The organism is Alkalimonas amylolytica (assembly GCF_900107845.1).
GTDB classification, from domain to species: domain Bacteria; phylum Pseudomonadota; class Gammaproteobacteria; order Enterobacterales; family Alteromonadaceae; genus Alkalimonas; species Alkalimonas amylolytica.
Genome location: NZ_FNRM01000006.1, coordinates 173,015 through 228,476, shown reverse-complemented (window position 1 = coordinate 228,476; position 55,462 = coordinate 173,015). Strand labels below are relative to the sequence as shown.

Here is a 55,462-nt window from a genome sequence, read left to right as displayed (position 1 = left end):
CAGGTAAAGGGACATTTGGGGCGGTGCTGCCGTTGTTGAGTCGAGCCCTGCTATTCTGATTGCCTGGCTGGCGGCGCTAGGAAGATGCTGGTTGCAGTAGCGTCGGTCACTGAAACAAACATAGCGATAGCGCAAAGTCAGGGGTTTTTTCATCAATACTCGCTTTCATCATCCAGCACCCGACAAACCCGAAAGTAGCCATCGTGCTCGCACTCCATCTCGGGTTGCTTGGGTTTACCGCGAATTTTCTGCCGCAAGGTTTGAAACAACGCCACATCGGCTTCCATGCCCATCTCTGAGAAGGGGCCTGAATCATGCATGTTCTCTCGGGGTGTGGATGTTTTTCGATCCAGCTCGTTATCGAGCACAGCCCCTACCACGGTACAACCTTGCATCATTAGAGTCACGGTTAAGATGATAATTTTTATCATTGATAAAGCCTGATGTTTACAGATTGGCTAATGCTAAGCATGTTAGCTTAACGACCGCTGAATTCTATTGGGTTAAACTGCTACCCGATAGAGCACCGCATCCAGTTCGCCGAAGGAATCCTGGTGGCGATACTTTTTCACAAACTGCATACCGAGTTTGCGCATCACGCCAATGGAGCCCAGGTTGTCTTCGACCGCAATGGCCGATAAATAGCGAACTTGCGGTTTATCGGCCAGCACGGCTGTGGCGACGGCCTGGGCCGCTTCGCTGGCATAGCCCTGGCCCCAAAAGGCACGCTTAAAGCGCCAGCCAATTTCTACATCGTCTTCGGCAGGTGCATCGGTATCAAAGCCCATAGGCCGGATCAGCACCCAGCCAAGATACGCCTGGTCACTTAACCGGCGCACCTGCCAAATACCAAAGCCATGCTCGGGATCCAGGTACTTCGCCATGCGAGGTAGCATGGTATGTTCAATATCGGCCATGCTGCTGCGCTTACCGCCATTCAAGTAGCGCATCACTGCTTCATCCTGGTCCACTTCGTACAAGAGTGCGGCATCCTGCATGCTAAGCAAGGTAAAGCTTAGTCGATTGGTGTCTGGGATACTCAGCATGATAGCGCTCCTTTTGTGTGAATTTTGTGGTGTATCAAAGCTGTGCTATGGTTCATCCTGCACTCGAAAATAGATGTTTATTCAGGCAGCTGATGATATGTCGCTGCAATCGCAAGGATAGCTTTTATGCTCTCGAAACATCAATACCGCATGGCCGGATGGGCGTTCGTTCTTTATGGTGGTTCTGGCGTGATCTGGTTTTTTAACCTGCAGCTGTTAGATATCAGCTACCAGCCTTTCTTACATCAGTTGCCGATCCCGTTCTTGCTGCACGTGAACCTGATACTTATGATTGATTTTTTAACCTTGCTTTGTGGTATCTATTTGCTCAAGCAACATGCGCCTGTGCATCGGGTGGCACTGCCCGTTGCTATGGTAAATTTGCTGGCGCTGCCCATTGGCACTCTGGTGGGTGGTTTGTATCTGTGGTTGTACTACAAAGCAGAGTAAGGGCTTTGCTGCCGGTTGAAGGCTCTCCTATCAATTCTGTCGCGACTTCAGTTGCAACAAGGTGTTGAAATCTGGTGCTTAAGGTTGTTTGGGTTGATAACTGAGCTACACTCAAATCAATCACATCGCCTTGGAAACTTGTATGATTATCGACTGCGATCAGCACGATTGGGTAGAGATTTTTTGTTTGCGCCGGCAGCTGCTGTTGTTGAATTTACTGGATGGCACGGCCCTGACAGTAAGAGCGACAGATACCCGCAATACGGTCGAGCAAGAGTACCTGCTATGCGAAACTGCCAGCGGTGAGCGGGCGATTCCTATGCTGGCTATCGCCAGTATTCAACCGCTGCATGACTGCGGCCAGACGGATGGTGAAGCAATACAGCTGAAGCTGCAGGAAGCTCCCAAATGATGGAACTGTCTGAGCTATTGGATTTAAGCCCACTGGCCTGGCAGGAAATTGCCACTGCTTTGTTTTGTGGTTTTGTAATTGGCCTGGAGCGGCAATTGCGTGGTAAGCCAGCTGGTATTCGTACCTCGATTTTAATTGTACTGGGTACCTATGTGTTTATTGCTGCCTCGGTGTCGACCAATACCGAAATGACCGATCCTTCCCGGATTATTGGCCAGGTGATTACCGGGGTGGGTTTCTTAGGCGCGGGTGTAATGCTGACCCGCGATGGTATGGTACTGGGTGTAACCTCCGCTGCAACTATTTGGATGCTGGCAGCCGTTGGCGTTTGCATAGGAATTGGTCAGGATGCGGCGGCTATCAAGTTATCCCTATTGGTGGTGGCTGTGCTGGTAGGTATCGATGTGCTGGAAAATTCGTCTTCGGCGATGCGCCGGGGGGTGCACCGCACATACAGCGAATGGACAGAGCGCAATGGCCATTTGTTCCGCCGCAGGAAAACAGACTCAGTTGCTAAAACTACCGACCCAGATGATCCGTTACGATGACGGGTCTGCATTGAGCAAACCTGTCATTGAACCTAGTCTTCATCACGGTAGTTGCCAAAGGCACAGGTTGCTTGGGATGGATAGGTATAGTTCAGATCCGTTGGTTCAAAGCAAATCACTTTTATCAGGGTCAGTGGCTCATCACTGTGTTCGGGGACCATGATCTCCAGACGCACCGACATTTCTTCATGCTCGAGTAAGTCTGCCAGCAAGATGCAATCGGAGTCTGCCAGACACACCAGCTCCCTACTAAACAAGCGATAGCCATCCTCTTCCGTGGAAAAACTGTATTCAAGTGAAAGCAGTGATATTTCGAAGGGCGCGGACAAATCAGCCGCTGTTTTCTGATAAGGCTCAAGCAACCGAATGGTCGTTAAAGGTTTGCTGATCCTAGGGTCAACCACGGTGGTTGTTTCGATTCTTAAGCGATAATTATAACCCCATTCATAACGAAAGTCTTCGGTGGAGAAATAGCCAATCAGGTTGAGGTTGCCTTCGGCATCGGTGCCTTCAAAGCAGGCCATATAGCCAAAAGGCAAGCCGCTACACTGCTGCAAAACGGGGCCAAACTCCAGGGTACGCTGGGAGACAAAGGTTTCAACCTTGCCAAATTCATCGTCATCGCTAGAGCAAGCGATGAGTAGCAAGCTACAGCTAAGCAGTAAAAGTCTGGTAAAATGATCCTTCATAGAGAACTCCTTAATTTTTTACTATTTTTACACTAAAAGTACTCTATTGAATAACGTTTATTTGTTACTGTTTGTAATGCACGTGCGGGAGAGCATCATTGTATGACTGAGCGATTTGAACTGGAATTTAAAGTACGTGATTACGAGTGCGACATGCAAGGTATTGTGAATAACGGCGTTTATTTCAACTACCTGGAGCATGCCCGCCATGAATTTTTGCACAGCAAAGGCATTGATTTCGCTGAGCTGGCTCGTCAGCAGGTGAATCTGGTGGTGGTGCGCTCAGAAATGGATTACAAAGCACCCTTGCAAAGCGGCGATCACTTCGTGGTCACGGTCGCTTATGAACCCATCTCAAAACTGCGCTTTGGTTTTCGCCAGCAGGTGATCCGCAGTGACGATCAGAAAGTGATGTTGGAAGCTTTGGTGATTGGCACGGCGGTTAATGCAAAGGGACGGCCTTTTGTTCCGGAGGCTTTAAATTTACTGCAATAGAATGGGGGCAGGAAAGCACCATATAGAAGATAAACCTCTAAAAAAATGATTATTAGTCATTTCTAATCTGTCGGCTTGTTAACAAGTGGCTATGCTTAGTACATGGAAGTTTCAGAAGGATGCTTGTTATGGCTGCCGGACTGAATGGGTATTCCTGGCCCCGGCGTATGGTATCCTGGTACCGTACCTACCTGCTTTGTGGGTTGCTCTTGTTCTCCTCACACCTCTTTGCAACTCAGCCAGCTCCTGCGACGAACACCTTCCAAATGTCAGACACGCTTCGCGTTGCGATTGCTGCTGAAGATTATCCGCCTTTTTATTATCAGAATACTCAAGGGGAGATGGATGGTTTTTCAGTAAGGGTATTGCTCGCGGTGAGTCAGCAGTTAGCGCTTTCAGTCCGTTGGCAGCGCTTGCCCTGGAAACGCTTAATGCATCATGTGCAGGAAGGCAGAGCGGATCTGGTTCTGGTGATGTACCATACCGACAGCCGGGCTGAGCAATTTCTCTTTAGCGATGTCAGTTATTTGCAGGATGCGATCGTGTTGTTGTGCCATCGACCCTGTGATACTGAGTTTGATGGCGATGAGCATGCACTGGCTATGAAAGAAGTGGCGCTGGTACGGGGGTTTTCCTATGGCGAAGTATTGGATGCTTTGCCATTGAATGCGTTGACCATGGTGGAGTCCGATACTATGTTATTGCATCTGCTGGCTCATGGTCGACTGAAGCTTGGTATTGCTTCCTATCTGACGGTAAGTCGTTCTGCTCTGATGCAGCAGCAAAATCCACCCTTTGAGATCCTGCAACCTTTTCTCGCTGCGGTGGACATTTACTTTGCTTTTAGTCGACGTAGCTTGCTGAGCTCTGCCCAAATACAGGCCTTTAATCAGGCCTTAGTCGATTTTGTGCAAAGCCCTGAGTACAGGGCTCTTCGTACTGAGTATCAGCTGGATTTACCGGATTAACGGCTCTGCTTTAATCAATCTGGTAATCCTCGCCATCCGGTGCTGTGAACTGCTTGCTGGTGGCGGCGAACTGGCGGCCATGCACCAGGCTGAACCAGGCTTGCTGTTCAGGCAGCTCAATCTGAATATCATTGATGCCGGCCGCATCGCTGTGTTCGCAGTGACCCAGGCTGATTTCAACATGGCGGCCATCCTGCATCAATACAATGGCATCCGGTGCGCTTTTACGGCCACATAAAGCGACAAACTGACCGGGTTGTTGCAGGCCTGCTTTGCGTCCATCGGCAAAGTAAGCCAGCAGATGCTGGTAGTACACTTCGTACTGGCAGACATCGCGGTGCGAGCCTTCCGTTAGCGGAAATAGCTTATCCAGCAAGCCTTTGGAATACGCCATGACTTGCTGCACATGATGTTCGTTCAATTGATGGATCTGGCTGATTTCTTGCTGGATCAGCGGTTGAACATCGCGCTTTGTGGTGGCGGCTTGTGTCATCGTATTCATTGTCAATTCCTCACTCTCTATCCGTATGGTTTGCCCGTGGTTCATGCCACTGGTGCTGTCGGGTACCGGCAGGGAGTTATTGCCCTTGCTCGATTTTTAGTCTAGGCTAATTTTTAGAGTAATTTGACAATAAAAATTTTACAGTGTGAATTTTACAAAATGAAAGCCAATAAATCCTTACTGCGAAAGTCCCACTTTCTGGGCACAAAAATACGAAACTTGCGTAAACGCAATCACTTAACCATGGATGATTTGTCGACGCGTTGTGTGCGGGTCAGTCCTGAGTACGCACCCTCGGTCTCGTACTTGTCGATGATCGAGCGGGGTAAGCGGGTGCCCAGTGTCGAGATGTTGGAAGTGATTGCCGAGGTTTTTCAAAAGCCACTGGATTGGTTTTTGGATGGTGAGGAGCAGCAGGAAGATATTATTCCTAATAAAGGCAGCCGTGGCGGCATTCATGGCATGCCACTGGAGCCGGGTTTCTTGTTCTCGCCAGATATTCTGCAAATTGCTTTGCCAGAAATGCTGTCGCAAACCGGCACCAGTTCGCGTCAGTTTGCCCAGTTACTGATCCGGGCTCATCAGGAGCATCATCAGAATCATTTTCCCGAGCTGGAGCGAGCGGCTGAAGAAATTGGTTTAAAGCGGATGCCGCTGAGTGTCGAGGACTTGCTGCAACTAGCAAAGGCGCAAGGCTTGCACATCAGCTGGTTCGATGAAGCGCCGGCCGAAGTGCTGGATGAGCTGGGCGTACGCAGCAACAATGTCCCTACGTCCTGGTTCGAGCCGCCCAAAGCGCTAAAACTGAACCGATTGTTGCAGCAGTTTCCAACCCGACTGAAATACGAACTGGCGGTGCATATTGGTCATGCTGTGTTGCACAACAAAGATGGCGTGAAAAGCGCTATGTCGGTTGGGGGAGCGCACAACGCCGGTGCTATGGTGACCGACCGGGTGTCACCGGAAGATATTCTGCATGCCTGGCGTGACTTTGAGTCCAGTTTTTTTGCCGGGGCGTTGCTGTGTCCAAAAGTGCCGTTTCGCCAGTTATTGGACCGCCACGGTTATGAAATCAGTAGCCATAAACTGGCTGAAGTGTCGGCTTCGGTAGCGATGCGGCGGATGACGGCGGTATCCAGCTACCCGCATTGGCATTACTTTGACGCCTATACGCCAGGTAAACTGAAAGCTGTGTATCGGGGCAATGGCATCCCACTGCCGTGGGGCAATATGCGAGCGGTCGATGACCCTTGCCAGCACTGGGCGGTCTTTCGCATGTTTGATGTGCCTGGTGAGGGCAGCTCAGCTCAACTATCGCTGCTGGATGTGCATGGCCGGCCGCGCATTTACTGCTGCGAATCGGTGCGGGTAAAGGATCTGGCCGGTAATGCGCATGTGCTCTGCGCCGGTATTGACCTGAACCCAGCTTTGGAAGCGCAAGGGGTGGATGCCGATAGCCTGGCGGCCGATATGAAAGCACGCTGCATTGCCGAAGGGGGCGGTGCGAAGATCCCTGGTTCGGTCCGAAGCCCCTTGATCAGTGTGGCCAATATTCTGAATATCAACTGGATAAGCCGCAGCCTGGATAAGCCAGCTGAGCTGATTTGCTCGCGCGGCACCAGTTGCCCGCGCCAGCCATCCTGTTATCAGTGCCCTGAGCGGAAATAGCCGTCGATGCACAGCATGGTGGTTGGCTTTGCGCTATAATCCAGAGCAGGAGGTAAGCACTGTGGATTACGAATTTTATTACAGCCGGGACAGTGGCAATTTTAGTTTGCAGCTACCATCCGAGCAGGATGCGATAGCTCGTTTCCTGCTGGATGAATTTGTGCTGGATCAGGCAGGTTATCATGGGCTGCTGCGGGAGCTGCATGCGTTAGGTCAGCACAGCAGCTGGCAGTATCAGGGCAAGAACTGGTCACTCTTTGTCGAAGATGGGGATGTGCTGGTGTGCCATCACTCTTTGCTGGAACTGGAGCATGAACCCTTGCCGGATAAACTGGCTGGCAGTGAGCTCACGCTGGATGAGGACAATTTACAGGCAGAATGTGGCCTGGTCGATTTGATTAAGCTGGTAGAGCAATGGCAGGTGTTCGTCGCTGGACAACAGGCCAAACTGAACGGCGCTTACCGCTAAGCCTGCACTTTTGCTGGGAACAAACGCACCTTCTTGGTGCGTTTTTTTATGGCTAAACGCAAAATAAATAATTTATTCATTGTGATTCAGTCGCTTACAAAACTGGCACACGACTTCCTTATGCTGATGGCAACCATAACGATAACCCCAGAAGGAAACATCTATGAAGCTTGTATGTGCCATCATCAAGCCCTTTAAGCTGGACGATGTTCGCGAAGCCATCGCGGAGATTGGTGTTGAAGGCTTAACGGTCACCGAAGTCAAAGGCTTTGGTCGGCAAAAAGGGCATACCGAACTCTACCGTGGGGCAGAGTACCAGGTGGACTTTCTGCCGAAGGTCAAACTGGAAATTGCTACCCTGGATGAGCATGTTGATCGCTTGATCGCAGCCATTGAAAAAGCTGCCTGCACCGGACGCATTGGTGACGGCAAAATCTTTGTGTTTGAGCTGTCGCAGGTGGTACGGATCCGTACCGGTGAAACCGACGCCGACGCCATCTAGGGAGAAACAGCATGCAAGAACAAATTTATCACTTACAGTTTGCCATGGACACCTTCTACTTTCTGATGTGTGGTGTCTTGGTGATGTGGATGGCCGCTGGCTTCTCCATGTTGGAAGCTGGTATGGTGCGCTCCAAAAACACCACCGAAATTTTGACGAAAAACGTCGCACTTTACTCCATTGCCTGCATCATGTACCTGATCTGTGGCTACCAGTTGATGTATCAGGGAGGCTTCTTTTTAAGTGGCATTACTGAGCTGGATGTCGATGCTACCCTGGCTGAATTTGCCGGGCGGGAAGATGGCTTTACCGGTGACTCTATTTACGCCGGCGCCTCGGATTTCTTCTTCCAGGTGGTCTTTGTGGCAACTGCGATGTCGATAGTATCTGGTGCTGTGGCAGAGCGGATGAAACTGTGGGCCTTTTTGGTGTTCGCTGTGGTGCTGACTGGGGTAATTTACCCGGTACAAGGCGGCTGGACCTGGGGTGAGCTGCCAGTGTTTGGCTTGTATGATTTGGGCGAGCTAGGTTTTTCTGACTTTGCTGGTTCTGGCATAGTGCATATGGCGGGCGCCTCTGCTGCATTGGCTGGTGTGCTGCTATTGGGTGCCCGAAAAGGCAAGTACACGGCGGACGGTAAAACGCATGCAATTCCGGGCGCCAATATGCCGTTGGCAACCCTGGGTACTTTGATCCTGTGGATGGGCTGGTTTGGCTTTAACGGTGGTTCGGTATTAAAGCTGGGCGATATGGCCAATGCCAACGAAGTAGCTATAGTGTTTGTTAATACCAATGCGGCAGCTGCCGCCGGTGCCATTGGCGCTCTGATCCTGTCAGTAGTGCTGTTTCGTAAAGCTGATTTAACCATGGTGCTGAATGGTGCCCTGGCGGGTCTGGTGGCTATTACGGCGGAGCCTTCTACCCCAACGCCATTGCAAGCCACGGTCTTCGGTGCCATTGCGGGCTGTATCGTGGTCGGGGCTATTATCGGCATGGATAAGTTGAAAATTGACGATCCGGTCGGTGCCATCTCAGTGCATGGTGTGGTTGGTTTGTTTGGCCTGTTACTGGTGCCATTAACCAATAGCGACAGTAGCTTCAGCGGCCAGCTAATTGGTGCCGCCACTATTTTTGTCTGGGTCTTTGCAACCAGCCTGGTGGTGTGGGCGATTCTGAAGCAAGTGATGGGCATTCGTGTCAGCGAGCAGGCGGAATACGAAGGGGTCGATCGGAGTGAGTGTGGTGTGGAAGCCTACCCGGAATTTGTATCTTCAGTAAAGTAATGGAACCGGGAGATGTCGGTGGCGTCTCCCGGCGCCTCGCGGATTCGGCCTTACCCAGAGGTAAAGCCGGATTCGCCGGAACCTGAGGGTTGGAGCCACCAAAATTCTATGGAAGTAGTGAGATCATCTCGCTGCAGCTTGGTAAGGGCAGCGGGATTTATTTATCGGGGAAAAAAGAAACCGCCACAAAAGAAAACGGCCGCACTACAAATAGCGGCCGTCTTGCGTCTTGTGCTCAGCATCCTGCTGTTGCTGTCCTTGCCTGGCTTCCTGTGCCCTCGTCCCGAAGGTTCCCTGCCTGGCTTCCTGCCGTGTCCTGCTGTCCTTAGAGGTGGCTTCTTGCTGCCTCACACTCATCCTGAGTGGTCCTGCTTCATCCTTGGGTTCCATCTGCGCTAGTCAATCGAAATCCTGTCGATCGTGGCGTCCTGCCTGGTCCCTTTAATGACTTTATCCTAAAGTCACTTGCTGTCCGTTGCGTGTCCTATTATCCTTAGAAGCTGCTTCCTGCCGCCTCACACTCATCCTGAGTGGTCCTGCTTCATCCTTGGGTTCCATCTGCGCTAGTCAATCGAAATCCTGTCGATCGTGGCGTCCTGCCTGGTCCCTTTAATGACTTTATCCTAAAGTCACATGCTATCCATTGCGTGTCCTGTGCATCCTGCCCCAGCTGCCTTGCCATGGTCACTCATCCTGAGCGAGTCCTGAGGTCGTCCTGACCAGCATCCATTGCTTGCATGTCGTCCTATCATGCGGGTTCGTCCTGAACCTGTCCTGAATCGTCCTTCACACACCCTGTGCATCGCTATTCACTTAAAATGACATATAATAAGTGACATCCTGCTGCGTCTTGTTCATCCTGAACCTGTCATCCGCTGACATGGTTATTATCTGCTGAACCAGCGGCGACAACCAGCGAGTGTAAGAAAAAATCTTTGCTGTCATATTATTGTAAAAGTGAATTTTATTTTTAATTTATATATAAAACAGTAGGATATGTGCGGAAGGTGAGGTGCGTAAGGCAGCTTTTGCCGCTTTGGCGCACTTGTTTGTGAGATATGTCTCACAAGGAAATAGGATAATTGTCTTTTTAGCTCGCTGGACAAGGCGAAGCTTTACCACTGTTCAAGGATTAAAGGAGTACAAAACGCATGGCAAGAGAGCAACTGGGCATCTGTGCGGAAGCCAATTTGCATGGGGATTATCTGCTTTTAAATGCGTTGGATGGACAAGAAAGCTTTATCAGACAGCAACTGGCGCAGATCCCTGCACTGCTCAGCCAACTGGCTGATCACTTCTCCGAAGCCATGCTGACCGGCGTGGTCGCCATTGGCGCCAGTTACTGGGATAGTTTGTATCCTCAGGCGCGGCCAGCAGGTTTGTTGCCTTTTCCTGTGTTGGAGTCATCCGAGCTATTGATGCCGGCCGACTCGTTTGATCTGCTGTTGCAAATTCGCTCTGATCGGCAGGATGTCAATTATCTGGTAGCGCAGCAGGTCTACCAGATGTTGGCACCTGCGGTTGAGCTGGTGGAGCAAATGCGCGGCTTTCGGTATCTGGATGGCCGTGATTTGACGGGCTTTATTGATGCACCAGAAGCGGTTCGTGGTCGCAAACGGCGGGAACTGGCACTATTGACTGTGGAGCAGGAGCCGCAGTTCGCGGCTGGCAGTTATCTGCATCTGCAGCGCTTTCGGCACGATATTAAGCGTTGGCAGTTGCTACCTGTCTCCGCTCAGCAAGCCATTATTGGTCGTAATAAAGCCGATGGTGACTGGCTGCCCTTGGCGCAGTTGGAAGCGGACTGCCACAGCTTGTGTTTTTATCAGGATAAAGATCGCCAGCAGCCACTGCCGCTTTTGACTCAAAACATGCCTTTTGCCGATTTAAAGCAACAAGGACTGCTCTGGTTGTCGTACAGCGCAGACAGCACCGCTTTTGAAACCCTGATGCGGCAGCGGCTGGGTTTAAATGAGTTGGCGGTTGATGCTTACGATCGCCTGCTGGATTACAGCCAAGCCGATCTCGGGGCGGCATTTTTTGCCCCTTCGGTTAGCTTTTTAGAGCAGTTTGAGCGTGGTTGAACCTGGCCCCTTTAGGGACTAGACCTTTTCAAACAGCTCGGTAACTTTTTCCAGCGTAAAATTGATATTTTTTACGCTGATTGGAGCTATAAAGATAGTATCGTCACCGGCGATGGTACCCAGCACGCCTTCTGCTTTGCCAACGGAGTCCAGCAGGCGGGCGATCAACTGAGCGGCGCCAGGGCTGGTACGAATGATGATCATCACATCGTTGTGCTCGATATCCAGTACCAACTGACGCAGAGGGCTTTTGGTGGTCGGCACCCCGAGCTCTGGTGGTAAACTGTATACCATTTCCTGCTTGGCATTGCGGGTGCGCACAGCGCCGTATTTGCTGAGCATGCGCGACACTTTGGACTGACTGACGTTGTCAAAGCCCAGGGCTTTGAGTGCATCGACGATATCGCCCTGTGAGCCAAAGCGTTCTTCTTTCAGCAAGTTTTTAAATGCCTGGATCAGGGCTTCTTGTTTGGATTGCTTGGTCATAATGGTCACTTTTCTATACGGCTGCGCTATTCTGGCAAGGTCAGTGCAGGATGTTATATTACTAAAGTCTGTGCAGTAAATTAACTCAAAATGGGGTAAAATACCCGCGATTTTATTCAATGCATGCATATTTATGCCTGCTTACCAGTTGAACAAGGGGATTTCCAATGAAAGTAGCTGTGTTAGGTGCGGCCGGTGGGATTGGCCAGGCGTTATCGTTGTTATTGAAGCTGGACTTGCCAGCCGGGACTGAACTGGCTCTGTATGACCTGGCGCCAGTTACTCCAGGCGTAGCCGTGGATTTAAGCCATATCCCAACCGCTGTACAGGTAAAAGGCTATGGTAAAGATGATTTGGCACCGGCCCTGAAGGGTGCTGATGTGGTGATGATTCCGGCCGGTATGCCACGCAAGCCAGGCATGGACCGCTCCGATCTGTTCAATGTGAACGCTAATGTGGTGAAAACCCTGGCGGAAGCCATCGTCGAGCAGTGCCCGAAAGCCTTGGTTGGCGTCATCACCAACCCGGTCAATACCACGGTTGCCATTGCGGCTGAAGTATTCAAAAAAGCGGGTACCTATGATCCGCGTCGTTTATTTGGTGTGACTACGCTGGACGTGATCCGTGCAGAGACCTTTGTCGCTGAATTAAAAGGTAAGAACCCAGCGGATATCACAGTACCGGTGATCGGTGGGCACAGCGGTACCACTATTCTGCCTTTGTTGTCTCAGGTCGCGGGTGTTAGCTTTACTGACGAAGAAGTAGCGGCGTTAACGCACCGCATTCAGAATGCCGGTACCGAAGTAGTGGAAGCCAAAGCCGGTGGCGGTTCAGCGACTTTATCGATGGGTCAGGCAGCGGCGCGTTTCTGCGTGTCTCTGGTGAAAGGCTTACAAGGCGTGGAAGTGACCGAGTACGCTTATGTGGAAGGGGAAGGTGAGCATGCCCGTTTCTTTGCACAGCCACTGGTGCTGGGTAAGCAGGGTGTTGAGCGTCTGTTGCCAATCGGCAGCCTGAGTGCCTTTGAGCAAAAAGCCATGAACGAGATGTTGCCAACCCTGCAAGCGGACATCAAGTTGGGTGAAGATTTCGTGCATAACGCTTAATTGTTTGATTTTTAATAAAAAAACCGTGCGTAGGCACGGTTTTTTTATGGGGGTAGATGATGATTAACTGGCAGAACTGTCTTTTTTGCTAGCTTTCTCGTTGCTTAACTCAGCCTTGGCTTCATGCTGCTGCAGCTTGACGACCTGATCTTCCGTAGTCGGCTGGCTCTCGCCAATAAAATGGCCCCCTCGTTCAATGCTTAGCTCATCGCTGTGGATGGTACCCTGGGCTTTACCGTGCGGCAGAATTTCCACATGGTTGGCATAACACTCACCTTCAAACAGGCCATTGATGATCACTTTATCCGCAATGATCTCACCTTTCACCCGGCCGGAGCGGCTGATGATCAGGGTTTTTTCAGTGTTAATCTTACCTTCCATGTAACCATCGACATGGATATCGCAGGTTAATCGGAAACTTCCGTGGAAGGAGCTGCCTTGTGCGATGACAGTAGCAGCTGATTGCTTACCTTTGTTTCCAGCATGCTGACTAAAGAATCCCATTGAATACTCCTTTCCTGTGCAAATACATGGTCGAAGTTGGTCGCATCCCAATCCATAAAGGCTTGTGGATTAATGGGCCGATCAAGAAAGTGGACTTCGTAATGCAAATGAGGTGCGGTCGAGGCACCGGTATTTCCAACAGTGGCAATCAACTGGCCTTTTTCAACAAAGCTGCCAGCGCTGACTTTGAATTCATGCAAATGGGCATAGAGGGTGGCAAAACCAAAGGCATGGCGAATTTTTAGCATATTGCCATAGCCGCTGTTGCTTGGGCGAACGCTTTCTACCACACCGTCGGCAGGTGCATAGATGGGAGTACCACGGTTGGCCGCTAAGTCGACACCGCGATGATGGCGCTGATTGCCGTGAATTGGGTGAGTACGATTACCAAAGCGGGATGAACGATATCGAAAATCCAATGGCGAACCGCTTGGGATCATGTGCAGCATGGTACTACGAACGGCGGAGTTGATGGTGGCGATATCCAGCCGTTGATCAAGGTTTTGATTGCTGTAGACCTGATCCAGGCCAAGGGCTTGCTCAATTTCGCCAAGGCGACTGGTCGCCATGTAAATTTCGTCACTGCGTTCTGCCAGCTCATCTTCCAGAAAGCTACGATGGCTCTCCAGCCGGGCAATATCAGCCAGCAGTTGCTCGGTATGTTGTTCCAGTGTCAGCTGATGTTGATGATGTTGATCCACCTGATTGAGCAAGTAATTGACAAAAATAACGGTGCCAAAGGTGATCAGGCCCAGCATCATAGCAACGATAGCAAAATAGCGGCGCAGCAGCTTACCAATGGTGTAATGGCGTGAGCCATGGATACTGGATATGGATATAAGCAGTCTGTCTTTCATGCTACCTGCTGGCTGAGTTTATTCGCGGCGAAAAGAACTGAAAATAAGGTGAATTAACGATGCTGTCAAGCTTTGTGCAAATAAGCTTCACCCAGAAGCGGCTCTTCCGGGTGAAGCTAAACTGGCATTAATGGCCTGCAGTGCCATCCAAGCCATGGGCATGGCCATGGGCGATTTCATCTTCGGTAGCGTCACGGACCTGCACCACTTCGACATCGAAGGTTAAATCAATACCGGATAACGGATGGTTACCATCGACGACGACTTCTTCATCACCGACTTCGATAATGATCACGGAGTGCTCGCGTCCATCCGGACCTGCTGCCCGAAAACGCATGCCAACATCCACGTCCATGCCTTCAAACATTGAGCGTGGTACCGATTGAATCAGTTGGTCATGGCGCTCACCATAGGCTTCAGCCGCCTCGATGGTGGCATTAAAAGTATCGCCCGGGGCTTTCCCTGCCAACGCCTTTTCCAGGCCTGGGATCAGGGAGCCGTGACCATAAAGAAAAATCAGCGGGTCGCCGCCAAAGGATGAATCCAGTTCAGTGCCCTGTGGATCGGTCACTTTGTAATGCATGGCGACAACTTTGTTTTGCGAAATAGACATGAAGACCTCAGTTATTGAAGGGTGTATGGCAAGGGGTGCAACTCAAGCAGCGTCTCAGGCTCAGTTGCCAACCTCAGCTGTGTGTTCGCTGTTGTATCATTCGGCAGTACCGCCAACAACCAAAGCTGCTGATTCACATTGACGGCATTGATGACCTGGCCAGCCCGACGCCAGTTTGTATCCAGCTGCATTTCAATATCACTTCCCGCAACAGGAGTGCTGTTGGCCGTGGCCGACAAAATATAAGCAGCGCGTTTGTTTTTACCCAGATATTTCATCCGGGCGACCATTTCCTGGCCGAGATAACAGCCTTTATCAAAGCTGATCGCATCCTGTGCTTGTAAGTTTAGCATTTGTGGCACGTACTGGCCGATGCTTTCTTGCTCCAGATAACAAAAACCATGCTGAATATGTGCCTGCAACCAACGGGTGGGCGCCGCAAATGGGAGCGAGCCATCGTTCAGCCATTGGTGAGCTTGTTGATGACTGCATAGCAGCAGGTAGTGGTCGTCGGTTAAGGCCAATAAGTGCATGGCTTGTTGCTGCTGTCGTTGTCCGCTGCTAAGCGCGGTAAAACCGAGCTGTTGCAGCAACTGCTTGACTTCGGCCTCAGCACCAGTGATGCCAAAGACGGCCCATTGTTGCTGGCCTGGTTCAAAACTGACTTTGGAGAAAACACCAAATTTTTGCCATTGCGCAAAAGAGGCGGCCAATTCATCGCGATAGGCCACTACCAGTAAATCGTTGCTACGTTGCTGCAGCAGGTGAAACACCGACCACATCTTGCCTTTGGCATCGCAATGAGCGCCGCGCAAAAAGTTATCCGGCGTCAAGCGCCGCAAGTCGCAAGTCGTTTGGCTTTGCAGATACTTTTCAGCATCCGGGCCATGCACTCGCAGTACATCAAAGCCAGGCAATGGGACGATGCAGGCAGCGCTTTGTTGATTGGAAAGATGGGCCAGTTGTTCGGCATGGATCCAGCTGGATTGCATAGGTTTACGCTTCGTATAAAGAGCACATTGTGAAGATCATTGGGGATTTCGACCAAAAGCTCAACCCCGGGGGCGTATTTTTCTTAGCAACTTCTGCGACCAGGCCATATCGGCCTGGGCTTTTTTAGGTATAATTCAGACAAACTGGTCAGACTCACCTCACTGAGGAGCATTGTGTTGATGTCGGAATTAATGAGTAAACCACGCTTACGCTGGGCCTGCCGACGCGGCATGCTGGAGCTCGATGTGCTGTTGGCACCTTTTGTCGAGGAGGGCTACGATGCTCTTAGCCTGGATGATAAACAGGTATTTGAGCGCCTGCTGGCCTGCGATGATCCGGATCTGTTTGCCTGGTTTATGGGGCATGCCAAGAGTGATGATGTCGAGTTGCAACGTTTGATAGGCGTGATTCTGGATCGTGTTCGCGTCTAGCATCAGCGTTAGTCGCTCCCGATGGCGACGTGGGCTGCTGTTGGTTCTGTTGGCTGCGGCTCTGGTGCCAAGTCTGTTATTGCCATTGCAAGGGCTTTGGCTGGGACTTTTTTTGTTGCTCTGGTTTGCCTTTGCCTGGATTTGGTGGCAGAGCTGGCAGCAGGCTGAGCCGCCACAAACCTTGCTGCTTGGCGACATGGGGGAGGTTCGCTGGTTACCCGCTGAGCGTCCGTCTGGTGTGCTGCTTGCTAAAAGCCTGGTATTGCCCTGGGCCATTTGGCTTTGCTGGCGCTCGGCTCCGGACAAAGCGGCGCCGGCAGGTCGATTGCAGCAGTACTGGCTTTTGGCCGATCAATGCAGCGATGCAGATTTTCGGGCGCTGGCCAGAGCCATCCGGCAATGCCGCTGGCAACAAGCTCCTGTCAATTAAGCCTGGAATGCGACAGGCCTAAGGTTTATTCGGGTTTAGTACTGTAGGCTTTGCTTTGTCATCGCTTAGCGTATGCGGGTAATCCAGGTTGTAATGCAGGCCCCGGCTTTCCTTACGCTGCAAGGCACTGCGAATGATCAGCTCTGCCACCACCACCAGATTACGCAGCTCCAACAGGTTGTTACTGACTTTAAAGTGGCTGTAATAGTCCTGAATCTCTTGCTTTAATAGCTCGACCCGGTGCAGAGCGCGCTCTAAACGTTTATCGGTTCGAACAATCCCAACATAGTCCCACATAAATAATCGTAGCTCATGCCAATTGTGGGTGATTACAACTTCTTCGTCTGAATCACTGACCCGGCTTTCATCCCATTGTGGCAGGGGTTCTGGCAAAGTCGTGTTCGCTAGCTGCGAAAGAATATGGCGGGCCGCTGCCTGGGCGAAGACCACGCATTCGAGTAGCGAGTTACTGGCCATGCGGTTGGCGCCATGCAAGCCGGTATAGGCTACCTCGCCAATGGCATAGAGATTGGCAATATCGGTCTGGCTGTTTAAGTTCACCATTACACCGCCGCAGGTGTAGTGGGCCGCCGGAACGACAGGGATTGGCTCCTTAGTAATATCCAGTCCCACACTCAAACATTTGGCGTAAATGGTCGGGAAATGCTCCAAAATAAAGTCAGCCGGTTGATGGCTGATATCCAGATAGACACAGTTGGCCCCCAGGCGCTTCATTTCATAGTCGATGGCGCGAGCCACCACATCGCGTGGCGCCAGCTCTGCCCGTGTATCAAAATCCGGCATAAAGCGGCTGCCATCCGGGCGTTTCAGGTAAGCACCTTCGCCACGCATAGCCTCGGTAATCAGAAAGTTGGGCGCATCCGGGTGGTACAGGCTGGTTGGATGGAATTGATTAAACTCCATATTGGCAACCCGACAGCCCGCCCTCCAGGCCATGGCAATGCCATCACCGCTGGCAACATCCGGGTTGCTGGTATAAAGGTACACCTTGCTGGCACCACCTGTCGCTAGGGCAACAAAGCGGGCGCGCACTACTTCCACCTTTCGTACCTGTTGGCTCCAGATGTAAGCACCCAGGCAGCGGCTTTTGTCGGCGTTTGTGATCAAATCGATGGCGTGATAATGCTCCAGCAGCCGAATATTCGGGTGTTGCTTCACTTGTTCGACCAGAGTGATTTGCACGGCTTTACCGGTGGCGTCCGCGGCATGCAAAATCCGGCGGTGACTGTGGCCACCCTCTCTGGTTAGGTGGTATTTGACCTTGCCATCCTGATCCTGGTACTGATCAAAAGGCACCCCTTGTTGAATCAGCCACTGCATGGCTTCTTTGGCATGCTCGGCAGTAAATTGCACGGCTTCTTTGTTGCACAGGCCCGCGCCGGCCACCAAGGTATCGCTGACGTGGCTGGCAATGCTGTCGTTCTCGTCAAACACGGCCGCGATGCCACCCTGAGCATAGAGGGTCGAACCTTCACGCAAGGCGCCTTTGCTCAGCACCAGTACTTTGGTGTGGGCAGCCAGTTGCAGGGCCAGCGACAAGCCGGCGGCACCGCTGCCAATAATAAGTACATCACATGGGTATTCTTTTTGCGCTGTCATAAGATACACTGTTACGTTAGGTTCGCGCTGATAAAGGCGATGACATAAGCTTATTGTAACTTTTTCCTGCAAGGGGCAGAACTATTTATGACACCTTTTGTCCTAATCAGTACGCTAGACGAGCGCCAGTTACAAAAAACTAAAGTAGTAGAATGGGTTACAGGGGATAAGCTCGGATGAGCGAGCAAGAATTGGATTGGCAAATTGTCCAGCGTGTGCAGCAGGGCGACCAGGCTGCGTTTAATTTGCTGGTAAAAAAATATCAGCATCGAATTACGAACTTAATCTCGCGTTACGTCTCTAACCATGGTGATGTGGCTGATGTAGCGCAAGAAGCGTTTTTAAAAGCGTATCGGGCTTTACCCGGCTTTCGTGGTGACAGTGCTTTTTATACTTGGCTGTACCGGATTGCTGTAAACAGCGCTAAAAACTATTTGGTGGCCGCGTCTCGTAAACCGCCGGCCAGCGATGTGGATGCTGAAGATGCCGATTACTTTGAAGGCAGCGATGCATTAAAGGAGCAGGATTCACCGGAAAAGCTGTTGCTATCCGATGAAATTAGGCAAGTCGTGTTCGATACCATTGAAAACTTGCCGGATGAGTTACGTACAGCCATTACACTGCGTGAACTGGATGGCTTGAGTTATGAAGAGATTGCCGATGTGATGGGTTGTCCCATTGGCACAGTGCGAAGCCGGATTTTCCGGGCTCGTGAGGCCATAGACTTACAGCTTAAACCTTTGCTAAGCTAAGCATAAGTGAATGACAGGAATGACTATGTCGTCAAAACAACAGCACTGGCAGTCTGCCGAGCAAATGCAGCAGTCCCACTCGGCTGAGCCGGGCCTTGAATCGTCACTGGATTGGCTCTCGGCAGCCATTGATGAGCAGGGACTCTCTAAGCAACAACTTGGTCGTCTTCTGCAAGATGAGCAGTTGCAACAGCAATACGAACGCTATCATCTGATTGGTGCTGCCATCCGGCAAGAGCTCCCGAAACAAGTGCCGCTTGATTTCTCGGCCGACTTTGCTGCCCGATTGCAGCAAGAAGCCGTGCATCAGTTGCAGCCGCATGGTTCTCTTTTGCAGCGTCTGGGGCACCGGTTTAAAGCGGCTGCCAATAGCGACTGGTTTAAACCCACAGCCCAAACGGCTATTGCAGCCAGTGTGGCTCTAATGGCAGTGGTTGGTGTACAACATTACCAGCAGCCGTTTGAACAAGAACTGATGTCGCCATTGCCAGTGCTGCAAACTCTGCCAGTGGCCGGCTTCGCGACTCCGGTGAGCCTGAGCCAGACCACAGTGGATAACCGTTTGGAACAGCATGCTCATCAGGCTATGCTGGAACAACAGCGCCGCTTGCAGGAATTATTAAATGCACACCATCAGCAAGTCCGGGTGCTGGAACAGGCCGCTTTGCTCAATGAGCAACCACAGCCTGCTGTTGATGTGGAGCCTGACGGAAACAACTAATGCGATGGTCTTTGTTGCTGCTGCTTGCCAGCAGCCTGCTATTTGTACCGGCACTTCACGCCGAATCTAAGGGATGGCAGCTTTTTCAGCAAAGTCAGCATGCTGTTCGGACCAGCAATTTTGATGCCTCCTATGTGGTATTCAAAGGTGAGCAAATCACCAGCTTTCGTTGGCTGCATGGGGTGCATGAACAGCAGCAACTGGAGCAATTGGTGCCGATGGATGTCGACGGCATCGATATTTTGCGTAAGGGCAAGGTGGTGTACTATCTGACACCGGAAAAACCGGCTCTTATTACCCTCAGTTCTTACATCAAAGAATTACCGTCCCTACTTTATCAGCCGATTGAGGATCTGCGCGAGTTGTACGATCCAGTATCAGGCAGTGTCAGTCAGATGGGGGGACGTTCGGCACAATTGTTGCGACTGACCGCTTTTCATCCGGGCCGCTTAAGTTATTGGCTCTGGTTGGATGTGGAGTCAGGCTTTCCACTTAGAATTGATACTGTAGCTGAAGGCCATCAGATGCTGGAGCGCTGGCAGGTGACGCATCTGAATATAAGCCCGCATTTGCCTGAAACCTTGCTGGCTTTGTTGGAGCTGCCTTTGCCCACCCCGGAGCAACGTCAGCTGCAACCAGCTGCCGCAGCCCCAATGGCTTCAAATATCCAATTGGCTTGGCTACCATCTGGTTTTAAGATGGTAGAAGATCCCTTGGTAGTGCCTGGCTTGGGCGTACCCTTATTGCATTATTGGCTGCTGAGTGATGGCTTGCATCAGGTTTCGGTGTTCGTGCAGCACCCGAATCAACAGCCACCACAGGCCTACCGTGATGGTGCCACGACCATTTATGTGCACTCTACCGAGCAATTCGATGTGACAGTAATAGGGCCAGTCACGCTGGACATTGCTCGCCAAATTGCCAATGCAGTCCGTTATGATTGAACAAATAGCGACAGTGCGTAAGCTCGATTTGGGCGGTGTCTGGTTGGAAACCACACCCGTTACGACCTGTCAGTCTTGTTCTGCCAGCGAGGATTGCGGAACCGGCATTGTGGCTAAAACCTTTACCCCAAAGCGCAGCCAGTTTTTTTTGGTGACCGACAGTGCCTTGCTGCCTGGTCAGAAGGTAAGGATTGGCACCACCGAGCAGCGTTTGCTGCTGGCAGCTTTTAGTCTTTATTTATTGCCTCTGGTGTTTATGCTGCTGGGGGTCGCTGTCCTAAGCTGGTGGTTACCAGTCATAGCCGAGTGGTGGCTGATAGGACTAGCTTTGTTGTTGCTGTGGGCTGGCTTTCGCCTGGCGGCCAGGCTGGCCAAAGGATGGGAGCGTGACGCCGTGCTCTTGCTGGAAGTCTTACCGGAGCTGGCCGTCACCAACCAGCCGCCAGCTGAGGTTGCCGCTAAGATCACATAGCCAGCCGCGGCAGGATCGAGTACAATTCGCCGATAATCCAATCATGCCATCTGCTGCGTTAGAGCAATGAAGCCAGCAGAGCAGGGCACAGCGTTTGAACAATTTGAGACATTATGCCAAAACTCAGTCATATCCGTAACTTCTCCATCATCGCTCACATTGATCACGGCAAGTCCACCTTGTCGGATCGCCTGATCCAGCATTGCGGCGGTTTGTCAGACCGTGAAATGCAGCAGCAAGTGCTGGATTCGATGGATCTGGAACGCGAACGCGGCATTACCATTAAAGCGCAAAGCGTCACTCTGCATTACAAAGCCCGCGATGGTGAAACCTATCAGCTGAACTTTATTGATACCCCAGGCCATGTTGACTTCAGTTACGAAGTCAGTCGCTCACTGGCAGCTTGTGAAGGCGCTCTGCTGGTAGTGGATGCCGGCCAGGGGGTTGAGGCTCAGACAGTGGCGAACTGTTATACCGCCATCGAGATGGATCTGGAAGTTTTGACTGTACTTAACAAAATTGACTTGCCTCAGGCTGATCCGGAGCGGGTCAGTGCCGAAGTGGAAGATATCATCGGTATTGAAGCGGTCGATGCGGTGCAATGCTCGGCAAAAACCGGTCTTGGCATTGAAGATGTGCTGGAAGCCATCGTGCTAAAAATTCCCCCACCAGAAGGGGAGCCAGATGCACCGACTCAAGCACTGATCATTGATTCCTGGTTTGATCCTTATCAGGGTGTGGTGTCGCTGGTACGGGTTAAGCATGGTCAGATCCAGAAAAAAGACAAAATTAAAGTGATGTCGACCGGTCAGGTTTACGAAGTCGATAAGATTGGTTTATTCAGCCCTAAAGCGACCGACACCGGCGTGCTAAAAACGGGTGAAGTGGGTTTTGTGATTGCCGGCATTAAAGAAATCAAAGGGGCGCCGGTTGGTGATACCCTGACCTTAGCCAAAAACTCTGCAACAGCTCCTTTACCGGGCTTCAAGCGCGTGAAGCCTCAGGTATATGCCGGTGTGTTCCCGATTTCATCGGATGATTACGAAGATTTTCGCGATGCATTGGCCAAGCTTAGCCTCAATGATTCTTCACTGTTTTACGAGCCAGAAAGCTCCAGTGCTTTGGGTTTTGGTTTTCGTATTGGTTTCCTGGGTATGCTGCATATGGAAATCATCCAGGAACGTCTGGAGCGGGAATACGATCTCGATCTGATTACTACGGCACCTACGGTTATTTATGAAGTAAAAACCAAATCCGGTGATATCGTGATGGTCGATAACCCTAGTATTTTGCCAGCCGTCAATGATATCGCTGAAATTCGTGAGCCGATTGTCGAAGCGCATATTCTGGTACCGCAGGAATATCTGGGTAACGTGATTACACTCTGTGTCGAGAAACGTGGCACCCAAGTCAACATGACCTACCACGGCCGCCAAGTGGCCGTTGTGTACGAGTTGCCAATGGCGGAAGTCGTGATGGACTTCTTCGACCGCTTAAAGTCGACCAGCCGCGGCTATGCTTCATTGGATTATAGCTTCAAACACTTCCAGGAATCGGACATGGTGCGGGTCGATGTACTTATCAATGGTGAGCGTGTTGATGCGCTGGCGATGATTTGCCATCGTGATTTTGCCCAGAATCGTGGCCGCTCACTGGCTGATAAATTAAAAGAGCTGATTCCCCGCCAGATGTTTGATATTGCCATTCAGGCGGCGATCGGCAACCACATCATTGCCCGCACTACGGTTAAGCAACTGCGGAAGAACGTTATTGCAAAGTGTTATGGTGGTGACGTCAGCCGTAAGAAAAAACTTCTGCAAAAACAAAAAGAAGGCAAGAAGCGGATGAAGCAGGTAGGCAATGTGGAAGTACCACAAGAAGCCTTCCTGGCCGTACTGCGCATGGATAAATAATACAGGACCCCCCTTATGGCTGGATACTTTGCAATATTTCTGGTGCTGCTTACTGTGGCCAGTGGCTTGATTTGGCTGCTGGATGCCCGTCTGTTTGCGCCTAAACGGCGTGAGCAGGTGGAGCAGGCGGTCGCTGCGGCCGGCGGCAAGCTACCACCTGAAACCATCGAGCGTATCGCCAAAGAACCCTGGTTGGCAGAAACGGCACGGTCCATTTTCCCGATTATTGCCATTATAACGGTGCTGCGGTCTTTTTTGTTTGAGCCCTTTCAAATTCCATCGGGATCGATGATGCCTACCTTGTTGGTGGGCGATTTTATTTTGGTGCAGAAGTTTGCCTACGATGTGAAAGATCCGGTATTTCGTAAAACGCTGTATCGAAACAACCAGCCCCAGCATGGGGATATTGCAGTGTTTAAATATCCGGAAAATCCGCGGCTGGATTATATCAAACGTATCATCGGCTTGCCTGGCGATCGGGTGATTTACCGTGATAAGCAGTTTTTCATTCAGCGGGCCTGCACCGAAGCGCATCAAGGCAATTGCCCGGGCCTGGAGCAAATCCGCTATAGTTTTACTGCGGAAGGCGAGTTTACCCAACAAGGCTACCCCCAGCGGCGATATACGGAGCAGTTCGGCGATAAGCAGTACGATATTTTACTGACCGCTGCATTTTCGGAGCAAAAAGGCCAGTATTTCCGCCAGGCGGGCACAGCCATCGATGAGTGGCTGGTGCCTGCAGGTCATTATTTTGCTGTAGGTGATAACCGTGATAACAGCCGTGATAGTCGTTTTTTTGGCTTTATTGAAGAAGATTTAATGGTGGGTAAAGCGGTCTTTATCTGGATGAGCTTCGAGTTTAGCGACAATCCGGATCGTGTGCTACCACGCTTTATTCCAATTGGCGTTCGCTTTGAGCGCATAGGACGTATTCGTTAGATGAACAGGCAACAAAACCCGTTAAGCCGTTTGATGCCGTTACTTGGGCACTCCTTTACCGAGCCAGAGCTATTGCAACAGGCGCTGACTCACCGCAGTTGCAAGGGCCGCCACAATGAGCGGCTTGAATTTTTAGGGGACGCCATTTTAAGCATGGTTATCGCCGAAGCCTTGTATCAGCATTTTCCAAATGCAAAAGAAGGCGAGCTGACCCGGATGCGTGCCTCTTTGGTCAAAGGTGTCACCTTAGCAGAAATTGCCAGCGAACTGTCGATTGCCGATTACCTGCGCCTTGGGCCAGGTGAAATGAAAAGTGGCGGTCATCGCCGTGAATCCATTTTGGCTGATGCCTTTGAAGCCATTCTTGGCGCTATCTATCTGGATGCAGGCCTGGACGTTTGCAAAGAGCGGATCCTGTTTTGGTTTGCCAGCCGTTTGCAGCAGATTACACCGCAGCAGCAAAAAGACTCGAAAACCCGTCTGCAGGAATACTTGCAAGGCCGCCGATTGGCCTTGCCGGTGTATCAGGTGGAAGAGACGGTAGGTGAGGCGCACAATCAGCACTTTACCGTCAGCTGCACCATCGAAGGCCGTACCGCAGTGCAGGCTACCGGCAGCTCGCGTCGCAAGGCCGAACAGGATGCCGCCCATAAAATGCTGGAGCTGATTCAACATGAACACTGAAACCGAGCAGCCAGCAACCCGCGCTGGCCTGGTCGCCATTGTAGGCCGGCCCAATGTCGGTAAGTCCACGCTGCTGAACGAGTTGATTGGTCAAAAAGTCAGCATTACGTCGCGTAAACCACAAACCACCCGGCACCGTATTCTGGGCATCGATACCCGTGATGAGGTGCAAACCGTCTATGTCGATACCCCGGGCCTGCACATTGAAGAAAAGCGTGCCATCAACCGGCTCATGAATCGAGCAGCGGCCAGCTCCATTCTGGATGTAGAGCTGGTGCTCTTTGTGGTAGAAGGTACCCGTTGGACAGACGACGATCAAATGGTGTTGAACCGGTTGATTGCTGCCAAAAAAGACGTGATTCTGGTAGTAAACAAGACCGATCAGGTGGCGGATAAAGAAAAACTGATGCAGCAGTTGCAGTGGTTAGGTCAGCAGCTGAACTTCCTGGAAATTGTGCCGGTTTCTGCCAAAAATGGTAAGAATGTGGCTGAACTGCGCGCTTTGGTACAAAAGCAGCTACCGGCCTGTGAGTTCTTTTTTCCGGAAGATTATGTCACCGATCGATCCATGCGCTTTATGGCGGCAGAAATTGTGCGCGAGAAACTGATGCGCTTTTTGGGCGATGAATTGCCTTACTCGGTTACAGTGGAAATTGAGCGCTTTAAATGGGAAGAGAAACTATACCACATAGCCGCTCTGGTATTGGTGGAGCGGGATAGCCAAAAGCGCATGGTGATAGGCAATAAAGGTGAACGGGTGAAAACCATCGCCACTGAAGCACGCAAAGATTTGGAGCGTTTGTTGGAGCAAAAAGTTTTTTTGCAAATCTGGGTGAAGGTCAAATCGGGCTGGGCCGATGATGAGCGCGCCTTGCGCAGCCTGGGGTATGGCGAGAACTAGCCTGACAACGCCCTGGCATGCGGCGTATATTCTACACAGCCGGCCTTTGGCTGAGCATAAGGTTATTCTGCAGCTGCTGTTGCCGGAGTTAGGTCGTTTATCGGCAGTGGTTCGCAAACGCAGTGGCAAACAGCGCCAACCGTTACAACCTTTTCAACTGTTAACACTGCAGTTGACCGGCAGCCATGAGTTAAAAACCATTTTGAAACTGGAAGAGCAGGCACCTGGGATCCCATTGCAGGGTGTGGCGCTGCTCTGTGCCTTTTACCTGAATGAGTTGTTGTGCCGGGTATGGCCGGATAACCTGGCCAGTGATCAGCTGTTTTCGCTCTATCAGACAGCGCTGCAGCATTTGCAGCAGCAACCAGCCCAGTTGGAGCAGCTGGAGCCGGTATTGCGACAGTTCGAATTCGCACTGCTGGCTGAGCTTGGCCAGCCGGTAGACTGGCAGCTGGATGCCAGCGGCCAGCCGTTGCAGCCGCAGCTTTGTTATAGCTGGCAGCACGAGCAGGGCTGGTGTCCGGCCGAGCAGGGTTTTTCAGGCCTGCTTTTGCAGCAGATTGACCAGGGGTTTTGGTCAGAGCCGGGGTGCCGCCAAGCCGCTAAAAAAATCAGCCGTATGCTATTGCAACCCTTGCTTGGTGATAAGCCATTGCAAAGCAGGGGACTTTTTTCCCAGCGGATCCCCGAAACAGCGCGGATGCCGTGGCAGGATGAACATTCTTAAGGAGACTGCAATGTCTGCAATTTATCTGGGCGTTAATATCGATCATGTCGCAACGTTACGCCAGGCGCGTGGCACCAATTATCCGGAGCCAGTGCATGCAGCCTTGGTGGCGGAGCAAGCCGGTGCTGATGGCATAACCGTGCATTTACGCGAGGACCGCCGTCACATTGTCGATCGGGATGTTTATTTGCTGAATCAGACCATCAGTACCCGCTTGAATTTTGAAATGGCAGTGACGGAAGAAATGCTGACCATAGCGCTGGATGTCAAACCGCATTTCTGTTGTCTGGTGCCGGAAAAGCGTGAAGAGCTGACCACGGAGGGCGGGCTGGATGTAGCCGGCCAACTGGCTAAAGTTCGTGCGGCCTGCCATCGTCTTGGCGAGGCCAATATACTGGTATCTTTGTTTATTGACCCTGATGTGAGCCAGATCGACGCGGTGCTGGCAGCTGGAGCACCTTACATTGAGCTGCATACCGGCCGTTATGCTGAAAGCTGTGGTGAACAGCAACAGCAGGAACTGGTGCGTATTCAGCAGGCTGCCCGTTATGCACACAGTAAAGGTTTGGTGGTGAACGCCGGTCACGGCTTGCATTACCACAATGTGCAGCCGATCGCGGCGATACCTGAAATGTATGAACTGAACATTGGCCATGCCATTGTTGCCCGAGCAGTGTTTAGCGGCCTGCATGCTGCCGTTGCGGATATGAAGCAACTGATGATTGAGGCGCGTCGCTGATGGCGATAGCCGGGCTTGGTACCGACATCGTGCAAATCAGCCGGATTGAACGCAGTCTGGCACGCAGCCCTGCGTTAGCGGAGCGTGTGCTTACTGCGACCGAACTGGTCGAGTTTGTCGGTCATGCTCAGCCAGCCCGCTTTTTAGCCAAACGTTTTGCGGCCAAAGAGGCGGCTGCCAAAGCTTTAGGGACTGGTATTGGGCGAGGTGTGTCCTGGCAGCAATTTCAAATCAACCACGATGAAGCCGGAGCTCCCATACTGGTTTGCAGCGGCTACAGCCAGGAATTATTGCAACAGCGGCAAATTCACCATTGCTGGCTCAGCATCAGTGATGAGCAGGACTATGCTTGTGCTACCGTGATTCTGGAGTGCTGAATCACACCTGTCGTTCTGGTGTTGCTACCAGTTGCTGCCACTCGGTGCCTGCTAAGTCTTGCAACAGGCCTTGCACCACATCGGCCAGCTCCAGCATTTCCGGCTCCAGCAGCTCCAGGCTCTGACCACGTTTTAGCTGCGTTTCCAGCTGCTCCGTCAGCTGCTTCAATTGTGGCACACCACTGTAGCAGGTGGCGCCATGCAGCTTGTGTACATGGTGCAACAGTTGCTCTGCATCACGTTCTTGCCAGGCATTTTCAATATGCTGATAGGATTCAGGCAAGGAGTTGCACAGCATTTGCAGCATTTCCAGAGCCAGCTCAGCTTTGCCACCAGCACGTTGCAGCGACAACGACCAGTCGATGTAGTTACTGTGGGGTATGGCTGGCTCTTGTCGGAGCTGGGCACTCGGTTTGCTTAGTGTCAGATGCTCTTGCAAAGTCAGTTGTAGCATGTGTTCATCCAGCGGCTTGCTCAAGAAATCAGCAAAACCCAACTGCAACAATCGCTCACGCTCACCGGCAACCGCATGAGCAGTCACCGCAATCACCGGCGTTTGTTCGTTCAGTGAGCTTTGTTGGATCTTGTGACAAGCCTCAACACCATCCATCACTGGCATATTAATGTCCATAAAGATCATGTCGTACAGATGCTGGGTGGCTTTGTGCCAAGCTTCAGCACCATGTACTGCTGTGTCCACGTGCAGCACCAGCTCCGACAACAGGGTATGGATCAATTTGAGATTGGCTTCGTTATCATCTACTACCAGCACCCGCAAATTGGCTTTGGCAGGTTTTAATGCCACAGCATCGATGCTCACTTGTTGCACATAGGGCTGGGCCAGGACCAGCGCTAATTTACGGTGATGCACCGGCTTAGAGAGGCAAGCATCTGCACCGGATAACTGAATGGCTTCACGCAGGTGCGGTGAGAGTGTATTGACCAGCAAAAAGCAATGATCGCATTGCGGTCTGACACGCTGCACCAGCTCCTGGATTTGGTTCAGCTGATGCAATGATAAGGTACGGCCAAGTAAGGCAAAGTCGTAATGCTGTTGATGTGCAAGGGCTTGTTGCAATTGGGCCTGGGTGGCACAGAGGGTGACATTGAGCCCCCAGCTAAGCAGCAGGTTGCTGCAGGCTTCACGTGAATATTGTTGCGGCTCGAAATACAGTAACCGTTTGCTATCCAGCAATTCGAGCGGTAAAGGTTCTGCCACCGTGGTCGGATGCCGTTTGCACTCAAGCGTAAACCAAAAGGTGGCCCCTTTACCGGCTTGGCTGTCAACGCCGATATGGCCCGACATGGCATGCACCAGCTTTTGCGAAATCATCAGGCCTAGGCCTGCACCGGTGTGTTTGCCGATATTGGTTTTCTGTTGACCAGAGCCACGAAATACTTGTTGCTGTTGTTCTTCGGTAAGGCCAATGCCGGTATCTTGCACCGAAATATGCAAGCTCAGCTGATGCTCGGATAAAATGCTGGCTCGTACCCGGATCAGTACGCTGCCCCGGTCGGTAAATTTAATGGCATTACCGGCAATGTTCATTAGTACCTGGGTGAGACGGGTGGCATCTACCACGATGTCATCCGGGCAGCTGGGGTCGACAATCAGTGCCAGCTCCAGTTGCTTTTCAAATGCCTGAGCTGCTAACAGCTCGGTGGCATCATCCAGCAGTTCACGCAAAGACACTGGCTGCTGGTTTAACGGCATTCGCCCTTCTTCTAATCGGGCAAAATCCAAGACGTCATTGACCAGTACCAGCAAGCTATTGGCGGATTTTTGAATGGTTTGCAAGTAGTCGAATTGACTGGCGCTGAGCTGAGTTTTCAGTAATTGTCGGGTAAAACCAAGCACCCCATTCAGAGGTGTGCGTAATTCATGGCTCATCTTGGCTAAAAACTCGGTTTTCTGCCGGTTTTCCTCCATGGCTTTACGTTTACCAAGCTCCAGTTCAATGCTTTGGACTTCCAGCTGCTCCATGCTTTGTTGTAAGTCGGCGGTGGCCTGTTCGACCTGATGCTGCATGTCATCCTGCAGCTCCTGGCAGCAAGTGATCAGTTGCTCAATGCCCAGGGTTAACTGCTGCAGTTCGCTGGATTGCTCTGAACTCGATTTCATCGGTAAGGATAACGATTGGGCTTGCTGAATGAGTTGCAGCATCTGCTGGATGGGCCGGTTAATAGTGCGGCTGGCCAGCCAGCCCAGCACAGTGCTGAGCAGGAGTGCCGCCAGCACGGCCAGCACGGACGTCAGGATAGACGATTGTCTTGCCAGAATCAGGCTATCGCGCTGCAGTCGCACCGCCAGATAACCTAGTTGTTGAGGTGCTACTTCTGGTTCTGCCTGTCGCCAAATAGGTGTTCGAATAATTAACCAGTTGGCGGCGCTTTCTAACTCGGTAAATTGCAACGGAGCTTTGTTGCCTTGGAGCGTAAGCTGATGAATGCCGGGGTAGTGATTGCTGGTAGCTATCAGTTGGTGCTGGGGATCAAACACCGTAATACTCTTAACCAACGGCGAATTCTTTCGATGGCTCACATCCAGCAATTGACCAAGCATATACTGGTTGTCTTGCGCCAGCGCTTCAGCACTGGCCAGTGCCAGCGGTTCGGCGATATTGCTGGCCTGTTGTTCTAAAAAGTGCCGTACATCCTGAGTGCGGGCCTGGGTAAAATACCAGCCAAGCAGTGCACTGATCAGAAAAGTCGGTGCAACAATTAGTAACAGAACGCGATGATGCAGCGCAAGAGTCGTCATGGCGAAAGCGGCTTGCTACAATAGCCCATTGATTCAGCTATCATGACACAATCGTCAGAAAATGCCTACAAGGGTCTTTAGCTATGGCCATCATTTATCAAGCAAAAAAAGCTGTCGTTACGAAGCCTGCCCAGCGTCTTACCATCAGTGCTTTAGATCATCTGGGCCAGGGGCTGGCGCGGCTGGATGGTCGCATGGTGTTTGTGCCGGGCGCTTTGCCGGGCGAAACCGTGCAAGTTAAACTCAGTAGCCAGAAAAAAAACTTCAGCAAAGCCGAGCTGCAAAAAGTACTGACACCCTCGCCAGAAAGACAGCCTGCGGTCTGTCCGCATTTTCAGCAGTGTGGCGGGTGCCAGTTGCAACATGCCACACCTGCTGCACAGCTGCGTTGGAAACAACAAGCGGTGGAGCAACTGCTGTGCCATCAGCTCGGGCTTGAGCAACTGCCGTGGCAGCAGGCCATCACGGGTCCTGACTTTGGTTATCGTCGTAAGGCCCGGTTGGGGGTTTGGTATCAGCAGAGCAAAAAGCAGTTTCAGCTGGGGTTTCGCCAGCAAGGCGATTTTCGCATTCAGCCACTGATGCAGTGTGCTGTGCTAAGCCCGGTGCTGCAGCCGGTCTTCCAGAAGCTGCTGCCGGTGCTGAAACGCTTGCAACAGGGCCGGAGCATTACGCATTTGGATCTGATAGATGCTGATGGGGTAGCTACTATCGTGGTGCGCCATACCGCACCATTGCCAGCTAGCGATATTGAGCTGCTTTGTGCTAGTTGGCAAGAAGCCCGTTGGTTTGGGGAGGCTGAGGCCGGCTGCTTTACTGCCTGGCAAGAGGGTGATCCTGACCTGAGTTACACTTTAACATCGCAGCAGCTGCAGCTGAGTTTTCGACCCGACGACTTTATTCAGGTCAATGCCGTGGTGAATCAGCAAATGGTCGCAACGGCACTTGACTGGTTGGCGATTCAACCGCAGGATCGGGTGCTGGATTTGTACTGTGGTATTGGTAATTTTAGCCTGCCATTGGCACAGCAAGCCGCGGAAGTCATTGGGGTGGAAGGTCTGGCGGCTATGGTTGCCCGCGCTGAAACCAATGCGGCCAACAATGGTCTTAGCAATGTGCAGTTTGCGCAGGCAGATTTGCATTTACCCTGGCCGGATAGCGGTTGGAGCCGTCAGCGTTACGATAAAATTTTACTCGATCCTGCTCGGGCTGGTGCCAGTGGTGCTATTGAGCAGTTAGCGCGTTTGGCAGCCGGCAAAGTGCTGTATGTCTCCTGCAATCCGGAGACCCTGGCCCGTGATGCTGTTCAACTGCTGCAGCAGGGCTATCGGCTGACGCGGCTAAAAGCAGTGGAGATGTTCCCTCAAACCCGGCATTTGGAAGTGATGGCGCTGTTTGAGCAGGTTTAATCAGAGAGATTTAGCTTGGGTGCAGGCTGCATCGGCTGGGTAGCGCACACAGACACGCCGTAAACCCATCCATGGGGGCTGCGTTTTTCCATCCCTGGAAAAAAGCGTCTGCTTAGCGTACCCAACCGCTACAGCTCATCGGCCTTAGTGGCTTAGATTTGACAATACAAGGGGAAAACCATGGTCACCGTTCGCCATGTGCACCGGACCGATAGCACTGAACTGCTGAGCCGTTTAACGGCGCTTAAGCTATCGGATAAGAAAATCGATGCACTGCTGGCAGCTGAGTCCTGGTTGCTGCAGAACGAGCTGGGTGCCGACCAGCCCAAGCTGCGTGATGGCTGGGAAATGGTCGAAATTCTGTCCGAGTTACGGATGGATAAAGACGCCTTGCTGGCGGCCTTGCTGTTCCCGCTGTTTGATGCCGGCCTGCTGTCTGCCGAAAGCATTGAAGATAATTTCCCTGCCGCTGTCCTGCCGATGTTGCTGGCGGTCAAACAGATGGAAGCCATTCGCAGCATCCCGATTGGGGTCAACCAAACACTGCAACCGCAGCAAGCCGATAACTTGCGCCGCATGCTGTTGGCAATGGTCGAAGATGTCCGCGCTGTGGTGATCAAGCTGGCCAGTCAGATCTGTGAGCTGCGCAACGTTAAAAATGCCGACGAAGAAACCCGGGTACTGGCTGCCAAGGAAACCAACGCCATTTTTGCCCCGCTGGCGAACCGTTTAGGTATTGGTCAAATCAAGTGGGAGTTGGAAGATCTGGCCTTTCGTTATCTGCACCCACAACTGTACAAACAGATTGCCAGCTTGCTGGAAGAAAAACGGCTTGATCGCGAGCAGTTTATGCAGGACTTTGTCGCGCAGATTGAACGAAAAGTCGAAGAAGCCGGCCTGGCTGCCGAAGTCTATGGCCGGCCCAAGCATATCTACAGCATCTGGAAAAAGATGCAGAAAAAGCATCTGGCTTTTGATCAGCTGTACGACATCCGCGCGGTGCGCATTGTCACCGAAAAAGTACAAGACTGTTATGCCGCCCTGGGTTTGGTGCATACCTCTTGGCGGCATCTGCCCACCGAGTTTGATGATTACATCGCGACACCAAAACAAAACGGCTACCAGTCGATTCATACCGTGGTGATAGGCCCGCAGGGCCGAGCGGTGGAGATCCAAATTCGCACCCGTCAGATGCACGAAGATGCCGAACTTGGCGTGGCGGCGCATTGGAAGTACAAAGAAGGCTCTCAGCATGGCCGCGAAGGCTATGATGAGAAAATTGGCTGGCTGCGCAAGCTGTTGCAGTGGCAGGAAGAGGTGGTCGACAGCGCCGATCTGGCCGAAGAGCTTCGCAACCAGGTCACCGAAGATCGGGTCTATGTGTTTACCCCTAAAGGCGATATTGTCGATTTACCGCTGGGCTCAACCTCGCTTGATTTTGCCTATTATGTGCATTCCAGCGTCGGCCATCGTTGCATCGGGGCCAAGGTATCTGGTCGCATTGTGCCTTTTACCTACCAGTTAAAAACCGGCGATCAGGTGGAAATTCTGACCGGGCGCGAGCAAAATCCAAGTCGCGACTGGTTAAACCCGCACCTGGGTTATCTGAAATCCAGCCGGGCCCGCTCCAAAGTACAGTACTGGTTCCGCCAGCAGGACAAAGACAAAAACCTGGCTGCCGGCCGCGACTTGCTGGACAGTGAGCTGGCTAAGCTTAATCTGCCGATGGAGCATCCGGCCAAGGTGTTGCAGCGCTTTAATGTCAACAGCATGGACGAACTGCTGGTGGGCATTGGCGGCGGGGACATCAAGCTAACGCAGGTGGTGCATTACCTGCAAAGCCAGCAGCCGAAAACCAATGAACCACAAATTGATCCACGGTTAAAGCAAAAGCCCAGTGCACCCAGAGTCCAGAGTGATGTAGTGGTGCAGGGGGTAGGTAACCTGCTCACCCATATGGCTGGTTGTTGTCAGCCGCTGCCGGGCGATGCCATCATTGGCTACATTACCCAGGGCCGGGGTATTGCGGTGCACCGGGATGATTGCGACCAATTCAAACTGATGGAAGCGCAGCATCCGGAGCGGGTGGTGGATGCCACCTGGGGCGATCAGTATGCCTCTGGCTATGCGGTCGATATTCGTATACTGGCGCATGATCGCAATGGTTTGCTGCGTGATATCACCAGTATTTTGGCCAATGAGAAAGCGAATGTCACCCAGATGAACAGCCATTCCAACATCAAAGAACAAAGCGTGGTGATTACGATGACGCTGGAGCTATACAACCAGGATTCATTGAACAAGCTGCTGAGTAAAATCAGTCAGGTGAACGATGTGCTGGAAGCCCGGCGCTGCCACCAGAATTAACGGAAGCGAAGCAATGTCGTACCAGATGGATGATTTACTGGCCATTATGGCCAGGTTACGGGACCCGGAGCATGGCTGCCCCTGGGACATCAAGCAAACCTTCAGCAGCATTGTGCCCTATACGCTGGAAGAAGCCTACGAAGTGGCTGATGCCATCGAACGGCAAAGCTTTGATGAGCTGAAAGACGAACTGGGCGATTTATTGTTTCAGACGGTGTTTTACGCCCGCATGGCGGAAGAAGAAGGCCGCTTTCAGTTCAATGATTGCGTGCAGGCTATCTGCGACAAGCTGGTGCGCCGTCACCCGCATGTGTTTGCCGATACCACAGCCACCAATCCGATCGAGAATGCGGACCAGGTGCTGCAAAACTGGGAAGCCCTGAAAAGCGATGAGCGCAAAGCCAGCGGTCAGCACAGCGTGCTGGATAACATTCCGGCCGCCATGCCGGCTTTAAGCCGGGCTTACAAACTGCAAAAACGCTGCGCCAACGTTGGGTTTGACTGGAGCGATGTGGCTGGTGCCTGGGATAAAGTCAAAGAAGAAGTGGCCGAAGTCGAGGAGCTGCCGGCGGACAGCCCGGCGCTGGCGGAAGAGCTCGGTGACCTGTTGTTTGCCCTGGTCAATGTAATACGCAAGCACAAGCTGGAGCCAGAAGGCGTGCTGCGCCAGGCCAACAGCAAGTTTGAGCGCCGTTTCCGGGCGGTGGAAGCGGAACTTAGCAAGCAGGGCAAAACCCCGCAGCAAAGTGATTTGGCTGAAATGGATGCGCTTTGGGAGCTGATTAAGGGCAGAAACTAAATATGGGTTTTGTTGATGTTATGATTTTTTATTGATACTATTTGGTTAATTGTAAATTTCATGGATGTTTTTTATGGTTACGCTAAATGTTTTGGTAGGTGGTGCCTCAATAACACCAAGATTAAGCAACAAAGAGCGAAAAAAGACCGAAGTTGCTAAAGCCAGTCTCCAAGACTCCTCTCTAACTGTAAACCGAGTCACTGCTGCCAGAATGCGAAATGCAACAGTAGCTGAAATGAACCGGCTTTCAAAAATGAGCATCGCTGATTTTAGACAGTTACTGCTCTGGCAAGGGTTGAGCACAGAAAGGTTTAATGACAGACAGCTGCAGCAGCAATTAAATATGCAGGTACTATTGCTAAGAAACTTAGCAGTGGAACTGCTTAATGCCGATGTAGTTCAAGCTCAAACACCTATTATCATCTCTGGCTCATATGCTGGTGGGGTTGGAATGGTAACAAAAATCTTGGGGCCCACGGCCGTTGCGAGTCAGTACCCTATGGTAACTGCGGTTTGGTGGGAGTGTAACTCTGTTTGCCGGATAGAAACGATCCACTATTTTGATAAAAATATTGTCCGGGAGCTTAAGCCGTGAAAGTGTTAAGAACCCTGCTTTATCTCACTTCTTTTTATTCCTTGGGGCTGGTTGCTGAGCCGCCCACTTTTATGGGGTGTCAATGGATTATTCCTGAACGATTTGAAAAGATTTCGGGCTCAGATATTGTTTACCGTAATCAGGTTAATGAGGTATGCATCGAAAGTTGGAGCCCTGCATCCATTCTGTTTACGACATACGATGGTGAAAATATTGCTTACTACTCAGAGCTGAATCGCTCAGGGGAGGCACAGGTGCTATTCCTTCGGCATAAAGCACAAGACAGTAATTACACCTTTTACTCCACCTATTTCAGAGAGAACCACTTTGGAAAGGCCAGTTTTTTGGATGAGCTGCTGATTGTCTCTGAGGCGGAAGGTCAGGTTATTGCGCTTTCTGGTTTGCAGAAACCTGAAGTAGAGCATTTAACCAGTGGTTGCTCCATACAACAGCAAGCACCGATGGCGCACTATGATATTTTTGAGCTCTTTAAAAAAGGCGAGCTGGACCTGATTCACAGTAATCAAGACATTCAAATTCTTGTCCATTAATTACCCGTATTATCGTCAGTTGAACAGGCCTGGCGATTTTCCCTGCAACAGCATTGAGCCGCAGGCTTTGCTTTGCTATACTTTCCTCCCGTCCTGATACCAAATTTCCATCGTAAGCAACACCCATGCTGTGGGTGATTTTGTCGTTGCTGATGTTTGGGGCCATTGGTTATCTTTGCTTTCATTAACGTCGTCTAGGGGTCTCATGACTACACGGTATATTTTTGTGACGGGCGGGGTGGTTTCCTCCCTTGGTAAAGGCATTGCGGCAGCGTCGCTGGCCGCCATTCTGGAAGCACGCGGTTTAAGCGTCACCATCCTGAAACTGGACCCTTACATCAACCTGGATCCAGGCACCATGAGCCCCATCCAGCACGGTGAAGTGTACGTCACAGAAGACGGCGCCGAGACCGATCTGGACCTTGGCCATTACGAGCGCTTTATCCGTACCAAGATGTCCAAGCGCAACAACTTTACCCAGGGCGCTGTCTACGCCGATGTACTTCGCCGTGAGCGTCGTGGTGATTACCTGGGGGCCACCATTCAGGTGATCCCGCATATCACCAATGAAATTAAATCCCGTATTGTGGCGGGTGCTGAAGGCCATGATATTGCCATTGTCGAAATTGGCGGTACTGTAGGTGATATTGAATCCTTGCCATTTTTAGAAGCCATTCGTCAGTTGGCGACCGAAGTAGGGCGTGAACGCACCTTGTTTATGCACCTGACGCTGGTGCCTTACTTGGGGACGGCTGGTGAAATTAAAACCAAGCCGACCCAGCATTCAGTGAAAGAGTTGCGCTCTATCGGTATTCAGCCCGATATCCTGGTCTGCCGCTCTGATCGTTCCATTCCGTCCAATGAACGCGCCAAGATTGCGCTGTTCACCAATGTGGAAGAAAAAGCAGTTATCAGTTTAAAAGACGTTTCCAGCATTTATCAGATCCCGGCGTTGTTAAAATCGCAGGGGCTGGACGATCTGGTGGTACGCCGTTTTCATATCGACTGCAAAGAAGCCGATCTGGCCGAGTGGGAACAGGTGTTGTATCAGGAGTCGAACCCGACCGGTGAAGTCACCATTGGTATGGTGGGTAAATACGTCGAATTGCCAGATGCCTATAAGTCGGTCAATGAAGCTCTGGGCCATGCCGGTCTGAAGAATCGTTTAACTGTGACCATTAAGTACATCGATTCACAGGATGTCGAAAGCAAAGGCACCGGCATTTTGGCCGGGCTGGATGGCATTTTGGTGCCAGGTGGCTTTGGCGAGCGCGGTGTGGAAGGTAAAATCAAGGCGGCGCAGTACGCCCGTGAGAACAATGTGCCTTACCTTGGCATTTGCCTTGGTATGCAGGTCGCGCTGATCGAGTTTGCCCGCCATGTTGCGGGCATGACTGATGCGCACTCCAGCGAGTTCAATAAAGCCAGTACCCATCCTGTGGTGGGCTTGATTACTGAGTGGCTGGATGCCGATGGTGCTTTGGAAACCCGCAGCGAAGACTCGGATTTAGGGGGCACCATGCGGCTTGGCAGCCAGGCCTGTAATCTGGTCAAGGGGACCAAAGCCCGTGCCATCTATGGCAAGGATGTGATCCAGGAGCGGCACCGTCATCGCTACGAAGTGAACAACCATTTTTTACCTCAACTGAAAGAAGCAGGCCTGGTGGTATCCGGGCTATCTGCCGATAACCAACTGGTGGAAATAATAGAAATCCCTACCCACCCATGGTTTGTGGCCAGCCAGTTCCATCCGGAATTTTGCTCCACACCCAGGGATGGACATCCACTGTTCGAGGGCTTCGTGGCGGCCAGCCACCAGCACCAGAAGCAACAACGCGTATAACCGAAACCAGGCCGTGCCCAAGTCGCACGGCTTTGTTGTTTTTTCTACAGGGAAACTACTATGTCAACTATTGCCAATATCATTGCCCGCGAAATTATTGACTCGCGTGGCAACCCGACCGTGGAAGCGGATGTGATTTTAACCAGCGGCATTATCGGCCGTGGCTGTGCCCCGTCTGGTGCCTCGACCGGCTCGCGCGAAGCGCTGGAGCTACGCGATGGCGATAAAAGCCGTTACCTGGGCAAAGGCGTGCAGCAAGCTGTGGCCAATATCGATGGCCCTATCAAAGCCGCGCTGCTTGGAAAAGATGCCCAGCAACAGGCTGAGATTGACCGCATTATGATCGAGCTCGATGGGACCGAAAGTAAAAGCAAGCTGGGTGCCAATGCCATCCTGGCGGTTTCTTTGGCGGTGGCGCGTGCTGCTGCTGCAGATAAAAAAATTCCACTCTATCAGCACATTGCCGATTTAAATGGCACGCCAGGCCAGTTCTCCATGCCGGTACCCATGATGAACATCATCAATGGCGGTGAGCATGCCGACAACAACGTCGATATCCAGGAATTTATGATCCAGCCGGTCGGCGCTAAGAGCTTCAGCGAAGGCCTGCGGATGGGCGCTGAGATTTTCCATCAGCTGAAAAAAGAGCTGCAACAGCGCGGCCTGAATACTGCCGTGGGGGATGAAGGTGGTTTTGCGCCAGATTTGAAATCGAACGAAGAAGCCTTAGCGGTGATCGTCGAAGCGGTCAAAGCAGCTGGCTACGAAATGAACAAAGACATCACCCTGGCGCTGGATTGTGCTGCCTCTGAGTTCTACAAAGACAACATGTATGTGCTGTCAGGCGAAGGCAAGAGCTTTGACTCTTTCGGCTTTAACGACTTCCTGGCCGATTTAACGCAAAAATACCCGATTGTCTCGATTGAAGATGGTCTGGATGAAAGCGACTGGGATGGCTGGAAAGACCTAACCCAGAAAATTGGCAATCAGGTGCAATTGGTCGGTGATGATTTGTTTGTCACCAACACCAAGATCCTGACCCGTGGGATTGAAGAAGGCATCGGCAACTCCATTTTGATCAAGTTCAACCAGATTGGCTCGTTAACTGAGACGCTGGCTGCCATCAAAATGGCCAAAGACGCCGGCTTTACCGCGGTGATTTCACACCGCAGTGGTGAAACCGAAGATGCCTTTATCGCCGACTTGGCGGTAGGTACCGCGGCCGGTCAAATCAAAACCGGCTCGCTGTGCCGCTCGGATCGCGTTGCTAAGTACAACCAGCTGCTACGCATCGAGCAGGAGCTGGGCGATAAAGCCATCTACAAAGGCCGTAGCGAAATCAAAGGCCAGTAAGATAGACTGAGCAATAAAAAAACCTGCCAGCGGCGCGAGCCCTGGCAGGTTTTTTATTGGCTTGTCATCTCAGGTGCCACAAAAAGTCCGGTGCACCACTTCTTCGGGCTTGGGTGGGGCGATTAAATCCGCGTCGCTGGTGCTGGCAAAAGGCGTTTGCCAGGCCTGTTGCAGGCGTTGAAAAAAGCGCAGATCGCCATCGTCTTCTGCTTGCTGAATCGCTTTGGCAATTAAGTGGTTGCGCGGGATCAGCAGCGGATTCACACTGTCCATTCGATCGGCTACTTCAGTATAGCTCAGCGCTTGTTCTGCCAGCCGCGCCAGCCAGCGCTGGTGCCAGGTACTAAAGGCATCTGTGTTGGCAAAGAGATCACTGGCTTTTATATCTGCTCCGGCACGCAGTTCCCCGCTAAGGTAGCGAAACCCCAGCGTGAAATCGACTGTCTGCTGCTCCAGCAACTGCAGATAGTCGTCAATCAGGGTTTTGTCCGAAGCCTCAGTCTGGCTGAGACCGAGTTTGGCGGCCATCTGTTGCAGCCATTGAGCTTCGTACTGCGACTGAAATTGCTGCAACGCTTCGGTCGCCAACGCCACCGCGGTTTTTTCATCATCCGCGATCAGTGGCAGCAGGCATTCGGCCAGCCGGGCCAGGTTCCAGAGCGCTATCGGAGGTTGATTGCTGTAGGCGTAGCGTCCACGGCGGTCAATGGAGCTGAACACCTTATCGGATTGGTACTGATCAATAAAAGCACAGGGGCCATAGTCGATGGTTTCGCCAGAGATGCTGGTATTGTCGGTATTCATCACGCCGTGAATAAAGCCCAGCCGCATCCAGTGGGTAATCAGTCTCGCCTGCTTACTCACCACTTGCCCCAGTAAGGCGAGATAAGGATTCTCCCGCTGTTGGCAGTCCGGGTAGTGCCGGTCAATCACATAATCGGCCAACTGGCGCACATAGTCAGGATTGCCTAAAGCGGCGATGTACTGAAAGGTACCAATGCGGATATGGCTGCTGGCGACTCGGGTCAAAATGGCACCTGGCACAGGCTCGTCGCGGTAAACGTTCTGACCGGTAGTAACGGCCGCTAAGGCCCGGGTGGTAGGCACGCCCAGCACCTGCATGGCTTCGCTGACCAGATACTCCCGAATCACCGGGCCAATGGCGGAGCGACCATCGCCACCACGCGAATAGGGCGTAGGTCCTGCGCCTTTGAGCTGAATATCATAGCGCTTGCCATTGTTGGCAATCACTTCTGCCAGCAACAGCGCCCGGCCATCGCCCAGCTGCGGATTGTATTGGCCAAACTGATGGCCAGCATAGGCCTGCGTCAGTGGCTTGGCCCAATCGGGCACGGCGTTACCGGAAAATTGCAGCAAGCCTTGCTCAGTTTGACCTTGCTGTGCTGGCAGGCCAAGCTCAGTCGCCAGTTGCTGATTAAATGCCAGCCAGCTGGGGTTTGCTACCGGGCTGGCTTGCCAGGGCTGGAAAAAGACACTGGGTAAGCGGGCATAACTGTGATCAACCTGCACAGGAAACTCCGAACGACTTCAGGAGTCTTCATTGTAGAGCGGTCGGGTGGAAGTCACAATGCAGGGTTGGGTTTTAGCAATAAAGCAACTAAGCTCTAGGGAGTCATTGTCTGCCGGGTTTTTGTTGCGCAGCATCAAAACCAGAGTGGACTTTACGCAGTATTATGAAAGAACAATAAAAAATTTGTTTTCACAATGCAGGAGTAACACCATGTCTAAAACCAATGAAAAACGTCGTCAGTTTCTCAAGCTCTCCGCCGGCGGTCTAATCGGAATGACACTAGGCGGTGTCAGTCTGAGGGCCATTGCCGCTGAAAAGGTGAAGTTGGATGATCCGCTGGCGGTGGCGATGCGTTACACCCACGAGTCGGAAGTGGAAGGCCAGTATTGCCACAACTGCAACCTAATCCAGGGGGAGGAAGCCGACTGGCGTCCTTGTGCCATTTTCCCTGGTAAATTAGTGGCCAACGAGGGTTGGTGTGCAGCCTGGGTTGCCATGCAATAAGCTTGGTTCGGTTGCCTAAAATAAGGCCAGTCGCTAATGCGACTGGCCTTTTGCCTTCAGCAGCAGAGCATTTACGGCTACACTAAAGCCATCATTGCCACAGGATGCTGCCATGCCTCGATACTCCACCGACTTTATCCGCGCCATGCCCAAAGCCGATTTACACCTGCATTTAGATGGCAGCTTACGGCTGGATACCTTACTGGCAATGGCAAAGACGCTGAAAGTGCCGCTACCGGCCGATACCGTGGAAGGGTTGCAGGCCCAGGTCTTTAAACCAGCGTATCAAAACCTTGGCGAATACCTGCGCGGCTTTCAATACACCTGTGCTGTGCTCCGCGATGCCAATCATCTGACGCAGGCGGCTTATGAGCTGGCACAGGATAATCTGGCCGAAGGGGTCAATTACATCGAAGTGCGCTTTGCCCCTCAGCTGCTGATGGATTTAAGCCGTGGGCTGGATTTTGATACCGTGATGCGGGCTGTGAACGCCGGCTTGCAGCAAGCCGAGCAGGCATACAACAACTCGGCCGCTGTGCTGGAGCAAGGCAAGCCGCCTTTTCGTTATGGCATTATCAACTGCGCCATGCGGATGTTTGCCGCCAAAGGCTTTTCGCCCTATTACGACCAGCTGTTTCAATTAATGCGCGACTTTGAACCGATGCAGGTCATTAAACTGGCGGCGATGGAGCTGGTGCGGGCCAGTGTGCGGCTGCGCGATGATGAAGGCTTGCCGATTGTCGGGTTGGACTTAGCCGGTCAGGAATCCGGTTATCCGGCCAGTAAATTTAAAGAGGTGTATGAGTTCGCCCATCAGCATTTTTTGCTGAAAACCGTGCATGCCGGTGAAGCCTATGGTGCTGAAAGCGTGTTCGAAGCCATCGCTGAGTGCCATGCTGATCGCATTGGTCACGGCTATTCGTTGTTTTTACCGGAGCGCATTCAGGACCCGGCCATTGTTGATCCTGTGGCCTACAGTCAGCGCCTGGCTTCCTTTATGGCCGATAAACGCATTGCCATTGAGGTCTGTCTGACCAGCAACTTGCAAACCAATCCGGCCATTGCCGATATTCGCCAGCATCCGTTTGGCGAAATGCTCAAGAACCGCATGGCGACGGTGATCTGTACCGACAACCGGCTGGTCTCCAACACCACGCTGAGTGATGAATACAAGCTGGCGCTGGATCACTTTGACATTCCGTTTAAGCGCTTAAAAGATATGGTGGCTTATGGCTTTAAGAAAAACTTCTTTCCCGGCAATTATGTGGAAAAGCGCCAGTACGCCAAACAGTGTCTGCAGTACTTTGACCGGGTAGCCCAGCAGTATGGTTTTATTGACTAGGAGCGGATGACATGACCAGCTTGCAATGGCTGACGGCGCTGATGCCGGTACTCAGTGTCTTTGTATTGCTGGTACTGCTGCGCCTACCTGCCACCCGCGCCATGCCGCTGAGTTTGCTGGTGTCTGCCCTGTTGGCGCTATTGGTCTGGCAGATGCCACTGCGCCAATTGCTGGCCGCCATGCTGGAAGGCAGCGTGATTGCCATCAGCATTTTATGGATCGTCTTTGGCGCTATCTTGCTGCTGAATGTGCTGCGGCACAGCGGCGGTTTGGATGTGATCCGGGCAGGCTTTGCCAAACTCTCTCCGGACAGGCGGGTGCAAACCATCTTAATTGGCTGGCTCTTTGTCAGTTTTTTAGAAGGGGCGGCCGGCTTTGGCACCCCGGCTGCCATTGCAGCCCCGTTGCTGGTGGCGCTTGGCTTCTCGCCGCTGGCAGCAGTGGTGCTGGCGCTGATAGCCGATTCCAGCAGCGTGTCTTTTGGAGCGGTCGGTACCCCGGTGCTGGTAGGCATGGGGCAGGGCATGGCAGCTGCCAGCCCGCAAGCGCTGCAAGCCATTGCTCTGACCGCCATTGGCATTGATGTGCTGGTGGCCTCCTTGCTGCCACTGATCCTCTGTTTGATCCTGACCCGTTTTTTCAGTGAGGATAAAAGCTGGTGGCCTGCCTTGCAACTGGCTCCTTTTGCCATCCTGGGGGGGCTCGCCTTTACGGTACCGGCTTATGCCGTGGCCTGGGCGCTGGGGCCGGAGTTTCCATCCATTTTAGGGGCTTTGGTGGGGCTGGCGCTGATGAGCACTTTAGCGCGCTATCGCATTTTGTTACCTAAACGGGCCTGGTACTTCTCGGCCGAAGACAAAACCCAAAGCGAAGACTTGCAGCGTCAAGCTTTGAGCATGCCGCTGGCGATGCCGCTTTGGCGGGCCTGGTCACCTTATGTACTGGTCGCTGTGCTGCTGGTATTAAGCCGGGTACCGCAGTTGCCTTTACAGGGCTGGCTTAGTGGCTGGGTGTTGCGTTGGCCGGATATTCTGGGCACTAGCATCAGCGCCAGTCTGGCACCTTTGTATTTACCGGGTTCTTTTTTTGTATGGGTGGCTTTGCTGACGCTTTGGCTGCACAAAAGTCCGCTGCATAAAAACCCGCTGGACCAAAGCGTGCAGCGTCAGAGCCCGCTGCGCTGTTTGCAACAAGCCGGCCGTGACAGCCTGGCCCGGCTTGGGCCTGCAACTATTGCGCTGATGGCTTCTGTGCCTATGGTGCGGATCTTCCTGCAATCCGGTGTCAATGAAGCCGGGCTCGCTGCCATGCCGTTTGAACTGGCGCAGGTAGCAGCGCTGCATCTGGCCGATTACTGGCTTTGGGTGGCCCCGTTGGTGGGGGCTTTGGGTTCTTTTTTGGCTGGTTCGGCCACGTTCTCCAACATGATGTTTGCGTCCTTTCAGCAAGCGGTGGCAGCAGAAGCGGCCTTGCCAGAGACGCTGGTACTGGGTTTGCAATTGCTCGGTGCTAATGCCGGCAATATGATCTGTGTGGTCAATGTGGTGGCGGCCGCCAGTGTGGTGAATTTAAGTGGCCGTGAAGGGGATATTATTCGCTACACCCTGGTACCGATGCTGTATTACTGCCTGGCGGCCAGCTTGGTGGCTGTGTTGTTTTGGTACTAATCAACCTGCTTGCAGGCAGCGACAACTGCTACTTTCACCATTGAGCCAACTGCCGGCCAGTTTCAGTTCGCCACGAACTAAGGATTCAATCCAGCCATCGCTATTGCCGCATGCCGCTCCTGCGGAGTAAGGGCCAGCGTACACAAGTGCTCCCTGTTGAAGCAAGATGGCCATCGGTGCCGCTGGCAGCAACAGTCCCTGTTGCCGTAATTGCTTCACACTGACAGTGTATTGAGGAATATTGGCAAATGTTTGCTGCAATTCCTGACGATGCTCCTGGTGTTGCCGGTGACAGCGACAGTCGGGATCTTCCACATGCACCAGCAACCATGCGTTCGAGTTGTCCCCAGGTATAAGGCTTGTTAATTCTGACCCGTGCAATGGGGCTGTCTGCCAGTGCTGGTGCTGATCGAAGGGGCCTACCAGCGAGCGCTGGTCTTGCCATAGCAGCGCTCCGCTTAGCAGCAACCAAATTGCCAGTAACACGCTAGCGCACAGTGGTTTCATGATGTTTGATTACTAAAACGTGCCATTTCCCGGCCTAGTGTTTTAGTGGCTCCTTCCACACCGCTGGCGATGTGGACTACGCGCTGCCCTTGTTGCTGTTGCTCCAATGCCATACTGCTTAGCTGCTGGGCTGATTCGGCAATTTCCTGACTGGCCTGGCCTTGTTGCGTCAGGGTGGTCGACATCACTTCGGCCGATTGCAGTACTCGTTTTACCTGCTCCAGAATGGCATGCAGTTGCGTGCCGCTGTGGCTGGCGCTGTCTTTGGTTTGCTCCAGTTGAGCCAGGCACTGATCCACCGCTTCAACCGACTGTTGGCTGCTTTTTACCATGCGTTCAATCATGCCTTTGATTTCACCCGCGGAGCTGTTAGTGCGTGAGGCCAGCGTTCGTACTTCATCGGCTACCACGGCAAAGCCACGGCCTTGCTCTCCAGCCCTGGCTGCCTCAATTGCAGCGTTTAGTGCCAGTAAATTGGTTTGCTCGGCAATGCCCTGGATCACATCCAGCACGCCTTTAATTTCCTGGGTGGACTCCGCCATACCATGCACTTTCTGACGGGAGGCCGTCAGGTTATCTGCCAGTTGCTGAATGGTTCGAATGGTGGTGTCAATGGATATCTGACCTGAACTGGCGGCTTTGTCGGAGTCGTGAGCCAGCGTTAGTACCTGAGAGGCCAGTTCGGCCAGTTCCTGAATACTGGCCGACATTTGTTCGGTGGCTGAGGCGATGCGCTCCACCTCTTTCATTTTTTGCGTCATGCGATCTGCCAGTGAGCTGCCTTGTTGCAGCAACTCATCCGATTCTTGATCCAATTGTTTTGCTACCTTATCAATGGTGGTAACCGTCTGGTGCATGGTGTTGATCACCTCGACAAAGCGGCGAATAAGCCGTGAATCAACCTTCGGTTCTGGTGTCCTTAGAACAATGTGCCCTTGTTGGTTCAGCATCTGCTGCGAGCTAGTCATAAAAAACTGGCCAATCTGGGCTTCTTTGTAGCTGTAACGGCAAATAATCATTAAGACCACGGCCTCAACGACTACATAAGCGGCATGGATCATCACAATGCTAAAAGTGGCATTGCCTTCCGGTACCAAGTACAGCGGCTGGCCACTGGCCTGTAACCACATAAAGAGCAAGTGATGCACCGCAATAACTGCAGCGGCTACCAGAATCACCAGCCAGTCCCGAAACGCAATCAGAATGGCCAGTAAAACAAATATACCAAAATGAACCTCGGTCATGCCCATGCTTTGCTGGATGTGCAAAGCACAAAACAACATAAAACTGATGCCATAGCTGATACGTGCCAGCGCATGATCGCCCAGACTTTGTTGCAACCAGAAAGGGATTATAACTGCCGGCACGCCAATCAGTAGTGCCAGTGCCCAGGTGTTGTGTAAAAAGGCCAGCAGCAGTGTCAGTAACAATAAACCGCAGTTTATATACAGTGCGATTTGGAAGGCTTGTTGACGAAACTTTGGCATTATTTACTCCGGGTTACCGTTGAAAGAAATAGACGAGCAGCCTGTTGGCTGCCTCATAAGGGTAGCAGATGCTGTGAAACTCAGCATACCTCAGGCAACTGATCCCAGCGTGTGGTGTAGGCCGGGGACAGAAATTGTTGCTGCATCTGCCAGTTGCCATCCCTGCCTTGGCGGGCGATAAATACGCTGCCACGGTGCTTCTGGTTCAGTTGGTCGATGGTAGCCATCAGCCTTTGGCTGCGTTCAGAGGGAGGTGGTGTGAATAAGCTGTTTTGCAAGCCTTGCACCGCACACAGATCGCTCAGCACTACGCCTGCTTTGGCATAGGCCGGGCCATCCCGCCAGATACGATCCAGCAGCTGCATCGCAGCCTGTTGCAACACCCGGCTGTCGTTGCTGGGGCTCTCCAACTCCAGGCTGGCCTGATCGCCGAAAAACCGGGATTTTTGCTCAAAGCGGCTGCTGCGAATAAAAACACTGAGCTGGCGCGCCAGGCTATGCTGGGCTCGTAGCTTTTCGGCGGCGCGACTGATGTACAGCGTGATGGCTTGCTGCATCTCAGCTTTTGCTTTGACTCGCTGACCAAAGCTGCGGCTGCTGATAATTTGCTGCTTGGGCTCTTGCACTTCATCCAAGGTCAGGCAGGCGATGCCATTTAACTCATTGACGGTGCGGGCCAGCACTACCGAGAACTTTTTGCGGATCTGTTGTGGGCAAGCCCGTGCCAGCTGCAGGGCGGTATCAATATTCATGGCCTGCAGTCGTTCGGCCAGCTTGCGGCCAACACCCCAGACTTCTTGCACCGGTGTTCTGGCCAGGATATGCAGTCGTTTGTGCGGTTCGGTCAGGTCTAGCACCCCCTCAAACTGCGGGTATTTCTTGGCGGCGTAATTGGCCAGTTTGGCCAGGGTTTTGCTGGGCGCTATGCCAACACACACCGGCAAGCCAAGCTGTTGATAAATAGTGGACCGGACCTGCTGACCAAAGTCGGTCAGGTTCTGGCAGAAATCCAGGCCAGATAGCTCCAGAAAGGCTTCATCAATGGAGTAAATCTCCACTTTCGGTGCCAGTTGCTCCAGGGTTTGCATCACCCGGTTGGACAGATCGCCATAGAGTGCGTAGTTGGAGGAAAACACCGCCACCTGATGCTGCTTCAGCAGCGCCTTCATCTGATGAAAGGGCGCGCCCATCGGAATGCTCAGTTGCTTGGCCAGCGCGCAGCGGGCGATGATGCAACCATCGTTGTTCGATAGCACCACCAGGGGTTTCTGCTTTAAATCCGGCCGGAACAGCCGCTCACAGGAAGCGTAAAAGTTATTGCAGTCCACCAGCGCAAAGCAGCGCTTTGTAGTGAGGGTGACTGGCATGGCTTAACGCTTCAGTTGATGAATCACGCTGCTGACCACGCCGAATACCTCAAAATCGAGGCTGTCATCCAGCCGGATCGACGGGTATTTCGGGTTGGCAGCCTGCAGCATCGGTTCGGGCTTTAGCAGCAAGCGTTTGACTGTCATATCGCCATTGACACTGGCAATCACAATGTCCTGATGCTGTGCCTGCAGCGCACGATCGACCAGTAAAATATCGCCATCGAAAATAGCAGCGCCCCGCATCGAATCGCCACGGGCGCGAACAAAAAAGGTGGCGGTCGGGTGTTTGATCAGCAGCTCATGCAAATCCAGGCTGCTTTCAAGATAATCCTGTGCTGGTGATGGAAAACCGGCTGCTACCGTGTTTAAAAACATCGGTAAAGCACGGCCAGCATCGGTTGTAGGAGCGCCCAGCCACTCCGGGCGCTGCTCACTGGCAAAAAGAGGGGTTGCTGCCATCCGTACCACCAAAATGACTGTTTAAATATACAGTAATTTTAGCAGTTGGTTGGTGAATAGCAAGCAGTAAACGTCGCTGTTACGGCGACTCGGTGTGCTCTGGTTGTTGTCTGGGCAGTGTCAGCGAAATCAGTACTGTGCTCACCAACAGAGCACTCGACACCCACAGGCAGGCCGCCAGGCCAAAGTGCAGATACAGCCAGCCCGACAGCACAGTACCCAATAAGCGGCCCATGGCATTGGCCATGTAGTAAAAACCGACATCCAGCGAAACGCCATCGCGCCCGGCGTAGCTGACAATTAAATAGCTGTGCAAGGATGAGTTGATGGCAAAGACAGCGCCAAACAGCAGCAAGCCGCCAATCAGCATGGGGCCAACCTGCCAGTTCAGTTCGATACTGAGCGCAATGGCAGCTGGCAGACCGCACAACAGCAACGCCCAAAGCACCGCTTGCCTGCCATCCGGCGTACGGTTTTTGGCTTTACCGGTTAGTCGTGGGGCCTGGCTTTGCACGGCGCCATAGCCAATTACCCACAGCGCTAAAAAGCCACCGACCTGCCAGTGATCCCATTGGAACTGACTGGCCAGAAACAGTGGCAAGGCCACCACAAACCACACATCGCGGGCGGCGAATAAACACAGCCGGGCGGCCGACAATAAATTGATGGCACGGCTTTTCGACAGCATATCGCGGAATTTTGGTTTGTAACTGCTTTTGCCCAGATCGCGTTTTAGCAGCCATAAGCTGCACAACCAGATCAGGCTAAGCATGGCAGCCATGGCAAAGATGGCCCACCAAAAGCCAATCAGCGCCAGCAGCAGGCCACCCAGAAAGAAGCCGACCCCTTTTAACGCATTTTTTGAGCCGGTTAAAATCGCCACCCATTTGTACAGGGTGCTTTGCTCGGCATCGGCCACCAGCAGCTTGATGCTGCTTTTGGCACTCATCTTGTTCAGATCTTTGGCTATGCCCGACAATGCCTGCGCCGCCATCACCCAGGGCACCAGCAGGTACTCGGCAGGTACCAGCAGCATCGACAACGCCAGAATTTGCAGCAAAAGGCCGATGTTCATGGTTTTGTTCAGGCCAATGCGGGCGCCCAGCCAGCCGCCTGCCAGATTGGTGACCACGCCGAAAAACTCGTAAAACAAAAACAGCATGGCAATGCTGAGACCATCATAGCCCAGGCTGTAAAAATACAGCACCACCAGCATGCGCAAAGCGCCATCGGTCAGGGTAAAGGCCCAATAGTTACCGGTGACCACCAAATACTGGCGAATGTGAGGGCTAAGCTGGCTCAGCATGGTATCAGGCTCCGACCTTGCTGTTGGCCTGATCGCTCAGGCCAACCATTTTTGCCAGCTCTACCGTGCGGTTGGCATAGCCCCATTCATTGTCGTACCAGGCGTAGATCTTCACCTGGGTGCCGTTAATCACCATGGTGGATAAGGCATCAATGATGCTGGAGCGCGGATCGGTTTTGTAATCAATGGATACCAAGGGCCGCTCTTCGTAGCCCAGAATATCTTTCAGCTCACCTTCGGCAGCGGTTTTCAGCAACTGGTTTACTTCTTCGGCGCTGGTAGCGCGCTCCACTTCAAACACGCAGTCGGTTAAGGAGGCATTGGTCAGTGGCACCCGCACCGCATGGCCGTTTAAGCGACCTTTTAACTCGGGGAAAATCTCGATAATGGCCGTAGCCGAGCCGGTGGTGGTTGGGATCAGGCTGCTGCCACAGGCGCGGGCGCGGCGCAGATCTTTGTGCGGTGTATCCATAATGCTTTGGGTATTGGTTAAATCATGGATGGTGGTGATGGACCCATGCTTAATGCCCAGCGATTGATGGATCACTTTTACCACCGGAGCCAGGCAGTTGGTGGTGCAGGACGCAGCAGTAACAATACGGTGTGTGGCAGGGTCGAATAACTGATGGTTCACGCCCATCACCACATTCAGCGCTCCGGCTTCTTTTACCGGGGCACTGACTACCACGCGTTTGACGCCCTGATCCAGGTAAGCCTGCAGCGCAGCGACGGTTTTCATCTTGCCGGAGGCTTCAATCACCAGATCGCAATCCGACCAGTCGGTATCGCCGATGGTTTTGTTGCTAGTCACCGCAATCCGCTTGCCATTAATGAGCATGCTGTCGGCATCGGCCGTGGCATTGTGCTGCCAGATGCCATGCACCGAATCGAAGTTCAGCAGGTGGGCATAGGTAGCGGCATCGGCTGCCGGGTCATTAATGCGGACAAATTCAAACTCAGGCCAGTCGAAGGCTGCGCGCAGGGCCAGCCGGCCAATCCGGCCAAAGCCATTGATTCCTACTTTGATGGTCATAATGATTCCTTAAAAAAATTAGCAAGAGGCAATGCAGCATTGGCTGGAGCGCTCGGGGCGATCGCCCATTTGCGCCAGTTGCTGCTGGTTGTGGGTGAGCAAGTTCTGATTGGCACTTAGTGTGTGTTGCAAGATGGTCTGCGCCCAGTCATCCAGCTCCGGGTGCAGCTGGTAAAACACCCACTGGCCCTGGCGGCGGTCGCTCAGAATGCCTAACTGGCGCAGCAAGGCCAGATGCCTTGAAATTTTGGGTTGCGACAAGCCAAGTGCACAAGTCAGTTCGCAGACGCAAAGCTCCTGCTCTTGCACAATCAGCAGTAAAATACGTAGTCGGGTGTCATCAGACAGGGCTTTAAAAAGTGCTAAAGGTTGCATGCTGGTTGGCTCACTTGTCCTGAAACAATAAAAAGTACTTGATGCGCTCGGATAATTCATTCAGCACCACATCAAAAGGTTTCTGGCCTTTTTTCGGTTTCGGATCTTCAAAGTCCCAGCTTAAAATTTCCGTTGCATTCAGCTGATGCACGCATTCCTGCCTGGCTTTGTCACACAGCAGCACCGCATAATCAAAATGGTGATTTGAAAACTCACTCAAGGGCTTGCTGCGTAAGGTGTTGGCTGGAATCTGCCTGGCCTCTAAGGTGCTGAAGACCCGAGGGTCGATTTGACCTGGCTCTGTGCCGGCACTTGCCACCATAAAACGATCACCGGCTTGTTCGCGAAAGTAGGCTTCTGCCAACTGAGAGCGGGCTGAGTTTTCGGTACAAATAAAGATGATGCTTTTGCTGGCAGTCATGGCTGTCTCCATGTATTGGATATGCATCAAATCATATATATGGAATTTCGAATGTCAAATGACAGTTTGATGACAGTGACGCTGTTGGTGATGTTATTGTCATAAAAATGCCATCTGATGACGTTAGGATCGGGTCACCCAGATTGTACATAGTGAGCAAATAGATGGTGTCCAGTTTAAAAATCAGGACACGGATGTTGCTATTGGGAGGGATCCCGCTTGTTTTTATCGTCTTGTTGTTGTTGTCCTCGTTCTGGGTTGCCAGCACTAAAGATCGTTATTTCCACCAGTTGTACGACGAGCATCTGGCCATACTCACCGATGTGATGGGCGCACAGCAACTGCTGCAGCAAAGTGCGCTGGCACCGATTCGCCAGTACCGCACCGGCTGGGCCTCTGCCGAAGCCACCGACCAGCAGGTGCAAAGCTACTTAGCGCAGGCGGAGCAACACTGGCGCGCTTTTAGCGCCATGCGCCCAGAGCTGGCTGAAGATGGCTATGCAGAGCTTGATCATGGTTTCGCGGCTGCCATGGCCAAGTACCGCGAGTGGTTAAGTCCGGCCGGTACCGATGCGCTCTTGGTACGCATTCTGAATGAGTCGACCGTCAACAATGAAATCGAGCAGCACATCAGTGGTTTTGGTGCTGTGGTGGATGCTTTTGTGCAGCAGCAAATCGCTGCTGCGGCACTGGTGCGGGATGATGCCGACTTACTGACAAGACGGCTCAGTCTGGCCTACTTGCTGGGTGGCGCTGTTTTATTGCTGCTGATGAGCCTGTTTATCTGGGTCATCCAAGGCTCCATTCGCAAGCCACTGGATGGACTGAGCCAATTGCTGCGACAGATTGCTGCCAGCTCCGATCTGCGCCTGCGGGCCCCTGAGCAGGGACAGGATGAGATAAGCACTGCAGCCAAAGCACTCAATACCATGCTCAGCCATATGCAGCAGCTGATCCAGGATTTATCACAGGGCTCCAATCAGCTCAATGCCCAGGCGCTTCAGGTGCAACACAGCAGCAGCGATATTCGCACAGGTACTCAAACTCAGGCCAGTCAGGCCGACTTGTTGGCTACTGCAGTCGAGCAAATGAGCATGGCAATCCGGCAGGTCGCTGAACTGGCGCGAAGTGGTGCTGATAAAGCTACGGAAGCCGGAGCGCTCAGCGATACCGGTCAGCAGGTGGTGCAACACAGCATGCAGACTATTCAGCAACTGGCTAGCCAGGTTAACTTGGGATCGGAGGTGGTGCTGAAACTGCAGCAAGACTCCAATGAAATTTCCAAAGTGCTGGATGTCATTCGAAAAATTTCCGAGCAAACCAACTTATTGGCACTGAATGCTGCCATTGAGGCGGCGCGGGCTGGCGAAGCCGGGCGCGGCTTTTCGGTGGTAGCCGATGAAGTTAGGACGCTCTCTGCCAATACCCATCAGGCCACTGAGTCTATACGCAGCATGATTGAACAGTTGCAGCAGCAAGCCAGTTCTGCCGCTCAGGCCATGGCGACTGCCAGGCAGCAAACGGACCTTAGCGTGAGCCTGGCAGAGCGCAGTGAGCAGCACTTTGACGACATTCGTCAGGCCATTGCCGGCATGATGGCGGTGACGCAGCAGATATTTACCGCCACCGACGAGCAGCAGCAAGTGGCTATCAGTACGGCGGAAAACATTCACCAACTGAACCATGAAATTGCTCAGCTCTCTACCGCTGCGAGCGATGCGGCCATGGCCAGTAGTGAGCTGAATCAGCAAGCTGAGCAGCTAGCAGCTGGTTGGCAACAATTTAAAGCGTAAAAATTTATTTTGTCATATTCCTGACATAAAAGCGCTGCAGACTAAGCGCGTTGATAACCACTTACATACCGACGAGGACAACATTATGAAACTGAACCAACTGACCAAGGTAGCTCTGACCGCTGCTGCTCTGACTTTAGCTTTTAGTGCCCAGGCTGCTCGTGACACCATTCAGGTGGCAGGCTCATCCACTGTATTGCCATTTTCTTCCATTGCTGCGGAAGAGTTCGGCAACAACTTCGCACAGTTTCGTACCCCTGTGGTTGGCTCTGGCGGCTCAGGCGGTGGTCTGCGCCAGTTCTGTCAGGGTGTGGGTGCCAACACCATCGACGTAGCAAACTCATCACGTCCAATCCGCCCGAATGAGTTGGCCAACTGCCATCAAAACGGCGTCAATCAAGTGATTGAAGTGAAAATCGGTTACGACGGTATCGTTTTTGCCTCGCGCATTGATGCTGGTGACTTTCATTTGAAACCTGAGCATGTATTCCTGGCGCAAGCGGCGCAAGTGCCACAAAACGGCCGTATGGTTGCCAACCCATACACCCGCTGGAACCAGATTGACAGCTCGTTGCCAAATCAGGAAATCATTCTGGCCATCCCGGGCTCTAACCACGGTACCCGTGAAGTGTACGAAGAGAACGTGATTCTGGCTGGTTGCAATACCTTCACTGAAGTGCAGGCGATGGAGCGCTCAGAGCGCAACAACTTCTGTCTGGCGATGCGTACCGATGGTCGTATCATCGAAATCGCTGGTGACTACACCGAAACGCTGGCCCGTTTGCAAGCACAGCGTGATGCTATCGGTGTGTTTGGTCTGAGCTTCTACGAGTCTAACCGTGACCGCATCAAGGTCGCAACGGTATCTGGCGTAGTACCTACCATCGACAACATCATCGCTGGTACCTACCCGGTATCGCGCCCACTGTTCTTCTACGTAAAAGGCGAGCACATCGGCGTGATCCCAGGTTTGCAGGAATTTGCTGAGTTCTTCGTGTCTGAAGGCAACGCTGGTTTTGGTAGCCCGCTGGAAGAAGCCGGTCTGATCCCACTGGCGGACAATGAGCGTGCCGAAGTGGTGCAAACCATCCGCAGCCGTACTGCCTTGAAAGCACAATAAGAGCGTTTATTTAGATAGCCACAAAGCCACCTCTTGCAGGTGGCTTTGTCATATTTCTGTCATCTTCATCTTTTACACTGCCTGCAGCTGAAATTTGTCGCTGTAACATGGAGCTCGCATGAGTAATCTCACCCTGATGATGGCGCTGTTGGCCTTAATGGCCATCGCCTATCAGCTAGGTCTGGTACGAACCCGACAGGTTGCCGGACAACACCCTACCCAGAGAATGCATTCCAGGCCGCACCATTACGGCGTGATGGTGGGGCTTTGGGCAGTTTTACCGGCCTTTTTTGTCTTTTTGTTGTGGAGTTGGGGCTCGCCCTGGGCCATTCAGCAGTTGCTGACGGCGCAATTACCGGACGCCATCACGCAGGATCCGCAAGAGTTGCGGGTAGCGCTGCGTCGCATCGGCAATCTGGCCGCTAACTTTGGCGTGGTCAGTGAAGCGGCCGACTGGGAATTACAGGCGGCAGCCTTTTTACGCGATACCCGTCAGCTCAGCAATGGTCTGATGCTGGCGCTGATGGCGGCGGTGGCGTCGGCCGGTATGTTGTACAGCTACCGGACCATTACGCCACTACACCGGGCGCGCAACCAGATTGAAAAAGTGGTCAAAACCGCTCTGGTGCTGTGTTCCACCGTGGCCATTTTGACCACCATCGGTATTGTGCTGTCAATGGTCGGTGAGTCGCTGCGCTTCTTCTCTTTTGTTAGCCCGATGGACTTTTTCTTTGGCACCACCTGGAACCCGCGTTTTTCTACTTCGGGGGTAGGGGAAGGCTCCTTAACCGGTGATCAGGGTAGTTTTGGCATGCTGCCCCTGCTGGCTGGTACCTTTATGATTGCCTGCATTGCCATGCTGGTGGCGATTCCGCTGGGGCTGTTGGCGGCGATTTACCTAGCGGAGTATGCATCACCCAAGCTCCGTGCCACCGCCAAGCCGATTATCGAAGTGCTGGCCGGCATTCCGACCATCGTGTATGGCTTCTTTGCACTGGTTACGGTCGGGCCATTTTTATCTGAGATGGGCGAGACACTGGGGCTGGATATCCGCGCCACTTCAGCACTGACCGCTGGGGTAGTGATGGGCATTATGATTATCCCATTTATCTCGTCGCTGTCGGATGACATCATCACCCAGGTACCGAAATCTTTGCGCGATGGCTCCCTGGGTCTTGGCGCGACCAAATCGGAAACCATCCGCAAGGTGGTATTGCCGGCGGCCTTGCCGGGCATTGTCGGTGCCATTTTGCTGGCAGCCAGCCGGGCCATTGGCGAGACCATGATCGTGGTGTTGGCGGCAGGCAATAGTCCTTCATTAACGGCTAATCCGTTTGAGGCGGTCTCCACCATGACCGTGACCATTGTTAACCAGTTAACCGGCGATAACGATTTCTCCAGCCCGCAGTCGCTGGTGGCCTTTGCGCTGGGTTTAACCTTGTTCGTGATCACCCTGCTGCTGAATGTGGTAGCCCTGGTGATTGTCCGTAAATACCGTGAACAGTACGAGTAAGCCATGACGACTTTGACTGAAAAGGCTCCGG

At 52.5% G+C, this 55,462-nt stretch carries 60 protein-coding genes (2 of these 60 cut by a window edge); 38 read left to right on the top strand and 22 right to left on the bottom strand.

Translation table 11 applies throughout. From position 1 onward, the window contains the following. The 3 genes from BLW37_RS13095 to BLW37_RS13085 form a co-directional block, all read right to left on the bottom strand. Nucleotides 1-153, bottom strand: the 5' portion of a protein-coding gene (locus BLW37_RS13095; protein ID WP_091343563.1) for a hypothetical protein. 102 nt of this gene lie to the left of the window's left edge; the window shows 153 of its 255 coding nt (coding positions 1-153); its start codon is at nt 151-153; its stop codon lies beyond the left edge, outside the window. Beyond that, on the bottom strand, nt 153-431 hold the full coding sequence (locus BLW37_RS13090) for a hypothetical protein (protein WP_091343561.1): 279 nt from the start codon (nt 429-431) through the stop codon (nt 153-155). Before BLW37_RS13090 ends, BLW37_RS13095 begins: the two co-directional genes overlap by 1 nt. Nucleotides 432-503: 72 nt before the next feature. After that, complete coding sequence (locus BLW37_RS13085) at nt 504-1,046, bottom strand: GNAT family N-acetyltransferase (protein WP_091343560.1); 543 nt, start codon at nt 1,044-1,046, stop codon at nt 504-506. 126 nt (nt 1,047-1,172) lie between these two features. Here BLW37_RS13085 and BLW37_RS13080 point away from each other — a divergent pair, with 126 nt between their 5' ends. The 3 genes from BLW37_RS13080 (at nt 1,173) to BLW37_RS13070 (ending at nt 2,456) form a co-directional block, all read left to right on the top strand. After that, on the top strand, nt 1,173-1,496 hold the full coding sequence (locus BLW37_RS13080) for a hypothetical protein (protein WP_091343558.1): 324 nt from the start codon (nt 1,173-1,175) through the stop codon (nt 1,494-1,496). Between the two features lie 142 nt (nt 1,497-1,638). Continuing rightward, on the top strand, nt 1,639-1,908 hold the full coding sequence (locus BLW37_RS13075; RefSeq protein ID WP_091343556.1) for a Rho-binding antiterminator: 270 nt from the start codon (nt 1,639-1,641) through the stop codon (nt 1,906-1,908). Then, on the top strand, nt 1,908-2,456 hold the full coding sequence (locus BLW37_RS13070; RefSeq protein ID WP_425426627.1) for an MgtC/SapB family protein: 549 nt from the start codon (nt 1,908-1,910) through the stop codon (nt 2,454-2,456). The genes BLW37_RS13075 and BLW37_RS13070 overlap by 1 nt, the downstream gene beginning before the upstream one ends. Nucleotides 2,457-2,488: 32 nt before the next feature. On the opposite strand, the gene BLW37_RS13065 is transcribed toward BLW37_RS13070, so the two are convergent. Beyond that, the gene (locus BLW37_RS13065) at nt 2,489-3,145 is read right to left on the bottom strand and encodes a DUF4377 domain-containing protein (protein WP_091343552.1); all 657 of its coding nucleotides are present in this window, start codon (nt 3,143-3,145) and stop codon (nt 2,489-2,491) included. A gap of 102 nt (nt 3,146-3,247) precedes the next feature. On the opposite strand from BLW37_RS13065, the gene BLW37_RS13060 reads away from it, so the two are divergent. Together BLW37_RS13060 and BLW37_RS13055 are read left to right on the top strand one after the other, a co-directional pair. Further along, nucleotides 3,248-3,640 carry an acyl-CoA thioesterase gene (locus BLW37_RS13060; RefSeq protein ID WP_091343550.1) on the top strand — a complete coding sequence of 131 codons (393 nt, stop codon included), beginning with the start codon at nt 3,248-3,250 and terminating at the stop codon, nt 3,638-3,640. Nucleotides 3,641-3,906: 266 nt separating this feature from the next. After that, the gene (locus tag BLW37_RS13055) at nt 3,907-4,608 is read left to right on the top strand and encodes a substrate-binding periplasmic protein (RefSeq protein WP_171907621.1); all 702 of its coding nucleotides are present in this window, start codon (nt 3,907-3,909) and stop codon (nt 4,606-4,608) included. 10 nt (nt 4,609-4,618) lie between these two features. Here BLW37_RS13055 and BLW37_RS13050 read toward each other — a convergent pair whose 3' ends face one another. After that, complete coding sequence (locus BLW37_RS13050; protein WP_245785733.1) at nt 4,619-5,110, bottom strand: aldolase/citrate lyase/malate synthase family protein; 492 nt, start codon at nt 5,108-5,110, stop codon at nt 4,619-4,621. A 159-nt stretch (nt 5,111-5,269) separates the two neighbouring features. On the opposite strand from BLW37_RS13050, the gene BLW37_RS13045 reads away from it, so the two are divergent. The 4 genes from BLW37_RS13045 (at nt 5,270) to BLW37_RS13030 (ending at nt 9,032) form a co-directional block, all read left to right on the top strand. Next, complete coding sequence (locus BLW37_RS13045) at nt 5,270-6,778, top strand: DUF3612 domain-containing protein (protein WP_091343546.1); 1,509 nt, start codon at nt 5,270-5,272, stop codon at nt 6,776-6,778. Nucleotides 6,779-6,839: 61 nt separating this feature from the next. Next, a complete protein-coding gene (locus tag BLW37_RS13040; protein WP_171907620.1) occupies nt 6,840-7,247 on the top strand; it encodes a YacL family protein in 408 nt (135 codons plus the stop codon). Nucleotides 7,248-7,410: 163 nt separating this feature from the next. Beyond that, nucleotides 7,411-7,749 carry a P-II family nitrogen regulator gene (gene glnK, locus BLW37_RS13035; RefSeq protein WP_091343543.1) on the top strand — a complete coding sequence of 113 codons (339 nt, stop codon included), beginning with the start codon at nt 7,411-7,413 and terminating at the stop codon, nt 7,747-7,749. Nucleotides 7,750-7,760: 11 nt separating this feature from the next. Beyond that, the gene (locus BLW37_RS13030) at nt 7,761-9,032 is read left to right on the top strand and encodes an ammonium transporter (RefSeq protein WP_091343542.1); all 1,272 of its coding nucleotides are present in this window, start codon (nt 7,761-7,763) and stop codon (nt 9,030-9,032) included. 204 nt (nt 9,033-9,236) lie between these two features. Here the strand turns inward: BLW37_RS13030 and BLW37_RS18720 are convergent, their stop codons facing one another. Further along, on the bottom strand, nt 9,237-9,389 hold the full coding sequence (locus tag BLW37_RS18720; RefSeq protein WP_171907619.1) for a hypothetical protein: 153 nt from the start codon (nt 9,387-9,389) through the stop codon (nt 9,237-9,239). 794 nt (nt 9,390-10,183) lie between these two features. Between BLW37_RS18720 and BLW37_RS13020 the strand changes: the two genes are divergently transcribed. Next, a complete protein-coding gene (locus BLW37_RS13020) occupies nt 10,184-11,116 on the top strand; it encodes a Dyp-type peroxidase (protein ID WP_091343537.1) in 933 nt (310 codons plus the stop codon). An 18-nt stretch (nt 11,117-11,134) separates the two neighbouring features. On the opposite strand, the gene argR is transcribed toward BLW37_RS13020, so the two are convergent. After that, complete coding sequence (gene argR, locus BLW37_RS13015) at nt 11,135-11,602, bottom strand: transcriptional regulator ArgR (RefSeq protein ID WP_091343761.1); 468 nt, start codon at nt 11,600-11,602, stop codon at nt 11,135-11,137. Nucleotides 11,603-11,769: 167 nt separating this feature from the next. Between argR and mdh the strand changes: the two genes are divergently transcribed. Next, nucleotides 11,770-12,708 (top strand): malate dehydrogenase, encoded by a 939-nt coding sequence (gene mdh, locus BLW37_RS13010; RefSeq protein WP_091343535.1) that lies wholly within the window; start codon nt 11,770-11,772, stop codon nt 12,706-12,708. A gap of 63 nt (nt 12,709-12,771) precedes the next feature. Here the strand turns inward: mdh and BLW37_RS13005 are convergent, their stop codons facing one another. The 4 genes from BLW37_RS13005 to ygfZ form a co-directional block, all read right to left on the bottom strand. Continuing rightward, a complete protein-coding gene (locus BLW37_RS13005; RefSeq protein WP_245785741.1) occupies nt 12,772-13,107 on the bottom strand; it encodes a bactofilin family protein in 336 nt (111 codons plus the stop codon). Between the two features lie 8 nt (nt 13,108-13,115). Beyond that, a complete protein-coding gene (locus BLW37_RS13000) occupies nt 13,116-14,069 on the bottom strand; it encodes a M23 family metallopeptidase (RefSeq protein ID WP_091343534.1) in 954 nt (317 codons plus the stop codon). Nucleotides 14,070-14,196: 127 nt separating this feature from the next. Beyond that, nucleotides 14,197-14,682: an FKBP-type peptidyl-prolyl cis-trans isomerase gene (locus tag BLW37_RS12995; RefSeq protein WP_091343532.1), complete on the bottom strand. Its 486-nt coding sequence runs from the start codon at nt 14,680-14,682 to the stop codon at nt 14,197-14,199. An 11-nt stretch (nt 14,683-14,693) separates the two neighbouring features. Beyond that, nucleotides 14,694-15,674, bottom strand: coding sequence for a tRNA-modifying protein YgfZ (gene ygfZ / locus BLW37_RS12990; protein WP_091343531.1), 981 nt, complete (start codon nt 15,672-15,674; stop codon nt 14,694-14,696). 180 nt (nt 15,675-15,854) lie between these two features. On the opposite strand from ygfZ, the gene BLW37_RS12985 reads away from it, so the two are divergent. Together BLW37_RS12985 and BLW37_RS12980 are read left to right on the top strand one after the other, a co-directional pair. Beyond that, nucleotides 15,855-16,106: an FAD assembly factor SdhE gene (locus BLW37_RS12985; protein WP_091343529.1), complete on the top strand. Its 252-nt coding sequence runs from the start codon at nt 15,855-15,857 to the stop codon at nt 16,104-16,106. Next, nucleotides 16,093-16,536: a protein YgfX gene (locus tag BLW37_RS12980; protein ID WP_342744214.1), complete on the top strand. Its 444-nt coding sequence runs from the start codon at nt 16,093-16,095 to the stop codon at nt 16,534-16,536. Before BLW37_RS12985 ends, BLW37_RS12980 begins: the two co-directional genes overlap by 14 nt. 18 nt (nt 16,537-16,554) lie before the next feature. Here BLW37_RS12980 and nadB read toward each other — a convergent pair whose 3' ends face one another. Next, the gene (nadB, locus tag BLW37_RS12975; protein WP_091343526.1) at nt 16,555-18,156 is read right to left on the bottom strand and encodes an L-aspartate oxidase; all 1,602 of its coding nucleotides are present in this window, start codon (nt 18,154-18,156) and stop codon (nt 16,555-16,557) included. Nucleotides 18,157-18,332: 176 nt separating this feature from the next. On the opposite strand from nadB, the gene rpoE reads away from it, so the two are divergent. The 11 genes from rpoE (at nt 18,333) to acpS (ending at nt 27,325) form a co-directional block, all read left to right on the top strand. Further along, nucleotides 18,333-18,908 carry an RNA polymerase sigma factor RpoE gene (rpoE, locus tag BLW37_RS12970; protein ID WP_091343525.1) on the top strand — a complete coding sequence of 192 codons (576 nt, stop codon included), beginning with the start codon at nt 18,333-18,335 and terminating at the stop codon, nt 18,906-18,908. Between the two features lie 25 nt (nt 18,909-18,933). Continuing rightward, nucleotides 18,934-19,629, top strand: coding sequence for a sigma-E factor negative regulatory protein (locus BLW37_RS12965; RefSeq protein WP_245785732.1), 696 nt, complete (start codon nt 18,934-18,936; stop codon nt 19,627-19,629). Further along, complete coding sequence (locus tag BLW37_RS12960) at nt 19,629-20,573, top strand: MucB/RseB C-terminal domain-containing protein (protein ID WP_091343523.1); 945 nt, start codon at nt 19,629-19,631, stop codon at nt 20,571-20,573. Before BLW37_RS12965 ends, BLW37_RS12960 begins: the two co-directional genes overlap by 1 nt. Beyond that, on the top strand, nt 20,566-21,045 hold the full coding sequence (locus tag BLW37_RS12955; protein WP_091343521.1) for a SoxR reducing system RseC family protein: 480 nt from the start codon (nt 20,566-20,568) through the stop codon (nt 21,043-21,045). The genes BLW37_RS12960 and BLW37_RS12955 overlap by 8 nt, the downstream gene beginning before the upstream one ends. Before the next feature lie 113 nt (nt 21,046-21,158). Continuing rightward, on the top strand, nt 21,159-22,958 hold the full coding sequence (gene lepA / locus BLW37_RS12950) for a translation elongation factor 4 (protein WP_091343519.1): 1,800 nt from the start codon (nt 21,159-21,161) through the stop codon (nt 22,956-22,958). 15 nt (nt 22,959-22,973) lie between these two features. Continuing rightward, on the top strand, nt 22,974-23,897 hold the full coding sequence (gene lepB, locus BLW37_RS12945) for a signal peptidase I (RefSeq protein WP_091343517.1): 924 nt from the start codon (nt 22,974-22,976) through the stop codon (nt 23,895-23,897). Next, entirely contained in the window at nt 23,898-24,581 is a 684-nt protein-coding gene (rnc, locus tag BLW37_RS12940; RefSeq protein WP_091343515.1) for a ribonuclease III, read from the top strand. After that, complete coding sequence (gene era, locus BLW37_RS12935; protein ID WP_091343513.1) at nt 24,571-25,482, top strand: GTPase Era; 912 nt, start codon at nt 24,571-24,573, stop codon at nt 25,480-25,482. The genes rnc and era overlap by 11 nt, the downstream gene beginning before the upstream one ends. Further along, nucleotides 25,469-26,209 carry a DNA repair protein RecO gene (gene recO, locus BLW37_RS12930; RefSeq protein WP_091343511.1) on the top strand — a complete coding sequence of 247 codons (741 nt, stop codon included), beginning with the start codon at nt 25,469-25,471 and terminating at the stop codon, nt 26,207-26,209. Before era ends, recO begins: the two co-directional genes overlap by 14 nt. A 10-nt stretch (nt 26,210-26,219) precedes the next feature. Next, nucleotides 26,220-26,948, top strand: a complete 729-nt coding sequence (pdxJ, locus tag BLW37_RS12925) for a pyridoxine 5'-phosphate synthase (protein WP_091343509.1) — start codon at nt 26,220-26,222, stop codon at nt 26,946-26,948. Next, nucleotides 26,948-27,325, top strand: a complete 378-nt coding sequence (acpS, locus tag BLW37_RS12920; RefSeq protein WP_091343506.1) for a holo-ACP synthase — start codon at nt 26,948-26,950, stop codon at nt 27,323-27,325. Before pdxJ ends, acpS begins: the two co-directional genes overlap by 1 nt. Nucleotide 27,326: 1 nt before the next feature. On the opposite strand, the gene barA is transcribed toward acpS, so the two are convergent. Beyond that, the gene (barA, locus tag BLW37_RS12915; RefSeq protein WP_091343505.1) at nt 27,327-30,086 is read right to left on the bottom strand and encodes a two-component sensor histidine kinase BarA; all 2,760 of its coding nucleotides are present in this window, start codon (nt 30,084-30,086) and stop codon (nt 27,327-27,329) included. Nucleotides 30,087-30,169: 83 nt separating this feature from the next. On the opposite strand from barA, the gene rlmD reads away from it, so the two are divergent. From rlmD to eno, 7 genes are all read left to right on the top strand, one after another. Continuing rightward, the gene (rlmD, locus tag BLW37_RS12910; protein ID WP_091343502.1) at nt 30,170-31,495 is read left to right on the top strand and encodes a 23S rRNA (uracil(1939)-C(5))-methyltransferase RlmD; all 1,326 of its coding nucleotides are present in this window, start codon (nt 30,170-30,172) and stop codon (nt 31,493-31,495) included. Between the two features lie 180 nt (nt 31,496-31,675). Then, nucleotides 31,676-33,862: a GTP diphosphokinase gene (gene relA / locus BLW37_RS12905; RefSeq protein WP_091343500.1), complete on the top strand. Its 2,187-nt coding sequence runs from the start codon at nt 31,676-31,678 to the stop codon at nt 33,860-33,862. 13 nt (nt 33,863-33,875) lie between these two features. Next, entirely contained in the window at nt 33,876-34,661 is a 786-nt protein-coding gene (gene mazG, locus BLW37_RS12900; protein WP_091343498.1) for a nucleoside triphosphate pyrophosphohydrolase, read from the top strand. Nucleotides 34,662-34,734: 73 nt separating this feature from the next. After that, nucleotides 34,735-35,256, top strand: coding sequence for a hypothetical protein (locus BLW37_RS12895; protein ID WP_091343496.1), 522 nt, complete (start codon nt 34,735-34,737; stop codon nt 35,254-35,256). Continuing rightward, complete coding sequence (locus BLW37_RS12890) at nt 35,253-35,807, top strand: hypothetical protein (RefSeq protein WP_139243718.1); 555 nt, start codon at nt 35,253-35,255, stop codon at nt 35,805-35,807. The genes BLW37_RS12895 and BLW37_RS12890 overlap by 4 nt, the downstream gene beginning before the upstream one ends. A gap of 205 nt (nt 35,808-36,012) precedes the next feature. Beyond that, a complete protein-coding gene (locus tag BLW37_RS12885; RefSeq protein WP_091343493.1) occupies nt 36,013-37,650 on the top strand; it encodes a CTP synthase in 1,638 nt (545 codons plus the stop codon). A gap of 60 nt (nt 37,651-37,710) precedes the next feature. After that, a complete protein-coding gene (gene eno / locus BLW37_RS12880; protein WP_091343491.1) occupies nt 37,711-39,003 on the top strand; it encodes a phosphopyruvate hydratase in 1,293 nt (430 codons plus the stop codon). A 69-nt stretch (nt 39,004-39,072) separates the two neighbouring features. On the opposite strand, the gene BLW37_RS12875 is transcribed toward eno, so the two are convergent. Further along, nucleotides 39,073-40,533 carry a protein adenylyltransferase SelO gene (locus tag BLW37_RS12875; protein ID WP_091343490.1) on the bottom strand — a complete coding sequence of 487 codons (1,461 nt, stop codon included), beginning with the start codon at nt 40,531-40,533 and terminating at the stop codon, nt 39,073-39,075. 211 nt (nt 40,534-40,744) lie between these two features. Here BLW37_RS12875 and BLW37_RS12870 point away from each other — a divergent pair, with 211 nt between their 5' ends. The 3 genes from BLW37_RS12870 (at nt 40,745) to BLW37_RS12860 (ending at nt 44,047) form a co-directional block, all read left to right on the top strand. Further along, nucleotides 40,745-41,038, top strand: a complete 294-nt coding sequence (locus tag BLW37_RS12870; protein WP_091343756.1) for a high-potential iron-sulfur protein — start codon at nt 40,745-40,747, stop codon at nt 41,036-41,038. A gap of 112 nt (nt 41,039-41,150) precedes the next feature. Next, nucleotides 41,151-42,380: an adenosine deaminase family protein gene (locus tag BLW37_RS12865; RefSeq protein WP_091343489.1), complete on the top strand. Its 1,230-nt coding sequence runs from the start codon at nt 41,151-41,153 to the stop codon at nt 42,378-42,380. Nucleotides 42,381-42,391: 11 nt separating this feature from the next. Continuing rightward, nucleotides 42,392-44,047 (top strand): L-lactate permease, encoded by a 1,656-nt coding sequence (locus BLW37_RS12860; protein WP_091343486.1) that lies wholly within the window; start codon nt 42,392-42,394, stop codon nt 44,045-44,047. Here BLW37_RS12860 and BLW37_RS12855 read toward each other — a convergent pair whose 3' ends face one another. The 8 genes from BLW37_RS12855 to BLW37_RS12820 all read right to left on the bottom strand — a co-directional run bounded on the left by BLW37_RS12855 (nt 44,048) and on the right by BLW37_RS12820 (nt 51,005). After that, nucleotides 44,048-44,554: a DUF6436 domain-containing protein gene (locus BLW37_RS12855; protein WP_091343484.1), complete on the bottom strand. Its 507-nt coding sequence runs from the start codon at nt 44,552-44,554 to the stop codon at nt 44,048-44,050. It abuts the gene before it with no gap. Further along, entirely contained in the window at nt 44,551-46,041 is a 1,491-nt protein-coding gene (locus tag BLW37_RS12850; RefSeq protein ID WP_091343482.1) for a methyl-accepting chemotaxis protein, read from the bottom strand. The genes BLW37_RS12855 and BLW37_RS12850 overlap by 4 nt, the downstream gene beginning before the upstream one ends. 80 nt (nt 46,042-46,121) lie before the next feature. Beyond that, a complete protein-coding gene (gene umuC, locus BLW37_RS12845; protein ID WP_091343480.1) occupies nt 46,122-47,408 on the bottom strand; it encodes a translesion error-prone DNA polymerase V subunit UmuC in 1,287 nt (428 codons plus the stop codon). Nucleotides 47,409-47,411: 3 nt separating this feature from the next. Next, nucleotides 47,412-47,870, bottom strand: coding sequence for a translesion error-prone DNA polymerase V autoproteolytic subunit (gene umuD / locus BLW37_RS12840; RefSeq protein ID WP_091343479.1), 459 nt, complete (start codon nt 47,868-47,870; stop codon nt 47,412-47,414). A 79-nt stretch (nt 47,871-47,949) separates the two neighbouring features. Then, on the bottom strand, nt 47,950-49,176 hold the full coding sequence (gene arsJ / locus BLW37_RS12835; protein WP_091343477.1) for an organoarsenical effux MFS transporter ArsJ: 1,227 nt from the start codon (nt 49,174-49,176) through the stop codon (nt 47,950-47,952). 4 nt (nt 49,177-49,180) lie between these two features. Next, nucleotides 49,181-50,209, bottom strand: coding sequence for an ArsJ-associated glyceraldehyde-3-phosphate dehydrogenase (locus BLW37_RS12830; RefSeq protein WP_091343476.1), 1,029 nt, complete (start codon nt 50,207-50,209; stop codon nt 49,181-49,183). Nucleotides 50,210-50,227: 18 nt separating this feature from the next. Continuing rightward, complete coding sequence (locus BLW37_RS12825; protein WP_091343474.1) at nt 50,228-50,584, bottom strand: ArsR/SmtB family transcription factor; 357 nt, start codon at nt 50,582-50,584, stop codon at nt 50,228-50,230. Between the two features lie 10 nt (nt 50,585-50,594). Further along, nucleotides 50,595-51,005: an arsenate reductase ArsC gene (locus BLW37_RS12820; RefSeq protein ID WP_091343472.1), complete on the bottom strand. Its 411-nt coding sequence runs from the start codon at nt 51,003-51,005 to the stop codon at nt 50,595-50,597. A gap of 164 nt (nt 51,006-51,169) precedes the next feature. Here BLW37_RS12820 and BLW37_RS12815 point away from each other — a divergent pair, with 164 nt between their 5' ends. From BLW37_RS12815 to pstA, 4 genes are all read left to right on the top strand, one after another. Further along, the gene (locus BLW37_RS12815; RefSeq protein ID WP_091343471.1) at nt 51,170-52,798 is read left to right on the top strand and encodes a methyl-accepting chemotaxis protein; all 1,629 of its coding nucleotides are present in this window, start codon (nt 51,170-51,172) and stop codon (nt 52,796-52,798) included. Between the two features lie 85 nt (nt 52,799-52,883). After that, on the top strand, nt 52,884-53,918 hold the full coding sequence (locus BLW37_RS12810; RefSeq protein ID WP_091343469.1) for a substrate-binding domain-containing protein: 1,035 nt from the start codon (nt 52,884-52,886) through the stop codon (nt 53,916-53,918). 118 nt (nt 53,919-54,036) lie between these two features. Beyond that, nucleotides 54,037-55,431 carry a phosphate ABC transporter permease subunit PstC gene (gene pstC, locus BLW37_RS12805; RefSeq protein ID WP_091343467.1) on the top strand — a complete coding sequence of 465 codons (1,395 nt, stop codon included), beginning with the start codon at nt 54,037-54,039 and terminating at the stop codon, nt 55,429-55,431. Nucleotides 55,432-55,434: 3 nt separating this feature from the next. After that, nucleotides 55,435-55,462 carry the 5' portion of a phosphate ABC transporter permease PstA gene (pstA, locus tag BLW37_RS12800; protein WP_091343466.1) on the top strand. Its footprint extends 1,340 nt past the window's final position, so the window shows 28 of its 1,368 coding nt (coding positions 1-28); the start codon lies at nt 55,435-55,437; its stop codon lies off the right edge, out of view.

Coding starts and splice junctions, on each gene's coding strand:
- BLW37_RS13050 (WP_245785733.1), bottom strand. CDS start 5,110: ATGAATACGATGACACAAGCCGCCACCACAAAGCGCGATGTTCAACCG.
- acpS (WP_091343506.1), top strand. CDS start 26,948: ATGGCGATAGCCGGGCTTGGTACCGACATCGTGCAAATCAGCCGGATT.
- BLW37_RS12995 (WP_091343532.1), bottom strand. CDS start 14,682: ATGTCTATTTCGCAAAACAAAGTTGTCGCCATGCATTACAAAGTGACC.
- umuC (WP_091343480.1), bottom strand. CDS start 47,408: ATGCCAGTCACCCTCACTACAAAGCGCTGCTTTGCGCTGGTGGACTGC.
- BLW37_RS12885 (WP_091343493.1), top strand. CDS start 36,013: ATGACTACACGGTATATTTTTGTGACGGGCGGGGTGGTTTCCTCCCTT.
- BLW37_RS12865 (WP_091343489.1), top strand. CDS start 41,151: ATGCCTCGATACTCCACCGACTTTATCCGCGCCATGCCCAAAGCCGAT.
- BLW37_RS12960 (WP_091343523.1), top strand. CDS start 19,629: ATGCGATGGTCTTTGTTGCTGCTGCTTGCCAGCAGCCTGCTATTTGTA.
- BLW37_RS12850 (WP_091343482.1), bottom strand. CDS start 46,041: ATGCCAAAGTTTCGTCAACAAGCCTTCCAAATCGCACTGTATATAAAC.
- BLW37_RS12830 (WP_091343476.1), bottom strand. CDS start 50,209: ATGACCATCAAAGTAGGAATCAATGGCTTTGGCCGGATTGGCCGGCTG.
- ygfZ (WP_091343531.1), bottom strand. CDS start 15,674: ATGCAATCCAGCTGGATCCATGCCGAACAACTGGCCCATCTTTCCAAT.
- pdxJ (WP_091343509.1), top strand. CDS start 26,220: ATGTCTGCAATTTATCTGGGCGTTAATATCGATCATGTCGCAACGTTA.
- lepA (WP_091343519.1), top strand. CDS start 21,159: ATGCCAAAACTCAGTCATATCCGTAACTTCTCCATCATCGCTCACATT.
- BLW37_RS12815 (WP_091343471.1), top strand. CDS start 51,170: ATGGTGTCCAGTTTAAAAATCAGGACACGGATGTTGCTATTGGGAGGG.
- umuD (WP_091343479.1), bottom strand. CDS start 47,870: ATGGCAGCAACCCCTCTTTTTGCCAGTGAGCAGCGCCCGGAGTGGCTG.
- nadB (WP_091343526.1), bottom strand. CDS start 18,156: ATGACAGCGCAAAAAGAATACCCATGTGATGTACTTATTATTGGCAGC.
- argR (WP_091343761.1), bottom strand. CDS start 11,602: ATGACCAAGCAATCCAAACAAGAAGCCCTGATCCAGGCATTTAAAAAC.
- BLW37_RS12855 (WP_091343484.1), bottom strand. CDS start 44,554: ATGAAACCACTGTGCGCTAGCGTGTTACTGGCAATTTGGTTGCTGCTA.
- eno (WP_091343491.1), top strand. CDS start 37,711: ATGTCAACTATTGCCAATATCATTGCCCGCGAAATTATTGACTCGCGT.
- lepB (WP_091343517.1), top strand. CDS start 22,974: ATGGCTGGATACTTTGCAATATTTCTGGTGCTGCTTACTGTGGCCAGT.
- BLW37_RS13020 (WP_091343537.1), top strand. CDS start 10,184: ATGGCAAGAGAGCAACTGGGCATCTGTGCGGAAGCCAATTTGCATGGG.
- BLW37_RS13075 (WP_091343556.1), top strand. CDS start 1,639: ATGATTATCGACTGCGATCAGCACGATTGGGTAGAGATTTTTTGTTTG.
- barA (WP_091343505.1), bottom strand. CDS start 30,086: ATGACGACTCTTGCGCTGCATCATCGCGTTCTGTTACTAATTGTTGCA.
- BLW37_RS13060 (WP_091343550.1), top strand. CDS start 3,248: ATGACTGAGCGATTTGAACTGGAATTTAAAGTACGTGATTACGAGTGC.
- mazG (WP_091343498.1), top strand. CDS start 33,876: ATGTCGTACCAGATGGATGATTTACTGGCCATTATGGCCAGGTTACGG.
- BLW37_RS13030 (WP_091343542.1), top strand. CDS start 7,761: ATGCAAGAACAAATTTATCACTTACAGTTTGCCATGGACACCTTCTAC.
- BLW37_RS13090 (WP_091343561.1), bottom strand. CDS start 431: ATGATAAAAATTATCATCTTAACCGTGACTCTAATGATGCAAGGTTGT.
- BLW37_RS12895 (WP_091343496.1), top strand. CDS start 34,735: ATGGTTACGCTAAATGTTTTGGTAGGTGGTGCCTCAATAACACCAAGA.
- BLW37_RS12870 (WP_091343756.1), top strand. CDS start 40,745: ATGTCTAAAACCAATGAAAAACGTCGTCAGTTTCTCAAGCTCTCCGCC.
- BLW37_RS12820 (WP_091343472.1), bottom strand. CDS start 51,005: ATGACTGCCAGCAAAAGCATCATCTTTATTTGTACCGAAAACTCAGCC.
- recO (WP_091343511.1), top strand. CDS start 25,469: ATGGCGAGAACTAGCCTGACAACGCCCTGGCATGCGGCGTATATTCTA.
- BLW37_RS13000 (WP_091343534.1), bottom strand. CDS start 14,069: ATGAAAGACAGACTGCTTATATCCATATCCAGTATCCATGGCTCACGC.
- BLW37_RS13080 (WP_091343558.1), top strand. CDS start 1,173: ATGCTCTCGAAACATCAATACCGCATGGCCGGATGGGCGTTCGTTCTT.
- BLW37_RS12965 (WP_245785732.1), top strand. CDS start 18,934: ATGTCGTCAAAACAACAGCACTGGCAGTCTGCCGAGCAAATGCAGCAG.
- rlmD (WP_091343502.1), top strand. CDS start 30,170: ATGGCCATCATTTATCAAGCAAAAAAAGCTGTCGTTACGAAGCCTGCC.
- BLW37_RS18720 (WP_171907619.1), bottom strand. CDS start 9,389: ATGAGTGTGAGGCAGCAAGAAGCCACCTCTAAGGACAGCAGGACACGG.
- BLW37_RS13085 (WP_091343560.1), bottom strand. CDS start 1,046: ATGCTGAGTATCCCAGACACCAATCGACTAAGCTTTACCTTGCTTAGC.
- glnK (WP_091343543.1), top strand. CDS start 7,411: ATGAAGCTTGTATGTGCCATCATCAAGCCCTTTAAGCTGGACGATGTT.
- pstC (WP_091343467.1), top strand. CDS start 54,037: ATGAGTAATCTCACCCTGATGATGGCGCTGTTGGCCTTAATGGCCATC.
- BLW37_RS12810 (WP_091343469.1), top strand. CDS start 52,884: ATGAAACTGAACCAACTGACCAAGGTAGCTCTGACCGCTGCTGCTCTG.
- BLW37_RS13065 (WP_091343552.1), bottom strand. CDS start 3,145: ATGAAGGATCATTTTACCAGACTTTTACTGCTTAGCTGTAGCTTGCTA.
- rnc (WP_091343515.1), top strand. CDS start 23,898: ATGAACAGGCAACAAAACCCGTTAAGCCGTTTGATGCCGTTACTTGGG.
- BLW37_RS13055 (WP_171907621.1), top strand. CDS start 3,907: ATGTCAGACACGCTTCGCGTTGCGATTGCTGCTGAAGATTATCCGCCT.
- BLW37_RS12825 (WP_091343474.1), bottom strand. CDS start 50,584: ATGCAACCTTTAGCACTTTTTAAAGCCCTGTCTGATGACACCCGACTA.
- mdh (WP_091343535.1), top strand. CDS start 11,770: ATGAAAGTAGCTGTGTTAGGTGCGGCCGGTGGGATTGGCCAGGCGTTA.
- rpoE (WP_091343525.1), top strand. CDS start 18,333: ATGAGCGAGCAAGAATTGGATTGGCAAATTGTCCAGCGTGTGCAGCAG.
- BLW37_RS12955 (WP_091343521.1), top strand. CDS start 20,566: ATGATTGAACAAATAGCGACAGTGCGTAAGCTCGATTTGGGCGGTGTC.
- era (WP_091343513.1), top strand. CDS start 24,571: ATGAACACTGAAACCGAGCAGCCAGCAACCCGCGCTGGCCTGGTCGCC.
- BLW37_RS12860 (WP_091343486.1), top strand. CDS start 42,392: ATGACCAGCTTGCAATGGCTGACGGCGCTGATGCCGGTACTCAGTGTC.
- relA (WP_091343500.1), top strand. CDS start 31,676: ATGGTCACCGTTCGCCATGTGCACCGGACCGATAGCACTGAACTGCTG.
- BLW37_RS13070 (WP_425426627.1), top strand. CDS start 1,908: ATGGAACTGTCTGAGCTATTGGATTTAAGCCCACTGGCCTGGCAGGAA.
- BLW37_RS13045 (WP_091343546.1), top strand. CDS start 5,270: ATGAAAGCCAATAAATCCTTACTGCGAAAGTCCCACTTTCTGGGCACA.
- BLW37_RS12985 (WP_091343529.1), top strand. CDS start 15,855: ATGTCGGAATTAATGAGTAAACCACGCTTACGCTGGGCCTGCCGACGC.
- arsJ (WP_091343477.1), bottom strand. CDS start 49,176: ATGCTGAGCCAGCTTAGCCCTCACATTCGCCAGTATTTGGTGGTCACC.